The sequence below is a fragment of the Rugamonas fusca genome (assembly GCF_014042365.1).
Classification (GTDB): domain Bacteria; phylum Pseudomonadota; class Gammaproteobacteria; order Burkholderiales; family Burkholderiaceae_D; genus Rugamonas; species Rugamonas fusca.
In genome coordinates, this window is sequence record NZ_JACEZS010000017.1 from 1 (window position 1) to 57671 (window position 57671).

Below are 57671 nucleotides of genomic sequence, written 5' to 3' on the forward strand. Positions count from 1 at the left end.
TATATTACTCACCCGTTCGCCACTCGCCGCCAGGTTGCCCCGCGCTGCCGTTCGACTTGCATGTGTAAGGCATGCCGCCAGCGTTCAATCTGAGCCAGGATCAAACTCTTCAGTTTAATCTCTGTTTTTTGGCATTGCTGCCACCGCTATTGCTAGCGGGTCGCTCACTCAAAATACTGACAGGCCACTTCCTAAGAAGCGTCCTATTTCATTTATTTCTTGTGAACATTTGATATTTTAAGTATCGCGGAGACTAGCTCCGCGTGCACTTCCATCAAACGTCCACACTTATCGACTGTGAATTGTTAAAGAACTTTATTCGGTACTGCTTGCGGCGTTGTTGACAAAGCGTTTTGTTTGTCAGCCGCGAAGAAGAAAGAGTATGAAGCGTTTAGATCGTTTCGTCAACCCCTTCTTCTATCCCGCTCAACTCGCACTACATGCGCCGTTTTGCGGGGAGGCGAACTATAGCAAAGGGCGAGACGGCTGACAAGGCCGACAGCGTAAAATAGCGGTTTCACCGATCCGCACTTCCGTCATGACCATCCTGCTCACCACCCTCAACGCCCGCTACACCCACGCTTCGCTGGGCCTGCGCTACCTGTTAGCCAATATGGGGCCGTTGCAGGAACAGACCAGGCTGCAGGAATTTGTCATTGGCGCCAAGACCACCGAGATCGTGGAACGCATCCTGGCCCACCAGCCGCGCATCGTCGGTTTCGGCATCTATATATGGAATGTCGAGGAAACCACCAAGGTCGTGGCCATGCTCAAGCGTGTGGCGCCGCAAGTGGTCGTCGTATTGGGCGGACCGGAGGTATCGCACGAACCGGGCGAACAGCAGATCGTCCAGCTGGCCGATTACCTGATCACCGGCTGGGGCGACGTCACCTTCCCCAAGCTGTGCGGCGAAATCCTGCACGGCCCCAAGCCGCTGATGAAGATCCATGCCGGCGTCCAGCCGCCGATGGCGGAGATCAAGCTGCCGTATTCGTTCTACAGCGACGACGACATCAAGAACCGCACCATCTACGTGGAGGCGTCGCGCGGCTGCCCGTTCAAGTGCGAGTTCTGCCTGTCTGCCCTGGACAAGACGGCCTGGCCATTCAATCTGGACGCCTTCCTCGCTGAACTGGAAGGACTGCATGCACGCGGCGCCCGCCTGTTCAAGTTCGTCGACCGCACCTTCAACCTGAACATCAAGACCAGCCTGAAGATCATGCAGTTCTTCCTCGATAAGCTGGCCGCCCATCCCGACGATCCGGTCTATGCCCACTTTGAACTGGTGCCTGATCACCTGCCCGACGCGCTCAAGGAAGGCATCAGCAAGTTCCCGCCCGGCGCGCTGCAATTCGAGATCGGCATCCAGAGCTTCAACCCCGAGGTGCAAACCCTCGTCAGCCGCAAGCAGGACAATCAGAAGGCGGCCGACAACATCCGCTGGCTGACCACCCAATCGCACGCCCACATGCACGTGGACCTGATCGCCGGCCTGCCCGGCGAGGACGTGGCCAGCTTCGCGCGTGGCTTCAACCATCTGTGGTCGCTCCAGCCGCACGAGATCCAGTTCGGCATTCTCAAGCGCCTGCGCGGCACGCCCATCATCCGCCACACGGAAGCGTACGGCCTGGTGTTCGAGCCATACGCGCCCTACACCATCCTGGCCAACAAGGACATCGACTTCCCCACCATGCAGCGCCTGGTGCGCTTCGCCCGCTACTGGGACCTGGTGGCCAACTCGGGCCGCTTCGCCCACACGCTGCCGGTGCTGCTGGGTGACGACGCATTCGAGAACTTCATGGACTTCTCTGACTGGCTGTACGCGAACACGGACGCCACCCACCGCATCGCGCTCGACCGCCTCGCCGCAATGGTGTCGAAATGGCTGCAGACGCGCGGCATGAGCAAAGCAGCCGCCGACGCACTGCTGGCCAGCGACTACGCGGGCCGCAACGAATCGGGCTCGCGCCTCAAGCCAGCCGCCGCGAATGCGCCGACAGCACGGACCGAAACGGCGGCGCCGCAGCGCCAGGCGCGCCACCTGGCGGCCTGAATCACCCCGGGACCGCGGGTGACAGCGGTGGCGGTCCCGCCCAAACTCCCTTAAACTGGCGTCATGCCTTCCGTCCAAGAGCCCACCCTCACTCTCGATCCCGGCGCCGCCACGGCCACCGGCACCTGGCAAGTCCACGCACTCGCGCTGGGCAATGCGATGCATACGCTCACCGGGCAGCTCAATACACTGAAGGACAAAGCCGGTATCAAGTGGGACCTGACGGGCATCGACAGCATGGACCACATCGGCGCCCAGTTACTGTGGAACGCCTGGGGCAAGGCCCGTCCCGCCTCATTGCGGCTGGCGCCGGGACAGGAAGAATTCTTCAAGCGGCTGGAAGCGGCCGGCAAGCTGGAACTGAAAGCCCCGCGCAAGCAGCGCCTGACCTCCGTCATGGTGCTGGGCTTCGCGATGATGCAGTTCTTCGAACATTTGCGCGGCATGATCACGCTGGTAGGCGCCGTCACGCAAGACATGCTCCGCTTCGCACGCCATCCGCTGCGCGGCCCGTGGCGCGAGATCTCGGCCAACATCTTCCACGCCGGCCCGCAGGCGCTGGGCATCACGGCGCTGGTCGGCTTCCTGATCGGCGTGGTGCTGTCCTACCTGTCGGCCCAACAGCTGCGCAATTTTGGCGGCGACATTTACCTGGTCAACCTGCTCGGCATGAGCATCATCCGCGAACTGGGGCCGCTGCTGGCGGCCATCCTCGTGGCTGGCCGTTCCGGCTCCTCGATCACGGCGCAACTGGGCGTGATGCGGGTGACGGAAGAACTGGACGCCATGCTGGTGATGGGCATCTCGCACGGCTTCCGCCTGATCCTGCCCAAGGTGATCGCACTGGCCGTCTGCATGCCCCTGCTGGTGATCTGGACCGACGTCATGGCGCTGATCGGCGGCATGGTGTCGGCTAACGTGGAACTGCACCTGTCGCCGTACTACTTCATCGAAAAGCTGCCGGACGCCGTGCCGCTGGCGAACTACATGATCGGCCTGGGCAAGGGCGCCGTGTTCGGCGTGCTGATCGCGCTGGTGGCCTGCCACTTCGGCCTGCGTATCAAGCCCAACACGGAAAGCCTGGGGCGCGGCACCACCACCTCGGTGGTCACCGCCATCACCGTCGTGATCCTGGCCGACGCCGTGTTTGCGATCCTGTTCAACGGTGTGGGGTACTGATGGACGAGAACCTGCCTGCCCCCACGTCCAACTGCGGCGCGCCCAACACGGGCGTGCTGAAACTTGACGGCAGCGTGCCCGTGGTGGAGATCACGGGCCTGTGGACCAAGTTCGGCCGCACCGTCGTGCACCAGGACTTGAACCTGGCCATCCAGGCGGGCGAGATCCTGTCCATCGTGGGCGGCTCCGGCACCGGCAAGACGGTGCTGCTGCGCCAGATGCTGGGACTGGAACGCCCCGCGCGCGGCTGCGTGCGCGTGTTCGGCGAGGACATCAGCGAAGTCGATGCGAGCCAGTTGCAAAAGCTGCGCAACCACTGGGGCATGCTGTTCCAGCAGGGCGCGCTGTACTCGGCCCTGACCGTGTTCGAGAACATCGCCCAGCCCCTGCGTGAACTGCACAAGATCCCGGAGGACCTGGTGCGCGACGCGGTGCTGCTGAAGATGAACATGGTGGGACTGGGGCCCGAACACGCCGACAAGATGCCGTCCGACCTGTCCGGCGGCATGGTCAAGCGGGTGGCGCTGGCGCGCGCGCTGGCGCTGGAGCCGCAACTGCTGTTCCTGGACGAACCGACGGCCGGCCTCGATCCCGACCTGTCGGAAAGCTTCGTCGCGCTGATCAAATCGCTGCACCGCGAACTGGGGCTGACGGTGGTGATGGTCACCCACGACCTCGACACACTGTTCGCGCTCTCGACCCGCATCGCCGTGCTGGCCGAAAAACACGTGATCGCCATCGGCCCCACGCGCGAGCTGTTGAAGATCGACCACCCATTCATCAAGGAGTTCTTCCTGGGCGACCGCGGCCGCCGCGCGCTGGAAGCGCTCGACGCGTCCCCGCCGCAGCCCAAGAGCGCGCCGGACGTGGCCCCCTGAACACGCATCGGAGCATCCATGGAAAACAGATCACACGCCCTCATGACAGGCTTCTTCACGATCACGCTGGTGATCGCGGCGGTGCTGTTCGGCCTCTGGTTCAATCGCGACCGTATCGAACGCGTGCCCTACCAGCTGGCCACCACCCAGCCCGTGCCGGGCCTGAACCCGCAGGCGCAGGTGCGCTACCGTGGCCTGCAGGTGGGCAAAGTGGCCAGCATCGGCTTCGATCCCAAGGTGACGGGCCAGATCCTCGTCACCCTGAGCATCAATCCGGACGCGCCCATCACCAGGACTACCTTCGCCACGCTGGGCTACCAGGGCGTGACGGGCATCGCCTACGTCCAGCTGGACGACGACAAGGTCGGCTCGCCGCTGCTGGGCACCAGCGCCGACAATCCCACCCGCATCCCGCTGCGCCCCGGCCTGGTCGACCAATTGGAAAAGCGGGGCAAACAGATTTTGTCGCAGGCCGAACAGGCGGCCGACCGCCTGAATGCCTTGCTCAGTCCCGCCAACCAGCGTGTCATGCTGTCCGCCTTCAGCGACATCAGCGCCGCCGCCAAAGCGTACGGCGCGCTGCCGGAGCAGCTGCAGCCCACCATCGCCCGCCTGCCCGCGCTGGCCGACCAGGCCCAGGGCGCGCTGCAATCGGTCACCGCGCTGGCCAACGACGCGCGCCGCCTGACCACCAGCCTGCAAGCGCCCGACGGGCCGCTGGCGCGCATGAGCGGCACGGTGGACCGGGTCGGCCTGTCGGTGGAAGCGGTCACCAGCGGCGTCGAGATGGACGCGCTGCCGCACGTGATCTCGCTCACCGACGAATCGCGCTCGTCGATGCGGGCCGTGAAGAACACCATGAACAAGCTTAATGAACGTCCGCAAAGCCTGCTGTTCGGCGCCCCCGGCACCCCGCCCGGCCCCGGCGAAGACGGCTTCACGGCGCCGGCCAAATGAGGAGCCCTGCGATGACCAACCTTTCCCGCCTGGCCACGCTGGCCGCACTGGCCGCCCCATTGCTGCTGAGCGCCTGCGCCAGCGGCGGCGGCCGCACCGCCACCACCCTGTACGACTTCGGCCCGCTGCCGCCAGCGACGGCGGCGCCCGCGCCGACGCCGCTGCCGGCCCTGATCGTGGCCGACGTGGACGGCCCGCCCGCGCTCGACTCGGAACGCATGCAATACCGGCTGCTGTACGCTGACGCGCGCCAGGCCCGCCCCTATGCCTACAATCAGTGGACCAGCACCCCGCCCCAGCTGCTGACCCAGCGCATCAAGGCGCGCCTGGCGCAGGCCGGCGTCAAGGTGCTGACCGCCACGGACGTGGGCAGTGGCGCGCCCATGCTGCGGCTGGAACTGGACGACTTTGCGCAGAACTTCGCCAGCGCCACCCAGAGCAGCGGCGCGCTGACCGTGCGCGCCTCGCTGTTCCGCAGCCACCGGCTGGTGGACCAGCGCACCTTCCAGCGCAGCAGCCCCGCTCCCAGCGCCGACGCGGCCGGCGGCGCCCACGCGCTGGCCGACGCCAGCGACGCGCTGGCCGCCGACCTGCTGGCGTGGCTGGCCACGCTGCCACCCCAATGACGTAGCGATATCGCAGCGATGACGCAGCAAACCGAACCACCAGCGGCCGATCCGGGCCCGATGCAAGGGCCTGGACAAGCGGCGGGCCACGCGCCGCAGCCAGCGGACAAGCCCGCCGCCACGCCCGGCCGCAGCTCGGCGCTCGCGCGCGCGGCGCTGCTGGCCTACGTGCTCTTGATCGTGTACGCCAGCTGGTACCCGTTCTCGGGCTGGCAGAACCACGGGCTGTCGCCGCTGATCTTCCTCGAACACGTCGAGCTGCCGCGCTACTGGACCAAGTTCGACGCCATCACCAACGTCATCGGCTACATCCCGCTCGGTACCTTGATCGTGTACGCGCTGTATCCACGCGTGACGCGGCTGGCCGCCTGGCTGCTGGCCAGCGCCAGCGGCGTGCTGCTGTCCGGCCTGATGGAGGCCGTGCAGACCTATCTGCCCAGCCGCGTGTCGTCCAACCTGGACTTCTACACCAACGCGGCCGGCTGCTCCCTCGGTGCGCTGATCGGCGTGCTCACCGTGCGCCGCCTGCTCGACCAGAGCCAGTTGACCCGGCTGCGGCGGCGCTGGTTCGCGCCGCAGGCCAGCCAGGGGCTGGTGCTGCTGGCCCTGTGGCCGCTGGCGCAGATCTACCCGCAAAGCTTTTTGTTCGGCCACGGCCAGTTGCTGCCCATCCTGTCCGAATGGCTGTCCGAACTGCTGGACACGGAAATCGACCTGGGCGCCTGGCTGCGCCCCGTGGCCACGCTGACGGTGGAACAATACTGGCTGTCCGAAACCATCATCACGGCCTGCGGCATGGTGGGCGCGGCCCTCACGCTGCTGTGCCTGCTGCGCCGGCCGGCGCCGCGCGCCACGCTGGTGGCGGCGCTGGTGGGGGCGGCCATCGTCGTCAAGGCGCTGGCCACGGCACTGCTGTTCTCGCCCGAGAACGCGTTCGTGTGGGTCACCCCGGGCGCCGAAGGCGGCTTGCTGATCGGCGCCATCATGCTGGCCGGCCTCGCGTTCGCGCCGCACGTGGCGCAGCGCCGGCTGGCGGCCCTGACTTTGCTGCTGAGCCTGCTCATCGTCAACACCACGCCGGCCAACCCGTATTTCGTGGCCACGCTGCAAACCTGGGTGCAAGGAAAGTTCCTCAACTTCAATGGCGCGGCCCAGTTCCTGTCGCTGCTGTGGCCATGCTTCACGGTCTGGTACCTGTGGCTGCCCGCGCACGGCCAGCAGCGGACGTGACGACGGCCCGCATGGGGCCGCGATCGCGGGTATCATATCGGCTGCCAACCAACCCGAGATTGCCATGAGCGACGACCTGTATTACCAACGCCACGTCTTTTTCTGCGTCAACCAGCGCGACGACGGCCGCCCCTGCTGCAGCGACCACAACGCCATCGCGGCCCAGAAGCACGCCAAGAAGCGCTGCAAGGAACTGGACATCAATGGCGCGGGCAAGGTCCGCATCAACCAGGCCGGCTGCCTGGACCGCTGCGACGAAGGCCCGGTGCTGGTGGTCTATCCCGAAGGCACGTGGTACACCTACGTGGACACGGCCGACATCGACGAAATCGTCGACAGCCACCTGGTCAACGGCAAGGTAGTGGAACGTCTGAAAATCTGACCCCTGATTCACATGAACAAGAACTCTGAAAAATTCACGCTGCCCGGCGGCGCCGGCCTGATGGAAGGCTTGATCGACTTTCCCAAGCACGCCCCGCGCGGCATCGCGCTGGTGGCCCATCCGCACCCGCTGTACGGCGGCACCATGGACAACAAGGTGGCCCAGACCCTGGCCCGCACCTTCGTCGGCCTCGGCTACGTGGCGGCCCGCATCAACTTCCGCGGCGTGGGCGCCTCCGAAGGCGTGCACGACCATGGCCACGGCGAGACGGACGACATGGCCGTGCTGCTGGAACACATGCAGCAGCGCTATCCGGGCTTGCCGGTCGCGTTGTCCGGCTTCTCGTTCGGCACCTTCGTGATGGGTCGCCTGCAGCAACAACTGGTGGCGGCCGGCACCCCGGCCGAGCGGCTGGTGATGATCGGCACGGCCGCCGGCAAATGGGACGTGGCCAACGTGCCAGCCGACACCATCGTCATCCACGGCGAGCTGGACGAAACCATCCCGCTGAAGGACGTGTTCGACTGGGCCCGGCCGCAGGACTTGCCCGTGATCGTGATTCCCGGCGCCGACCACTTCTTCCACCGCAAGCTGCAGCACATCAAAGGCTGGGTCAGCCAGTTGTGGCACACGCGGCCGGAACAGAACACCGCAACGGCGGCCTGAAGCCCTATAATGGGCGCGCCTGTTGCAGGCCGCCCGTCCCCCAACTTAAACACCCGATACGCAACATGAAAAAATTATTCGCCGCACTGGCCACCAGTGTGTTGATGATGACCGCCGCCGTCGCCCAGACGCTGCCGCCGCCCACCATCGCCGCCAAGTCCTGGCTGCTGCTGGACGCCACCAGCGGCCAGATCATCGCCTCGCAAGACCCCAACGCCCGCATCGAGCCGGCCTCGCTGACCAAGATCATGACGGCCTACCTGACCTTCGCCGCCGTCAAGGACAAGAAGCTGGACCTGAACCAGATGGTCAACGTCTCCACCCACGCGTGGAAAGTCGATACCAGCAGCTCCAAGATGTTCATCGACCCCGCCACCCCGGTCAAGGTCAACGACCTGCTGTACGGCCTGATGGTGCAATCGGGTAACGACGCGGCCGTGGCCCTGGCCGAAGCCGTGGCCGGCGACGAGTCCGCCTTCGTCGTGATGATGAACCGCGAAGCGCAGCGCATGGGCCTGACCTCGACCCACTTCGCCAACCCGCACGGCCTGCCCAGCCCCGAGAACTACTCGACGGCGCAGGACTTGTCGGTGCTGGCCAAGCACGTGATCCAGGACTACCCCGAGTTCTACAAGATCGACTCCGTCAAGAGCTTCACCTACAACAAGATCACCCAGCAGAACCGCAACCGCCTGCTGTGGCTGGACCCGACCGTGGACGGCATGAAGACGGGCCACACGGAAGCGGCCGGCTACTGCATGATCGCCTCGGCCCACCGCCCCAACGGCGCCAACGAGCGCCGCCTGATCGCCGTCGTGCTGGGGACGAACTCCGACAGCGCCCGCACCCAGGAAAGCCAGAAGCTGCTCAACTGGGGCTTCCAGAACTTCGACACGGTCAAGCTGTACTCCAAGGGCCAGGCCATCGCCACCCCGGAAATCTGGAAAGGTTCCAAGGGCAGCGTCAAGATCGGCTTCCCCAACGACGTGCTGGTGACCGTGCCCAAGGGCGTGGCGGCCAAGATGAAGCCGCTGCTGGAACGCAAGGACCCGCTGGTGGCCCCGCTGGCTGAAAACACCCGCGTCGGCACCCTCAAGATGATGGTTGACGGCAAGCCCCTGCTGGAATTGCCCGTGGTCGCGCTGGAGCCGGTGAACCAGGCCTCCATCTTCGGCCGCGCCTGGGATTCCATCCGCCTCTGGATGAAATAAGCTGTCCCTACCCCGATGAACAAAAGTCCACTTCGGTGGACTTTTGTTTATTGTGATTTACTCTATGCGGTGCTAGCAACGGTCGAGCTCGCCGAAAGGGAAAATGTGCCACCGGGCCAAGTAGTCGTGTAACAATACTACTTGCAAATCGGAATTTAATCCCTGCCCTACCATCGCCCGAGAGCCCGCCATGAACTACGAACCGCCCGTCGGCCTGCTTTGCCCCGCCATCGTCACCAGCAATAACGGCCCCACGCTGTCGCGCATCGTGGCCGGCATGTGGCGCATGGGGGACTGGAACCTGACGCCGCAACAGCGCCTGACCCTGATCAAGCGCTGCATGGCGCTGGGCGTGACCAGCTTCGACCATGCCGATATCTATGGCGACTATGGCGTCGAGACCCTGTTCGGCGAGGCGCTGGCCTTGCAGCCCTCGCTGCGCGCGCGCATGCAACTGGTGAGCAAGTGCGGCATCAAGCTGGTGTCGCCGGCCCGGCCCGGGCACAGCATCCAGCACTACGACACCAGCGCCGCCCACATCACGGCCTCGGTCGAGCAATCGCTGCGCGCGCTGGGCACGGATTACCTGGACCTGCTGCTGATCCACCGGCCCGACCCGTTGATGGACTTCGACGAGATCGCCGGCACCTTCAGCCGCTTGCGGCTGCAGGGCAAGGTGCGCCACTTCGGCGTCTCCAACTTCAGCCGCCACCAATTCGACTGCCTGAACCGGCGCGTGCCGCTGGCCACCAACCAGGTCGAATGCTCGCCGCTGCAGCTGGCGCCGCTGTTTGACGAGACCTTCGACGGCCTGCAGGATCAGGGCGTGCGGCCCATGGTGTGGTCGCCGCTGGCCGGCGGCCGCCTGTTCAACGGCGGCGACGCGGCCGGCGAACGCGTACGCGCCGTGGTGCAGCGCATCGCCGACGAACTGCAACAGCCGTTTACCAGCGTGGTGTTGGCGTGGATCATGCAACTGCCATCGCGCCCCCTGCCGCTGACGGGCAGCGGCCGCATCGACGCCATCGTCGACGCCGTGCGCGCCACCCAGTTCAGCCTGAGCCGCAGCCAGTGGTTCGAGATCCTGCGCGCCGCACGCGGGCACGAAGTGGCGTAAAAACAGCCTCTTAATCGTTGTAGACGGCGGGCGGCGCAATACTGCGCCAGCCCAGCTTCCAGGCCACGTTCAGCGCCAGCGTGGCGCCGATGTAGACGGCGAAGAACAGCACGAAGAACACGGTCTGCAACCAGGCCAGCAAGGCCAGGTTGGCCAGTAACAGCACCAGCGCCGCCTTGCTTTTCTTTTGCTTGGTGCTGGGGAAGCGGATGGTCGACACCATCAGCCCGCCCACGGCGAACAGCAGCAGCGCCAGCATGGCCGCCTGCAGCGGGCTGGCGGGCGGGTCCGGCCAGGCCACCACCACCGACGCCACGCAGGCCGCGCCGGCCGTGATCGGGATGCCGACGAAATAGCGCGGATCGGTGCGGCCCACGTTGACGTTGAAGCGGGCCAGGCGCAACGCGCCGCAGGCGACGAAAAAGAAGCTGGCCATGCCGCCCAGGCGCAGCAGCGTGGGCTGGTGCGCGCCCAGCTGCACGAAGCCATAGCAGTACAGCAGCAAGCCCGGTGCGCAGCCGAAATTCATCACGTCGGCGATGGAATCGAGCTGCATGCCGAAGTCGGAACTGGTGCCGGTGGCACGCGCCACCATGCCGTCGAGCGCGTCGAACACGCCGGCCAGCACCAGCAGCACGGCGGCCAGCCGGTAGTCGTGGGCGTTGCCGATGAAGGCGTTGTCGACGGAAATGACGATGCTGCCAAAGCCGCAGGCGATCGACAGCAGCGTGACGAAACTGGGCAGGGCGAACTTGGCGCGCTGCAGGCGCGGACGGTGTGGTAAAGAAGTCAAATCAGGCGTATTCCAGAAAAAACGACGGGCAGGCGCCACCGGGATGGCGGCGCGCTATTGGCGGGCTATTTTACCCCGCTGCGCCGCTGCGCGGCACGTTCGCCCGCGCACGGCATTGCGCATACCGGGTGCGGCGCGGCCCGAGTTGCCTTAGAATCGACCCATAAGCGGCCTGATCCCCAGCGGCGGCCCGGATAACGACACAGGAGCATTCCATGCACAGCCGTCCACGTTGGCACCTTCCGCTCGCGGTACTCAGCCTGGCACTGGCGCTGGCCGCGTGCGGCGGCGGTGGCGGTGGCGGCAACGGCGGCGCCAGCGGCAACCCGCCGGCCAGCAGCAGCAACCTGCCGGCCGAGCCAGGCGCGCCCGCGCTGACCGGCAACGCGGCGCTCGATGGCTTCAACTGGATCAACTTCCGCCGCGCCCAGCTGGGCGTGGCCGTCCTGTCGCGCAACAGCATGCTGGAAACGGCGGCCCAGGGCCACGCCGACTATCAGCGCCTCAACAACACGGTCACCCACATCCAGACGCCGGGCCTGCCCGGCTTCACGGGCGCCACGCTGGCCGACCGGCTGGCCAACGCCGGCTACGTGCTGGTGCGGCCGTATGCCTATGGCGAGATCATCTCGGCCACCAACAGCACCTCCGGCTTCGTGCTGGCCGAGGAACTGGTCACGGCCATTTACCACCGCTTCGTCATGTTCGAGCCGGTGTTCAAGGAAATGGGCACGGGCGCCGCGCTCACATCGGGCGGCTACTCCTACTTCACGTGCGACATGGCGGCCAACAACGGCAATGGCATGGGCCTCGGTGGCGGCCGCGCGGTGGGCTACCCCGTCAATGGCCAGACCAACGTGCCGACCAGCTTCCTGAGCAACAATGAAACGCCGGACCCCGTGCCCGACCTGAACGAGGTGGGCTACCCGATCAGCATGCACGCCGACATCACGGCCACCATGACGGTGCAAAGCTTCACCGTGCGCCCCCATGGCGGCACGCCGCTGGCCACGCGCCTGCTCAGCCATGCGACCGACGCGGAAACGCCCACGTCGGCCGCCGCCATCGTGCCGCTGGCCGTGCTGCAGTCAGGCACCACCTACGACGTCGCCTTCAGCGGCGCCGTGGACGGCGTGCCCCTGTCGCGCAGCTGGTCGTTTACGACACGCTGACGCCTTGTCCCCGATCCCCCTCACCACCGGAGCCTCATGACCACACCCAGCGCAGCAGGTTTGTTACTGTCCTCGCGCGACACCGCCAGCCTGTGCGTGAGCGACGGACTGGATCGGGTGATGGGTGACCGCGCGCTGTACCTGCAGTTGTTGCACCGCTTTCGCGACGACTACCGCGCCCTGGGCCAGCAATTGCGCCAGGCGCTGGCCGACAACGCGCTGGCCACGCTGCGGCCCCGCGTGCACACGGTGCGCGGCGCGGGGCCGGCATGATAGGCGCGCGCCCCGTGTGCCAGCTGGCCACGGCGCTGGAGCCAGCCTGCCATTTGCCGGCGGCGGCCTGCGCGGAAACGGTGATGCTGCTGGAAGAGGCCTTGCACACCCTGCTGGCCGCCATCGACACGCTGCTCGATGACGTGCGCGCAACGGAGGCGAACCAAGCGCCGGCGGCCGGGCCGGGAACGGCCGCGTCAACGGTCGGGCAGATGCCCGAGGCGGGCGCCAGCGCCGCGCTGCTGGAACGGTTGGCCCAGCTGCTCGACACGGGCGATGGCGCGGCGATCGACGTGCTGGAACAATCGGCCTCGTCGCTGGCGGCCCGGCTGGGGGTGGAGCGCTACCAGCGGGTGGCGGCCGCCGCCCACCAGTTCGATTTCGAGGCGGCGCTGGCGGCGCTGACGCCCCACCTGTAGCGCTCGCGCCGTCCGGGTGCCGGGCGGCTCAGCGCGTGTATTCCTTTTCCTCGTCGAAGGCGTCGGCGCATTCCTTGCCGCAGAAGCGGCGCACGCTGTCGAGCGGCTTGTCGCAGTACCAGCAGGCGCCCTTGGGCGGCAACAGCTGGCGCGCCCGCGCGGCGGGAGAAAGCGTGGGCGGGGGGCGCTCTGCCCCGTCGTCTGGCACGCTGTCTGGTTTCGGTTCCAAGGCTCCCTCCTTTCGCGGCAGTACACAGGCCTACCAGCAGGTTACGTCAGCGGACGTCGGCGGGCATGATCGTGCGCAAACGGCCCCGCGTTGTGACCTATCATAACAGTTTCGGGGCCACCGCCAAGTCCGGCGGATCGGCAAAAATCCGACGCCGCGCACAGTGCGCAGCCCCTGCACAAGATGGCCGCAGCGGGGCATCCGGAACGAAAATATTTTTCAATGGAAACAGCGCTGGCGATAGCCCCCAGGGCCGCGCCGGCATCACTTGCGCCCGGCCAGCACCACCTGGTTGCGGCCCTGCTCCTTGGCCCGGTACATGGCCTTGTCGGCCATGCGCAGGAACAGCTCCGGCGTTTGCAGTTCATCCGGCACCTGTACCGCCACGCCCACGCTGATGCTGACCCAGCCGATCGGTGACAGCGCGTGCGGCAGGTGCAGCGACTCGAGCGCCAGCCGCACCTGTTCGGCCAGCGCCAGCGCCGCCTCGGCGTCCGTGTCGGCCGCCAGCATCACGAATTCCTCGCCGCCGTAGCGGGCCGCCAGGTCGCTGGCGCGGCGCGCGTGCGTCTGCAGCAGGGTGGCCACCTTGCGCAGGCAGCTGTCGCCCTCCTGGTGGCCATAATGGTCGTTGTAGCTCTTGAAGAAATCCACGTCGATCATCAGCAGCGCCAGCGGATGGGCGCAGCGGGCCGCCCGGTGCAGCTCCGAGGCCAGCATGTCGTCGAAGCGGCGCCGGTTGGCGATGCCCGTCAGCGGGTCCGTCATGGTCAGCGCCGCCAGCTTGAGGTTGGCCTGCTCCAGGTCGCGCGTGCGCTCGGCCACGCGGCTCTCGAGCTGCTCGTGGGTCTGGCGGATGTTGGCCGCCATCTCGTTGAATTTTTGCGACAACAGGGCCATTTCGTCGCGGCCCTCGTACTCCACGCGCTGCCCGTAGTCGCCGGTGCGGGTGGCGCGCATGGCGCCGGCCAGCCGCTCGAGCGGCATGGAGATACTGCGCGCCACCACGTAGGCCAGCACCAGCGCGCCGCAGAAGCAGATCACGCCGATCAGCACGATCTCCTTGCGCACGGCTTGCGCCTCGGCCAGCAGCAACTGGTTGGGCAAGGTGCTGACCACATACCAGCCGGTGTTGGGCACCTGGGTGTAGACGGCGAAGTAGCCGGCCGGCGGATGGCCTTCGGCCACCGTCTGCTGATAGGCCAGAAAGCCGGTCTGCTCGCCGCCACGCACGCTGGCGGCCAGTCGTTCCAGCAGGGCCGGCGCGGCCACCACCCCGGCGACGCGCTCGCGGCGCTGCACCAGCAGCGTGCCGTCACGCGCATCGACGACGAAGATATCGCTGCCCGCGCCCAGGCTGGCGTTGTCGAAGATGGCGGCGAAGCGGGCGGCCCGCACGCCCAGCAGCAGGCTGCCCATGAGCCGGTTGTCGTTCTTGGAATAGATCTGGCGCACCATGGCGATGGTTTTCTGGCCATCCCACAGTTCCAGCGCGCCCCACACCACGCGGCGCTGGCTGGTGCGGGCAGCGGCGCTGAATTCCACCACGCCGCGCCCCAGCTGCGCGAACACTTGCGGGTCGAGCACGTGGTTGTCGCGGTCCAGGAAGTACTTCTGGCCGAAATCCTGGAACGAACCGTAGCTGTCGAGCAGGATCTTGGTCAGGGCCGCGCGCGCCCGCCCCTTGTCCTCCGGATTGTCGAGCGCATAGCGGGCCAGCGCCGACTGCACGGGGTCCGACAACACCAGCGTCTCGCTGTCCGACTCGATTTCCGCCATGCGCAGCTGCACGTTCTTGGCGATCTGCTTGACTACTTCCGTGGTGAACAGCCGGGTCTTGCGTTCGATCGCCTTGCTCGACTCCGCATACGAGATGTAGCCCGACACCAGCAGCGGCGTCAGCGAGATCAGGATGAACGACGCCAGCAGCCGGTAGCGGATGGTGATCTTGCGCAGCAACGCGGGCAGGTACAGGGCGATCAGGCGTCTCATGGCGCGGTTCCGGGGGCGCTGTCAGCGGGCGCCGCCACGCACTTCGGCGCGCAAGGAGCGGTCCAGCTGGCGGGCCGCGTCGCGCGGCGAAGTCTTGCCGGCCAGGACGTCCTGCAGCAGCGGGTGCAGCTGCTCGATGGTGGAAGCGGGCAGGAACACGTAATACGGCGGCACCACCTGCGGATAGGCGCTCACTTCACGGATATAGGCCGTGATCTGCGGATCGCTCACCATCCGGCCCGGCAACTGCTTCATGGGCGGGATGTTGCGGCGCGCGTTCTGCTGGATGACGAAGCCCTTGCCGACCAGGTAATCGAGCAACTGCATGGCGGCCGCACGATGGCGGGTATTACAGACGGCGAAGCCGGTCTCGCTGCCGACCACGGGCACGGCCAGCTTGCCGGCCGCATTCCAGGGCGGGATGAACACCCCCACCTCGTCGCGCTTGCCCACCATCAGCCGGCCGGCTGCCCAGGTGCCCTCGAACGCCATGGCCGCGCGCCCGGCCGTAAACAGGCGGATGCCCTCGTCGTAGCCGGTGTTCATATAGTCGCTCTGCACATAGCCACGTGCGGCCAGTAGCTTGATGCGGCCGAAGATGTCGGCCGCCGCGGCCGTGTCCAGGTCCAGCCTGCCGTTGGCCAGCGCCGTGCGCCAGTCCGGCCGGTTGGCGGCCACCAGGTTGGCAAAGCCATGGCTGAACGGACCATTGCCCAGCATGTTGGGAAAGCCGCCATCGAGCACCAGCGGCGTGTAGCCAGCCTTCTTGAGCTGCGCGCACACGGCCAGGAATTCATCGAAGTTCTGCGGCAGGCGGCTGATGCCGGCGTCGCGGAACATGGTCTTGTTGTAGTAGATGACGGTGGCGGCCACGCCGCCGGCCACGCCGAAATGCTTGCCGCCGGCGCTGGTCCAGTCGGGCTTGAGCAGGTCCAGCATATTGTTCCACGCGGCCGTCTGGCCCACCTCGGCCAGCACGCCCTGCTCGGCCAGGCTGGCCGCGTAGGCGTTCGGGTTCACCGAAACCAGGTCGGGCAACTGGTTGGCCGCCACCTTGGGCTTGAGGTTTTCCTCGACCGAATTGCCGATCATGAATTGCACGTCGACCCGGATATCGGGATGCTCGCGGCTGAAGGCGGCCGCCACGTCGTGCATTTCCTTGGGCCAGTCGGGGGCCCAGACCAGGGCCGTGATGGTGGTGGGCGCCGCCGCGCCCGCTGGCTGGCTGGCCGGTGCCTGGCTGTCATCGCTGCAGCCGGCCAGGGCCAGCAACAGAAACAGCGGGGCGAGCAGCCCCATCCAGCGCGATGGTGTCGATCGTTCCCTCATCCATGCTACCTCAGCGTGTGGCCGACTGTCCGCCCCGTGCAACGGGATCATTACGGTCAGCCCACCTTAATTTCCACCCAGATACATCCCATGAAGATGAGGTTACTACAAAGCCGGAAGTGTTGGAGTTTCTGGTATCAAAAAAGCCAAGAAACAACGTATTGCAACATGGCGCCCGGCCGGGCGACACAAGTGCGGCACGCGCCACGGCGGCGCGCAAACGGCGCCGCCGTGGCGGAACCGCCCTTAGCCACCGGGCTTGATGGACGCGACATACAGGGACAGGCAGACGATATCGTCATGGCTCAGCGCGTGGGCGACCGTCTTCATGATGGCGCCCTCCGGACGCTGATCCGTGCGCTGGAACACCGCCAACTGCTTCGAGACATAATCGGCGTGCTGGCCAGCCAGGCGCGGGAATGTACCCACGCCCTCGCCGTGTGCGCCGTGGCAGGAGGCACAGGCCGGCACGCCCTTGCCGCTGTCGCCGTTGGCGAAAATGGCCTGGCCCCGTTGTTCGAGCGCCGCGTTGCTGGAGCGTCCGGCGGCCGGCGGCTGTTGGGCGTAGTAGGCGCTCAGGCCTGCGATCTGCTGGTCAGTGAGCCTGGCGCTGAGCCCCCACATGTATTCAAAGCCGGCGGGATCGGCGCGGCCATGGCTCCTGAACGCGCGCAACTGGGCCTCCAGGTAGGATGGCGATTGCGCCGCCAGATGGGGGAAATTGGGCGAGGTCGACACGCCTTGCATGCCGTGGCAATTCGAGCAGACCTGCGTGGCGATGGTACGGGCCGACACGTTCGCATCGCTCAGCGAGCGCGAGCGCTCCACCGAGGAGCAAGCGGCAAGACTGGCGGCCACCATCAGGGCCAGCGTGGCGCCCGCAACCGGGCGCAAGGACGAAAAGGCGATCATCAGTAGGCTCCCCATACGTAGACGAACAAGGTGTTATTGCCGCTGGGATTACGCCCCGCGCCATCGTAGTTCGCAACGGACCCATGATAGCGATTGAAGTGGTAATACTGCGCGCCGACGCGCAGATATTGCACCGGGGTCCAGAACAGCTCCGGTACCCAGCCGCGCGTATCGGGATTGGTGGCGGCGTCCGGATAGAGCGTCGTGTCGGAACTGCCCGTGGTGCTGAAATAACTGAGGCTGCCACCGTAGCGGGCCCGGTACACATAGCTGCCTTTGACTTTCAATTGCTTGAGCCGGTTGCCGGCGTTGGTCGCGATGCCGGCCACGTCGCCGTTGTCGATCGATTCGGTGATGTAGCTCAGTTGCACCGTGGCCGCATGGGGGTCCAGCAGGTATTGATACTGGGCGTCGATGCCCCGGTCGCGATAATGGATGGTGGGGCCGGTCGGGTCCAGGTTATCCGGGTAGAGGTTGGCATGCATGGCCATCAGCCCGACCATGGCGCTGTGCGGTCCCCAGTCATGGCTGAGCGCGAGCCGCAGGTAGGGATTGGTGCCTTGCAGCTTGACCTGGTCGGCATCCTTGGTCCCCTGGCTCAGGAACGACCACATTCCGTTGGCCGTTTGATAGCCCGCCAGTTCCGCGTACAAGGTCTGGTTCCAGAACGCGTAGCCGGCGATGCCCGCGGCTTGCGCGCCCAGCTGCGACACGATGGGGGCCGCATCGGGGCCCGTCACGCCAAATTGGGTGGGCACGTACTGCATCCAGGCCGGCGCGCTGTTCCAGGGATCGGCCAGCGAAGGATTATTGTTGATCGTCAGGCCCAGGATCAGGTCGCGATTGGCATCGATCAGGCGGTCGGCATAACGCACCTCGATATTGTCCGAGCCCCATTTGCCCTGCCACTTGCCGCTGTCGGGATTCTGGCTGTCATAGTTGTTGTAGGTCGCTTGCGCGAACACCCCCACATTCTCAGTGACTTTCCCGGCGACGAACACACTGCCGGTCTGGAACAGCGCGGTGGCATCCTTGGCGAACGCCGCGTCATCCGTCGGCGAGGAACTCTTGGTATAGCTGAACACGCCCATGGCCGACAAGGGGACGGCCCTGCTGCCGATGGTATAGCCTGTCATCTTGAACAGTCGGCCATAACTGGTCAGTTCCGGGAACTGGCCGCCGGCATGGCAGGCTACGCAATTCTGCCCCGTTTGGCGGGCGAAAGCGGGCAAGGCCTGGGCGCTGTGCGGACCACACAGCAGTGGAATCAACAGGAGTACCGCCAGATAGCGGAACTGAATGTGGCGTGTGGGAAAGAGGCTGGCGAAGTTCACGTGGTTCCTCCAGTATGTGGATACGAACAGGGACTGCCAGGCAGGAGTCACCTCCTGGCCCAGGCAGGAACGGCACACCAGACAAGCGACGCAGTGGAAATTGCGTGCGTGCAAGAACTGTCTGAATGAAGTTATACAGAGCTAAGTCAACAGGTTGATTGACGCAGATCAAAATCCCGCCAGACTGGCTGTGGAAGCAACAGTTTTTGCGGCAAGCGACACGGCGACGTTACAATTCGTTGCATCCCAGCCCGACACAGCGCCATGGACACGGTAAAGTGTGTGCATGAAGAAACTCTGCCTGTGCGTGCTGATGCTGACTGGCTGCGCCGCCGTTCCCCCCACCCCGGCCGACGGCGCCGATGATGTCCGCATGGTCAACCGCCTGACCTGGGGTTTGAACGGCGCCGACCTGCGCGCGGCGCACGCGCAAGGCCTCAACGCGTGGATCGCCGCCCAGTTACACCCGGCGCCAGCACGCCTGCCGCCCGCCGTGCAAGCCCGGATCGACGCGATGACGATCAGCCACCGCACGCTGGAAGACCTGAACCGCGACCTCGAACAGCGGCGCAAGGACACCGACAAGATCGCCAACGACGATGAAAAGAAGGCGGCCCAGAAAGCCTACCAGGAAGAACTGAACCGCCTCGCACGCGAAGCGGCCACCCGCTCCGTGCTGCGCGACCTGTACTCGCCCAACCAGGTGCAGGAGCAGATGACGTGGTTCTGGATCAACCACTTCAACGTCCACCAGTACAAGCACAACCTGCGCCTGATGCTGGGCGATTACGAGGAGCGCGCCATCCGCCCGCGCGCGCTGGGAAAATTCCGCGACCTGCTGGCCGCCACCGTCTACCATCCCGCCATGCTGCGCTACCTCGATAACGAGCAGAACGCGGCCGGCCACCTCAACGAGAACTACGCGCGCGAACTGATGGAGCTGCACACGCTGGGCGTGGACGGCGGCTACAGCCAGCGCGACGTGCAGGAACTGGCGCGCATCCTCACCGGCGTGGGTGTCAACCTGGGCGCCACGGAGCCCAGGGTACGGCGCGAGCGGCAGGCGCAATACCGGCACCAGGGCCTGTTCGAATTCAATCCCGAACGCCACGACTATGGCGACAAGCTCCTGCTCGGCCAGCCCGTGCATGGCCGCGGACTGGCCGAGGTGGACGAGGCGCTCGACCGCCTGGCGCGCCACCCGTCCACGGCGCGCTTCATCAGCCGCAAGCTGGCCGCGTTCTGGGTCGGCGACGCGCCACCGGGCGCGCTGGTGCAGCGCATGGCGGCCACCTTCACGGCCACCGATGGCGACATCGCGGCCGTGCTGCGCGTGCTGTTCGACAGTGTGGAATTCCATGCCTCGCTGGGCCACCAGTTCAAGGACCCGCTGCATTACGTCGTCTCCTCCGTGCGCCTCGCGTATGGCGACAAGACCATCCTCAACGCCACGCCCATGCTGAACTGGCTGAACCGCATGGGACAACCGCTGTACGGCAAGCAGACGCCGGACGGCTATCCGCTCACCGCCTCCGCCTGGGACAGCCCCGGCCAGCTCAATGTGCGCTTCGAGATCGCGCGCGCCATCGGCACCGGCAACGCGGGCCTGTTCAAGACGGACGGGCCGCAACCGCAGGAACAGCCGGCCTTCCCCCAGCTGGCCAACGCGCTGTATTACCAGTCCATCGAAAGCCGCCTCGCGGCGGGCACGCGGCGCGCGCTGGAGCAAGCCACCTCGCCGCAGGAGTGGAACAGCTTCCTGCTGTCCGCGCCGGACATGATGTACCGCTGAAGGAACCGCCATGGATCGCCGCACCGCCCTGCACCATCTGGCCGCCCTGCCGCTGGCCGCCGCCAGCACCCGCCTGTGGGCCGCCCCCGGCGGCGGCACGCGCCTGCTGTTCGTGTTCCTGCGCGGTGGCTACGACGCCACCAGCCTGCTGGTCCCCGTGGCCAGCCCGTTCTACTACGAAGCGCGGCCCAATATCGCCATCGCCCGTCCCGGCGCCGAACTCCACACGGCGCTGCCGCTCGACGCCGACTGGGGCTTGCACCCGGTCCTGCGCGACAGCATCTACCCGCTGTTCCAGGCCGGGCAGGCCGCCTTCATTCCGTTCGCCGGCATTGACGATCTCTCGCGCAGCCATTTCGAAACCCAGGACAGCATTGAAATGGGCCAGCCGCTGACGGGCAAGCGCGACTACCGTTCGGGCTTCCTGAACCGGCTGGCGGGCGTGCTGCAGGGCGCCCATCCGATCGCCTTCACCGACCAGCTGCCACTGGCCATGCAGGGCAATCTGCAAGTGCCCAACGCGGCGCTGCGCAACCTCGCCCGGCCCGCCATCGACGCGCGCCAGGCCCGCATCATCGCCTCCATGTACGAAGGCACGCCGCTGGCGCGCAACGTGAACGAAGGCTTCGCCGTGCGTGACGACGTGATGCGCGACATGGCCGGCGAGATGGAAGCGGCCAACCGCAACGCCATCTCCGCCAAAGGCTTCGAACTGGAAGCGCGCCGCATCGCCAGGCTGATGAAGGACAAATACACGCTCGGCTTCGTCGATGTGGGCGGCTGGGATACCCATGTGGGACAAGGCGGCGCGACCGGCTATCTGGCCAGCCGCCTCGATGAACTGGGGCGCGGCCTGTCCGGCTTCGCGCAGGAGATGGGAGCGGACTGGCGCCAGACCGTGGTGGTGGTGGTCAGCGAATTCGGCCGCACCTTCCGCGAGAACGGCAACCGCGGCACGGACCACGGCCACGGCACGGCCTACTGGGTGCTGGGTGGCGCCGTGCGCGGCGGCCGGGTGGCCGGCGAACAGAGCACGCTCACGGCCAAGACCCTGTTCCAGAACCGCGACTATCCGGTGCTGAACGAGTACCGCGCCGTGCTGGGCGGCCTGTTCGCGCGCCTGTACGGGCTGAACGGCACCCAGCTGTCGCAGGTATTCAGCGGCGCCGCACCGCGCGATCTGTCGCTGGTTTGATGCGCGCGCATTCAGCTCCCTCGACAACGCGCGTCTGCCTCGCTACTTCCCGATACAGAAGCGGCTGAAAATCACCCCCAGCAAATCGTCCGACGAGAACGCGCCCGTGATGCTCGACAGCTGCGCCTGCGCCAGCCGCAATTCTTCCGCAAACAGGTCCAGCGACTGGTCGTCCTGCGCCGCGTGCTCGCCCGCGCGGGCCAGGTGCGCGCCCGCGTTCTTCAGCGCGATCAAATGCCGCTCGCGCGCCAGGTAGAGCGATTCGCCCGTCTGCTGCCAGCCGGCGATGCGCAGCAGTTCCGCGCGCAGCAAATCGATGCCCGTGTGCTCGTGGGCGGAGAGATAAACGTGGGTGGCGTCGTCGCGCGCGTCGATGCCGGGCTTGTGGCCGGACAGGTCGATCTTGTTCCACACCCGCAGCACCGGCACGCCGGACGGGAAGGCGGCCACGATGGCTTCATCGGCACGCGACGGGCCGTGGTCGGCGTCCAGCAGGTGCAGGATCACGTCGGCCTTGCCCACCTCGGCCCACGTGCGTTCGATGCCGATGCGCTCCACCAGATCGACCGCCTCCTCCGTGCTGCGGATGCCGGCCGTGTCGATGATGTTGAGCGGGATGCCTTCGATCTGGATGGTTTCGCTGACCTTGTCGCGCGTGGTGCCGGCGATGGGGGTGACGATGGCCACGTCCGAGCCGGCCAGCGCGTTCAGCAGCGAGGACTTGCCCACGTTGGGCTGCCCCACCAGCACCACGTTGAGCCCCTCACGCAGCAGGGCGCCTTGCGCCGCCTGCCGGAACACCTGGTCCAGCGCATCGACGATGCCGGCCAGCTGGCCGCGCGCGTCGGACTTTTCGAGAAAATCGATTTCTTCCTCGGGAAAATCGAGGGTGGCCTCTACCAGCATGCGCAGACCCGTCACCCGGTCCACCAGCGCGTTGACGGTCTTGGAGAACGCGCCCGACAGCGACTGCGAGGCCGACTTGGCGGCCGCCTCGGTGGAAGCGTCGATCAGGTCGGCCACGGCTTCGGCCTGGGCCAGGTCCAGCTTGTCGTTGAGGTAGGCGCGGCGCGTGAACTCACCGGGTTCGGCCAGCCGCAAGCCCATCTGCTCGCCCGCCGCCAGCACGCGCGCCAGCAGCAGTTGCAGCACGATGGGGCCGCCGTGGCCCTGCAGTTCCAGCACGTCCTCGCCCGTGTACGAATGGGGGCCCTTGAACCAGATGGCGATGCCCTGGTCGATGATGGCGCCATCGGCCTGGGTGAACGGGATGTAGGTGGCGTGGCGCGGCTGCAGCCTGGTGGCGCCGAACAGCGCGGCGATCAGCGGTTGCAAATTCTTGCCGGAGGCGCGCACGACGCCGATGCCGCCCCGGCCCGGTGCAGTGGCGATGGCGGCGATGGGAGAGGAATCAAGATTCATGGTCACGTTGCACGTTGAAAAAAACGGGGACGTAACATGGTTTTCCTTGACGGCAAAACCGTGTTACGTCCCCTATTTTGCCTTGCGGCCAACGCCGATTACTTGGCGGCGGCGGGCGCGAACTTCCTGGAGATCAGGTACTGCTGGCCGATCGACAGCACGTTGTTCACCACCCAGTACAGCACCAGGCCGGACGGGAAGAAGAAGAACATGACCGAGAACGCCAGTGGCATGAACATCATCATCTTGGCCTGCATCGGGTCGGCCGGCTGCGGATTCATGCGGGTGCTGATGAACATCGAGATCGCGTACAGCACCGGCAGGATGTAGAACGGATCAGGCGCGGCCAGGTTGTGGATCCAGCCCACCCACGGCGCACCGCGGATTTCGACCGACGCCTGCAGCACCCAGTACAGCGCGATAAACACCGGCATCTGCACCAGGATCGGCAGGCAGCCGCCCAGCGGGTTGATCTTCTCGGCCTTGTACAGTTCCATGGTGGCCTGGTTCATCTTGGCCGGGTCGCCCTTGTAGCGCTCGCGGATGGCTTGCATCTTCGGCGTGACCAGCTTGACCTTGGCCATGCTGCGGTAGCCGGCGGCCGACAGCGGGAAGAACGCCAGCTTGATCAGGATGGTGAACACGATGATGGTCCAGCCCCAGTTGCCCAGTCCCTTGTGCAGCTGCTCCATGACCCAGAAGATGGGCTTGGCGATGATGGTCAGCCAGCCATAGTCCTTCACCAGTTCCAGGCCAGGCGCCACTTTGTCGAGCAGCTTCGATTCCTGCGGACCCGAATACAGCTTGGCGTCGTTCGAGACGGTGGCGCCCGGCGCCAGCGTGCCCAGCGGCTGCACGGTGCCGATGGCGTACAGGTTGGTGTCGATCTTCTTGGTGAAGATGTCGCGCGTCAGCTTGTCCTGCGGGACGAAGGCGGACACGAAGAAGTGCTGCGAGATGGCGATCCAGCCATTGTCAGCCTTGGTCGGATGGTCCTGCGCCACTGGCTTGCCGGTCTTGGCCGCTTCCTGGGCCGCCTTTTCCAGCGATTCGAATTTCAGCTTCTTGTACTTGTCGGCGTCCGTGTACAGGGTGGGGCCGGTGTAGCTGCTGTTGAAGTAGGAGTCGCCCTCGGGCTTGTTGCCGTCGTGGACCAGCTGCAGGTACAGCTCAGGTTTCACAGGCGCGGCGCCGGTGTTGGTCACGTCGTGGCGCACGTCGATCACGTAGTCGCCGCGCTTGAAGGTGAAGGTCTTGGTCAGCTTGACGCCGCCCTGCTCCGCTTCCAGCACCAGTTGCACCTGGTTGGCGTCGTTCAGCATGCGCGCGCCGGGGCGGGCCACGAAGCCGGTGGTGTGGTTGGGCAGGCCGGGCGCGCCGATCAGGCCCGTTTCAGCCAGATAGGTCTTGGTGGCGTCGGCGTCGAACAGCACCTGGTTCTTGGTCGGGTCGATGCCGTCCTTGAACTGCAGCAGTTCCAGGCGCTTGATGGTGCCGCCCAGGGTGTCGATGTCGGCGCGGATCACGTCGGTGGTGATGGTGATGCGCTCGCTCTTGAACGGCGCGGCTTCACCGCTTGCGCCCGGCGCGCCCGGCGTGGCGGCGGCGGCCGATGCGGCGGCGCTGGCCACGGCTGGCAGTTCGGATTTCTTCGCGTCCGTGGCCTTGGCCACCTGGGCTGGCGCCGGAGCGAACATGGATGGTTTGCCATTGGAGACCATCCAGTTGTTCCAGAGAACTACCAGCGACACGGCAAACACGATCCACAAGATGGTACGTTTATTGATATCCATTACGGTATTTGTCAGGAGTGGTTGCAACCGCAAGCGGTCGTAGAAGAATCATCGGGTGCGGCGCCCTTGGGCGGCACCGGGTCATGGCCGCCCGCGTGCCACGGGTGGCAGCGGCACAGGCGCTTGACGGTAAGCAGGCTGCCGCGCGCGGCGCCATGCACTTGCAGTGCCTCCAGCGCGTAGTTCGAACAGCTTGGGTAAAAACGGCAGCGCGGCCCCATCATGGGACTGATGGTGAGCTGATAGGCCCGGACCAGCCAGCGCAGCAAGGTGCTCATGGCGTTTTCGGCTCCAGCGTCGGTGCCACGTTCGGTGGCACCGCGGCCGGCGCGGGCGCCGGCGCCGGCACTGCGCGGCCCTGCCTGGCCTGCGCGGCGAACAGACGCGCCAATTCCACCCGCAAGGCCGCTTTGAGCTTTGCAGTGGTGGCGGGACCATCCTTGCTGTTGACCGGCTTGGCCAGGCGCACGACGCAGTCGATGGCCGGCAATCCGGTCACGCGGAACAGTTCGCGCGTGACGCGCTTGATCGTGTTGCGCGTGACGGCGCGCGGCGCGAATCGCTTGGCCACCACGACCCCCAGCCGCGCATGCGGCAATTGGTTCAGGCGGGTGTACAGCACGAAGTGCGCCGTCTTTTGCGCCGGGCGCAAACGAAAAACGGATGAAAATTCATCCGTTTTAACGATACGCCGAACGCGCGCGAAGTCGTGGGAACCTTCGCCTGTCGAGCCGCTTGAAATACAGCTTTCCACGCGATCAGCTAACAAGCTTCAGGCTTATACAGCCAGACGCTTGCGGCCTTTTGCGCGGCGTGCGTTGAGCACATCACGGCCACCACGGGTAGCCATACGAGCGCGGAAGCCATGCGTACGCTTGCGGCGCACGACGGAAGGTTGGTAAGTACGTTTCATGTTGGTCTCGCTAAAAAGCAAAAAAATGCAAAATCGGGTCTGACGTCCCGTCAGTTTTTGGTGCCAATGACATTTCGCGCACCTATGCCAACTGCCAAGGCACAAGCTGGGTCCATCTCATCGCCCGCTGAATATCCACGCTTACTCCATATTGTCGTTCAAGTGAATAAACACGGAATACGGGCGGGGAACCCTGAATTATCAGCATTTCGATCCCGCATGTCAACACTTCTCTCGCCCCGCCGCCGCGCCTCGCGCCGCGTCGCAACACGAAAATAAGCGCCGTGCCTGTGGATAACTTGAGCGGTCGAGAGTAGAATAGCGCGTTACGTGTGGCGAGCCCTGGCGTAAACGGCCCGAGTCCGGCTGCGGCACCGGGGCCGTTTCGAGACGCCCTCCCACACCTTTTCACAGTAGACGATTCATGGAAAATTTCTGGCAGACCTGTTCCGCGCAGTTGGAACTGGAGCTGACGCCGCAACAATTCAGTGCGTGGATAAAACCGCTTATCCCCCTCGATTACGAGGCGGGCAAGCTGCGCGTGGCCGCGCCCAATCGTTTCAAGCTCGATTGGGTCAAGACCCAGTTCGCCAGCCGCATCACGGCGCTGGCCTGCCAGTACTGGGAAGCGCCGACGGAAGTGCAGTTCGTGCTGGACCCGCGCCTGTCCGCGCCCAAGAAGGCGGCCACGGTGGCGCCGGTGCCGGACGCCAATGGCGGCGTCCCGACCGGCAACGCCCGCATGGCCGATCCCGTGCCCAGCGTGCCCGAGCTGCCGGCCAGCGCCGCGCCGCGCCGCGAGCAAAGCCGCATCAACACCGACCTCACGTTCGACAGCTTCGTGACCGGTAAGGCCAACCAGCTGGCGCGCGCGGCCGCGATCCAGGTGGCCAACAATCCGGGCGTGTCGTACAACCCGCTGTTCTTCTACGGCGGCGTGGGCCTCGGCAAAACCCACCTGATCCACGCGATCGGCAACCAGGTGATGGCCGACCAGCCGGGCGCCAAGATCCGCTACATCCACGCCGAGCAGTACGTGCGCGACGTGGTGACGGCCTACCAGCGCAAGGGCTTCGACGACTTCAAGCATTACTACCATTCGCTGGACATGCTGCTGATCGACGATATTCAATTCTTCGGCGGCAAGAGCCGCACGCAAGAGGAATTCTTCTACGCGTTCGAAGCGCTGATCGCGGCCAAGAAGCAGATCATCATCACCAGCGATACCTATCCGAAAGAGATCACGGGCATGGACGACCGCCTGATCTCGCGCTTCGACTCGGGCCTGACGGTGGCCATCGAACCGCCGGAGCTGGAAATGCGGGTCGCGATTCTGCTCAAGAAAGCCAAGCAGGAAGGCGTGACGTTCTCGGACGACGTGGCCTTCTTCGTGGCCAAGCACCTGCGCTCGAACGTGCGCGAACTGGAAGGGGCGTTGCGCAAGATCCTTGCGTACTCACGTTTCCACGGCAAGGACATCACGATCGACATCGTCAAGGAAGCGCTGAAGGACTTGCTGTCGGTGCAGAACCGCCAGATCTCGGTGGAGAACATCCAGAAGACGGTGGCCGACTTCTTCAACATCAAGGTAGCGGACATGTATTCCAAGCGCCGGCCGGCCAACATCGCGCGGCCGCGCCAGATCGCCATGTACCTGGCCAAGGAGCTGACGCAAAAGAGCCTGCCCGAGATCGGCGAGCTGTTTGGCGGGCGCGACCACACCACGGTGCTGCACGCCGTGCGCAAGATCGCGCTGGACCGCACCAAGAACCCGGAATGCAACCACGAGCTGCACGTGCTGGAGCAGACGCTGAAGGGTTAAGCAGGGGAAAAATCGGGGACGGACCCCGGTTTTTACTCACTGCAAAACCGGGGTCCGTCCCCGATTTTTTTGGCGCTGGCCGCAAGCCGGGTTTGCCATTATGATTCTGGCAAACCAGCAAACCGCCCAACAGGCGGAATTGTTAAAGTTGTATCGTTAATTTTTACTTTCGAGGATAAATATGCAATTGGTCAAAACCACCCGAGATACGCTTCTCCGGCCACTGCAGATCGTGAGCGGTATTGTCGAGCGTCGGCACACCATGCCGATTCTGGCCAATATCCTCATCCGCAAGGAAGGCGAAAGCGTGTCGTTCCTGTCGACCGACACGGAAGTGCAGATCACCACCCACGCCGACATCGGCTCGGGCGCGGACGTGACGGGCACCACGGTGGCGGCGCGCAAGCTGCTCGACATCCTGCGCGCGCTGCCCGAGGCGGGCGACGTGACCATGACGCTGGTGAACAAGCGCCTGACGGTACAAACGGGTAAATCGCGCTTCGCGCTGCAAACGCTGGCGGCCGAGGAATTCCCCACCGTGCAGCAAGCGGACAGCTACAACGCCACCGTCACCCTGCCGCAAAAGACGCTCAAGCACCTGTTCAACATGGTGCACTTCTCCATGGCCCAGCAGGACATCCGCTACTACCTGAACGGCCTGCTGCTGGTTTTGGACGGCAACAACGTGATCGCCGTGGCCACCGACGGCCACCGCCTGGCGTTCTGCCAGGTGGAGACGGAACAGCGCTTCGAGCGCCAGGAAGTGATCATCCCGCGCAAGACCATCATCGAACTGCAGCGTCTGCTCGAAGAGAACGACGACACCGTGCAGCTCGACATCGCGGCCAACCAGGTCAAGCTGACCTTCGCCGACATCGAGCTGATCTCCAAGCTGGTGGAAGGCAAGTTCCCCGACTACACGCGCGTGATCCCCAAGGGCTACCACAACGAATTCACCATCGGCCGCGATGAACTGCTGCGCTCGCTGCAGCGGGCCGCCATCATGACCAGCGACAAATTCAAGGGCGTGCGCTGCATCATCACGCCCGGCAGCATGAAGATCAGCTCCACCAACGCCGACCAGGAAGAGGCGGTGGAAGAACTGGAAATCGACTACGGCGGCGACAGCGTGGACATCGGCTTCAACGTCACCTACCTGCTCGACGTGCTCAACAACCTGAAGTGCGACTACGTCAACATCGCGCTGGGCGACTCCAACTCGTCGGCCCTGATCTCGATTCCGGACAACGCCGACTTCAAGTACGTCGTCATGCCGATGCGGATTTAAGCTGCGCCTTGAATCCAACCAGTCATTCCAGTAATTCGTTATTTGAGAAAGCAGTCCATGTCCGCTAGCCCCCAAGAGAACCCAGTTCCGGTCAAGACCGAAGAATACGGCGCCGCCTCCATCCAGATCCTGGAAGGCCTGGAAGCGGTGCGCAAGCGTCCCGGTATGTACATCGGTGACACCTCGGACGGCACCGGCCTGCACCACCTGGTATTCGAAGTGCTGGACAACTCGATCGACGAATCGCTGGCGGGCCACTGCACCGAGATCCACGTCACCATCCACTCGGACAACTCGATCTCGATCACCGACAACGGCCGCGGCGTGCCCACCGGCCTGAAGATGGACGACAAGCACGACCCCAAGCGCAGCGCGGCCGAAATCGTGATGACGGAGCTGCACGCGGGCGGCAAGTTCGACCAGAACTCGTACAAGGTGTCGGGCGGCCTGCACGGCGTGGGCGTGTCGTGCGTGAACGCGCTGTCCAAGTGCCTCAAGCTCACCATCCGCCGCGACGGCAAGGTGCACTTCATGGAATTCGCGCGCGGCGTGCCCGTCAACCGCGAACTGGAAACGCGCGACGGCATCGCCGTGTCGCCCATCAAGGTGATCGGCGAGACCGACAAGCGCGGCACCGACGTGCACTTCTGGGCCGACGAGGAAATCTTCACCCACGTCGAATTCCACTACGAGATCCTGGCCAAGCGCATCCGCGAACTGTCGTTCCTCAATAACGGCGTCAACATCAAGCTGACCGACCAGCGCACCGGCAAGGAAGAAATATTCGCGTTCGAAGGCGGCACCCGCGGCTTCGTCGAATACATCAACAAGGCCAAGACCGTGCTGCACCCGACCGTGTTCCAGGCCACGGGCGAGCGCGTGTCCGACCAAGGCACCAACATCAGCGTGGACGTGTCCATGCAGTGGAACGACGCCTACAACGAACAGGTGCTGTGCTTCACCAACAACATCCCGCAGCGTGACGGCGGCACCCACCTGACGGGCCTGCGCGCGGCCATGACGCGCGTGATCAACAAGTACATCGAAGAGAACGAACTGGCCAAGAAGGCCAAGGTGGAAGTGTCGGGCGACGACATGCGCGAAGGCCTGACCTGCGTGCTGTCGGTGAAGGTGCCCGAGCCGAAGTTCTCGTCGCAGACCAAGGACAAGCTGGTGTCGTCCGAAGTGCGCGGCCCGGTCGAAGAGATCGTGGCCAAGACGCTGTCGGACTACCTGATGGAAAAACCGAACGACGCCAAGATCATCTGCGGCAAGATCGTGGAAGCGGCGCGCGCGCGCGAAGCGGCCCGCAAGGCCCGCGACCTGACCCGCCGCAAAGGCGTGATGGACGGCCTGGGCCTGTCGGCCAAGCTGGCCGACTGCCAGGAAAAAGACCCGGCCCTGTGCGAACTGTACATCGTCGAGGGTGACTCCGCAGGCGGCTCGGCCAAGCAAGGCCGCGACCGCAAGTTCCAGGCTATTTTGCCGCTGCGCGGTAAGGTGCTGAACGTGGAAAAGGCGCGCTTCGAGAAGATGCTGTCGTCCGAGCAGATCACCACGCTGATCGCCACGCTGGGCACCTCGATCGGACCGGACGAATTCAACGTCGAAAAGCTGCGCTACCACCGCATCATCATCATGACCGACGCGGACGTGGACGGCGCCCACATCCGCACCCTGCTGCTGACGCTGTTCTACCGCCAGATGCCGGAACTGGTGGAACGGGGCCACATCTACATCGCCCAGCCGCCGCTGTACAAGGTGAAAGCGGGCCGCGATGAGCGCTACCTGAAGGACGACCTGGAGGAAGCGGGCTACATGATGAACGTGGCCCTGAACACGGCCGTGCTGACCCCGCGCGAAGGCGCCGACCCGATCACGGGCGAACCGCTGGCCGAGCTGGTGCGCAAGTTCAACCTGGCCAACGCCATCATGACGCGCCTGACGCGCGTGATCGACCGCGCCGCGCTGAGCGCCATCATGACGGGCGTGACGCTGGACCTGAGCTCGCTGGCAGCGGCCGAAGCGTCGGCCCGCGCGCTGACGGACGGCATCGCCGACCTCGGCGTGAAGGTGACGGTACGCTCGGACGAGCTGTCGGAAAAGCACATGCTGTGGATCGAGCGTATGCACCACGGTAACGTCAAGGTCAGCTCGATCGACGCCGACTTCGTGCAAGGCGCCGACTACGCCGTGCTGGCCAGCGCCGCCAGCACCTTCTCCGGCCTGATCGGCGAAGGCGCCGTGGTCCGCCGCGGCGAAGGCGAACGCACCAAGGAATCGGCCGTGACGGACTTCCACCACGCGATGCAGTGGCTGCGTGACGAGGCCGAGCGCGTGGTGTCCAAGCAGCGCTACAAAGGTCTGGGCGAGATGAATCCGGATCAGCTGTGGGAGACGACCATGGACCCGGCCGTGCGGCGTTTGCTCAAGGTGCAGATCGAGGATGCCATCGCGGCGGATCAGATCTTCACTACGCTGATGGGGGATGATGTGGAACCGCGTCGGGCGTTTATTGAGACCAATGCGCTAAGGGCGGGGAATATCGACGTCTAAATTAGTTTGCATTTGTAGGATCTCAAAATAATTGAAATAAATCTCAATATTTGAAATGATGGCGGCCCTTGAGAAGGGCCGCTTTTTATTCGGCAACTTGATAATTAACACTGACTTAATTCATGGGTGTAGCCTATGCCCCCCCGAAAAAATCGGGGCATCTCATTGTTAGAAAGGGAGAAAAAGCTCTGATAATCCCAGAGCCAAATAGCACCGATACGTTTGAGTTCTGTGCGAACATTCATCATCGAATACCAGTTCAAATTCTTAATGTTCTTCTTCGCCCGAGTGAAATGATTTATGTAGCGGCCTGATACACGCGATTCCCTGCTAGAAGAATAGGAGCTTCCCATATGTTGATGACATCGCAAGCATGCCCCGATCTCAAAACACAACCTCTATTATAATGATAAGACGCCATCATCGGATCATTTTGATGCAATCAAAGCTCTTTTCGATATAATGATCGCATTGTTTTATCTTTTATTGGATGCCGCTCATCATGACCGTCGAAATGCTTGCGAACTTGCCGCTTCCGCAAAAGGATCGACTCAAGCATATCGAGCTACGGTTGCGCTTCCTCGGAGAGGTCCGTCGCCCCGACTTGATGCATCGCTTTGGCATCCAGTCGGCTGCCGCCTCTCGTGATTTGGCGCTCTACAAGGAGCTGGCACCGGACAACATTGACTACGAAAGCCGTGGTAAACGATACCTGCAGGGCGCCAATTTCGAACCGCTATTCCCAATGCTTTCCTCCCAAGTCTTGAGCTGGTTGGCTGAACAACTAGGGGATGCAACGGCACCATCTTCTGATGCACTACTTCCATGCCTCATGCCACTCCGGCTCTCATCCCCTGAGCTGGATATATTGGCATGTGTTACCCGAGCCATTCACCTAGGGCAGGTATTAAGCATCCGCTATCATTCCGTCAGCAACGGCGAGTCATGCCACGAGATTGTTCCCTTTGCATTGCTCGATACTGGGCTGCGATGGCATGCGCGCGCCTTTGATCGTAAGTCCCAAGAGTTTCGCGATTTCGTGCTCACGCGCATCAGCGAGCCGACCCTCCGCCCTGATGACGCGCCGTTGCGCCACGAACTACCTGAGCACGACGTGCAATGGACGCGCATCGTGGAACTGGACCTAGTACCACATCCGGATCAGCCGTGTTCCGACCTCACCCTCATGGACTATGATATGCCTGGTGGTGTATTGCGTCTCAAATTGCGCGCGGCGCTGGCCGGCTATGCGTTGCGCAATTGGAGCGTGGATTGCTCACCCGAACATAGCTTGCGCGGTCCAGAGTACCGCCTGTGGCTGAAAGATCATCTCGCCCTCTATGGCGTCGAGACCGCCATCCTAGCTCCAGGCTACCCATTAGGGAAGGAGCAGGCTGCATGACAGAACGCTATCAACTATCGTTCACGACCGGAGGCCTCTTCTTGCACGAAGCCTCCACGGTCGCTGAATGCTATCTGCGGCTCGGCGACTGGCCAGCGACACGTGCTCGGGTGCGCCAAGAAAATTTTCTGCAGGTACGCACTGCTGCGGCAGCCACCCGCATCAGCAAGGAGATTACCGCGCGCCTGCAGCAGCTGAATGAACTCGAATTACAGATTTTTTTGGAGTCCAACCTCCGGGATCAGGCCTACCTACTTTGGGTGGCGGCTTGTCGACGCTATGCATTCATCCGTGATTTCGCAATTGAAGTACTGCGCGAACAGTATTTACTGCTTCGCCGCCAAGTGACGTTCGCTGACTATGACAGCTTCTATAACCACAAAGCGCTCTGGCACGCGGAGCTCGATGAAATCGCAAACTCCACCCAGCTCAAGCTGAGGCAGAACCTGTTTCGCATGCTTCGCGAAGCGGACCTGCTGTCAGATCAGCACGAGATTCACCCTGCTAAGATCAGTCCACATCTTGCTCAACTTTTGGCTAAACAAGGGCGACAAGAGCTTCTGATTTTTCCGACTACCGAACACGACATTCAAAGATGGCTTCAATGAATCAAAAGATTAGTCAACAACCACTCGCCAGCCGCTTTGAGCATTTGATCCAGGTGATCGGTAGCGATCGATTCTTGCAAATGCGCGGGTTGAACAACGATCTCCCCTTCTATATTTGCGAGTTTCGTGCCGTCGAAGCTTTTGAGATGCAGCGCATGCAACGTCAGCTCATTAGCTCCTTGGCCAATCTCAGCGTGCCATGTCTGGGCGGGCGCGGGGTCAGGGCGCTGGATATCAATTTATATGACCTCAGCATCGAGTTGCTGCAAGCGAGGGAAGGCAGCAGCGACGGTAGTCGGCTCTGGGATGAGATCCTCACTGTCGAGGCCAATGTTGAAAAGGACAACCTGCTCGAACTGTTGCAGAACGTACTCAGCATTGAGGACTACATAATCCCCGCCATAGGCGAACGTTTGCAGCAAACCGACTTTGACGTACTGTTCCTCTCCGGCATCGGAGAAGTCTTTCCCTACATCAGATCACACAACGTGCTCAACAACTTGCAAAGCACAGCCAAGGATAAGCCAACCGTACTGTTCTTCCCCGGCGAATATCGTCATTCCCTTGAGCAAGGTGCGTCGCTGGAGCTGTTCGGGTTGTTGCATGACGACAAATACTACCGCGCTTTCAATATTTTCGAGACCCAGGTTTAAGGAAAGACCCGATGGAACTCAATCGCATTTTTTTGCACCCAGTAAACCGCCCGATAGAGGGCGTCATCAAGGCCGACGACGAATCGAGCCTCTATGTAGAGCTCAACGAGTATGTGTTGACGGATGAGGTCGCCAAGCGCCTGGAGCACTTCCTTGACGCCTACAACGACTATCACGGCGCGAACGGCGTCTGGGTCTCGGGCTTCTTCGGATCGGGCAAGTCACATCTGTTGAAGATGCTGGCCTTGATGTTGGAAAACCGCATTATCGACGGTAGCTCGGCGCTCGACATCTTCTTACCCAAGATCCCAAAGGAGGACGAGCTGCTGCGCGCAGCGCTCAAAAAGGCAGTTGCAATCCCTTCGAGGAGCATCTTGTTCAACATCGATCAGAAGGCTGACATTATCAGCAAGGGCCAGACTGACGCCTTGCTTTCGGTATTCGTCAAGGTTTTCAACGAGATGTGCGGCTACTTCGGCAAACAGGGCTACATCGCGCAGTTCGAACGAGACATGGACAGCCGGGAACAGCTGAGCGCGTTCAAAGACGCGTACCTGCGCCTAGCCAACAAGCCTTGGGAACGTGGCAGAGAACAGGCTCTGCTGGAGTCGGGCAATATTGCTCGCGCTTACGCAGAAATCACCGGGGAAGATCCGACCTTAGCCAAGGGCATCCTGGACAAGTACCGCGCCCAGTACAACGTCTCCATCGAAGACTTCAGCCAACAGGTCAAGGCATGGCTAGACAAAAAGCCCGCTAACTTTCGTCTCAATTTTTTCGTGGACGAGGTCGGGCAGTACATCGCTGACAACACCAAGCTGATGACAAACCTTCAGACGGTGGCAGAAAGTTTGGCCACCAAGTGCCAGGGCCGCGCATGGATCATCGTAACCGCTCAAGAGGACATGAACTCCGTGCTGGGGGACATGAATAAGCAGCAGAGTAACGACTTCTCGAAGATTCAGGCCCGCTTTGCCAACCGGCTCAAACTTACCAGTTCCGACGTTGCGGAGGTCATCCAAAAGCGCCTGCTCACTAAGAACGATATTGGTACCGAGCTGCTGGCCAGTACCTATGACCAACAACTTAACAACTTCAAAACCCTGTTCGAGTTCGCAGACGGAGGCCAGCAATACATGAACTTCCGGGATGCGGAACATTTTACTTACTGCTACCCCTTCGTGCCATACCAGTTTCCGCTGTTTCAAGCTGCCATCCGTGGCATATCTCAGCATAACGGTTTCGAAGGCAAGGCCAACTCGGTGGGCGAGCGCTCGATGCTCGGGGTGTTCCGGGAGGTGGCGATTGCCATCGATCCAGAGCCAGTCGGCCAGTTGGCCACCTTTGACCGTATGTTCGAAGGCATCCGTGGTGCGCTCAAGAGCGCTATCCAGAGCGCCATTAACAATGCCGAGCGCCATCTGGGCGATCTTTACGCCGTGCGCGTGCTCAAAGCGCTTTTTTTGGTCAAATACGTCAAGGAGTTCAAGGCCACGTTACGCAATCTCAGCGTGCTGATGCTGGAGCGCTTTGGTGACGATCTGCCTGCGCAACGTAAGCGGCTTGAAGCTGCACTCAACCTGCTGGAGCAGCAGACCTATATCCAGCGCAATGGTGATGTCTACGAGTACCTGACTGACGAAGAAAAAGACGTCGAAGAAGAGATCAAGAATACCGAGGTCGAGACAACGGACATTCTCAAGGAGCTGGAAACGCTGCTTTTTGATGGCGTCATTAGGCAGCGAAAGATCCGCCACAGCAACGGCCAGGACTATGCCTATACCCGCAAGATGGATGATCGCGCGCTGAGTCGTGAACACGAGCTGGCCATCCATATCGTCACGCCACTCTCTGACAATTTCGACAACGTTACCCTGCAACGTATGCAAAGTATGGGGCGTGATGAATTACGAGTGGTCTTGCCGGCCGACGTACGCTTTATGCAAGACCTGACGATGTACAAGCGAACCGAGAAGTACATCCGCCAGAACAGCAATACCACTCAAGAAGCAGTCAAGCGCATTCTAGATTCCAAGGGATTCCAGAATACTGAACGCCTTAATGACCTGCAAGTGCGTGCCCGCGGCCTGCTTGGCAAAGCCACGCTTATCATCAACGCGGCGGATGTAGACGTGAGCACCGAAGACGGCCAGACCCTAGTGCTCAAAGGCTTCGAACATCTGTTGCAAACTACCTACCCCAACCTGCGCATGCTGCGCGATGTGCCGTTTAACGAGGCAGATATCGGCAAGCATTTGCGCATGGTGGAAGATGGGCTGCTGGCCAACGACGCCACCAGCCTCACGGAGCCCGAACAAGAACTGCTGGCCTTCATTCAGAGCAACGCACGAGGTGGCGTGCGTACCACTGTCAAGAGCTTGATCGAGCGTTTCGAGCGCAAGAACTATGGTTGGTACTACTCCGCCATCCTTTGCAACCTGGCCCTATTATGCGCACGCGGTAAGGTCGAGATCCGGCAAGACAGCAACTCGCTGGAGCATGACGCTTTGGAACGCAGCCTGCGAAATACCAACGCCCATGCCTCACTGGTGTTGGAGCCTCAAGTCGAGTTCAGTGCCTCGCAGGTGCGCACGCTCAAGGACTTCTTTGCCGACTTCTTCGACAAGCCCGCCAGTAACAACGAGGCTCGCGCCCTCGCACGCGAGACCATTGATGCGTTGAAGGACCTCGAAGTCGAGTTGGCAGATCTGCATGGTCAGAAAACCCAATTGCCGTTCCTGGGTATTCTGACTCCGGTGTTGGCTACCCTTAAGGATGTGGCGAGCAAGAACCCCAACTGGTTCCTGACTGACCTCTCACGTGCCGAAGACGCCTTGCTCGACACTAAGGAAAACATCATCGACCCGTTGCGGCGTTTTATGAACAGCCCGCAGCGTGCCATCTTTGAACAGGCTCGCTTGCTGGTCGGCGAGCAGGAAGACAACTTTGTCTACGTGGGCTCGGCCGAAGTGGAGGCTGTTCGCAACCTGCTGGCCGATAGCAAACCCTGGCAAGGTAACCGCCTGCAGCAGCTCAAGCCGCAGCTGGATGCGCTGCAGCAAGCTATTGCCGATCTGTTGGTCGATGAAAAGGAAGTCGCCTCCACCCGCCTGGCGGAGCTGGAACAAAGGTTGCAGGCCACTGAGGAATATGGCCGACTTGACTTTCCCCATCAATTGCAGCTGACGCAGCCTTTTGCTGATGCCCGCCTGTTACTGCAAGGCCAGAAGCGCATTGCAATGATCCGCGATCAACTACGGCACTTCGAGGACAACCGCTTTCCACAGCTGTTGGTTCAATTGGAGCAATGGGCCAAGCCCGAAACTCCGGCGCCGATTGTTGTCCCCACGGAGGTAGATGGCAAGCCTTTTGTTGACGAGGGAGTGCCACCGTCTAGTACGGCATCCATAAAGCCGAGCTCGCCTGAGCCAAAACTGGTACCCGCCCGCACCATCAAGGTCAATTATGCCAAGCCCTGGTTGACCAATGAGGCTGAGCTCGACGACTACCTGAACAAACAGCGCGAAGCCTGGCTACGAGAAATCCAGGCGGGCAACCGCGTTCAGATTTGAGGCGAGAAATGGATACAAGCAAACTCAAAAAATTCGCCCAGTTCGCTCGTCGTACATTACGCGAGCAGGTTAGCGCCAAACTGGCTTTGGTGCTGTCTGAGGGTAGCGCAGCGCGTCGCGAAAGCGCGATGGCAGTCAAGATGTTGGAAGACACCATCAAGAGCCACGGAAAGGAGCACGTCATCGAACGGGTAGCCTACACTTGGTTCAACCGCTTCTGCGCGCTGCGCTTCATGGATGTGAACCGTTATACGCGCATCGGCATCATGTCGCCCGCTGAAGGTCAGTTCCAGCCCGAGATCTTGCTGGAAGCAAAAATGGGGCACCTTGACGAAGAGATGGTACCGACCAAAACACGTCTGCAGATTGCCGACCTGCTAGCCGGCACAAGCCCCAGCCACGATCCGCAGGGTGAGGCTTACCGCCTGCTGGTCGTAGCTGCTTGCAACGCCTGGCATCAGGCCATGCCTTTCCTTTTCGAACGCATCGACGACTACACCGAGCTGCTGATGCCCGACGATCTGCTCTCGGGGAACTCTATCCTGGCCTACACCCGTGAGGCAATGACGCCGGATGCCTGCAAGGACGTGGAAGTCATCGGCTGGCTATACCAGTTCTACATTGCTGAGAAGAAGGATGCTGTCTTCGAAGGGCTTAAAAAAAACCAGAAGATCACCCCGGACGACATTCCTGCCGCGACCCAGCTCTTCACTCCACACTGGATCGTGCGCTACTTGGTGGACAATTCGCTGGGCCGGCTGTGGCTACTCAATCGTCCCCATTCACGATTGGCCGAACAGATGGCCTACTACATCCCGCCGGAGAAGCCAGAAACTGACTTTCTCAAGATCAACGGTCCGGAAGACATCAAGGTCTGCGATCCCGCGTGCGGCTCGGGCCACATGCTCACCTACGCGTTTGATCTACTTTACGCTATCTATGAAGAAGAAGGCTACGACGCTGCCGAGATCCCGGAAAAAATTCTCACCCATAACCTCTTCGGCCTCGAGTTGGATGAGCGCGCCGGTGAGTTGGCCGCTTTTGCGCTGACCATGAAGTCCCGTGCCCGCCAGCGTCGTTTCTTCAACAAACGCGTGGAGCCCAACATCATCGTGCTGAAGAAGGTGAATTTCAGCCTTGAAGAGCTGGATGAGTATATGAACCATGTTGGTCGCGATTTGTTCACCCACGGCTTACTTGAAACGCTTCAGCAATTCAACGAGGCTGACAACTTCGGTTCACTTATCATCCCCAAGGCAGGCAACTTGGCCGATGTGCTAGCGACGCTAACGGCCAAGGACATGGCGAGCAACTTATTCTTGGCAGAGACTCATCAGCGCGTGCTGAGCGTTCTGCGTATGGCCGAAGCCCTGAACCCACGCTACACAGTCGTGGTAGCCAACCCACCCTATATGGGCGGCAAAGGCATGAACGCGCGCTTAAGCGCCTGGACCAAGGAAAACTACCCCAACAGCAAGTCCGACCTGTTTGCAATGTTTATCGAGCGCAACCTGGATCTTGCGCTGAAGGGCGGCGCGGTAGCTATGATCACAATGCAGAGCTGGATGTTTCTATCCTCGTTCGAGCTGCTAAGAAGCCGGATCCTGAACAAGCACACCATTATGTCGATGGCGCATCTGGGTGCTCGAGCCTTCGACAGCATAGGCGGAGAAGTGGTCTCTACCACCGCCTTCGTGCTCGAAAACGCTCATAAGCCCGACTATCGAGGCGCCTACATGCGCTTGGTGGATGGTAATTCAGAAGCGGAAAAGATGGAGATGATGGCCAAAGCCATCGCTCAAGGTAGGGCTGCATGATCACCAACCTAAAACTCAAAAACTTTACTGCCTTCACTGAATTGTCCATCGACTTCTCCCCGGGTATCAACATCATCCTCGGCGAAAACGGCACCGGTAAAACCCAACTGCTCAAGGCTATTCTGGCCCTTAATGGGCCCGAAGCTCGTGGGAAACTGGCTGGCGAGCGGCTAGCACGCAAACTGTGCCGACTTTATCTTCCGCTTAGCGAAAAAGTCGGTGGATTGCGTCGTTCCGGCTCACGCGGTGAGGCCATGTTGAGTGCCAGCTTTGCTTGGGGCCAAGAGATCACCGTGCGATTCAAAGGGGCTGACACTGAAACTAGGGTCCAAGTCTCCGGCAAGGAACATGCGGTTCCAGCGATTTTTATACCAACCAAAGAGGTGCTTTCTCTAGCTCGTGGTCTCAGCGTCGAAGAAGCCGACCCTAAAACTATTGATCTGATTTTTGATGATAGTTATATAGATTTGGCGAAACTTCTGTTCGAAAAGGTTGACGGAAATTTATCAAGAAAAATTCAAGAAGACCCTCGCCTTTCCAGTATCATCCCTCGTATAACAAACTTAATTGGAGGTAAATATACCCTCAAAGGAGGGAATATCTGCTTTCAGGCGGGACAGTATAAAGAGCGCGGTGGCCCAACTATAGAGGATGCGGAAACAGCTGGGCAGGTTTTCAAGAGTTCAAAAGTGCAATTCGTACCCGCAGAATCTACGCAGCTTTCAAGTTCAATGACGGCAGAGGGATTCCGGAAAATTGGAATGCTGCAACGCCTGCTCAGCAATGGTAGCCTAATCCCCGGTTCTACTGGACCATTACTGTGGGACGAGCCAGAATCCAACCTCAATCCCAAGCTTATGAAGGATCTGGTGTTGGCTTTCCTCGAACTCGCTCGCAACGGCCAGCAAGTTATTCTTGCCACGCACGATTACGTGCTACTCAAGTGGTTTGATCTTCTGATGAACAAAGGCAAAGGCGACCATGTCGTCTTTCATCGCCTGTTTCGCGATGCTGCAAGCGAAGGCATTCAGCTCGAAAGCAAGTCGGACTACAACATTATTGGCCGCAGCGCAATCAGCAGCACTTTTGCCGAACTGTATGACGAAGATGTAAAACGTGCATTGGGGGCCGACTGATGCAAACCTATCGTGCAGAAGAAACTGCTGAGCTTCTGTTCCACTTTCCAGATGGGTTGAATTTAAACAAGCTGGACAAGCAAGGCGTCAAGCTGCCTGTCAGAATGAAGTTCGTGGATCTAGTCATCGAGCGTGCTCAAGACATCCTGCTCGTCGAGATTAAGGATCCGTCACACTCGCGCAGTCCAGACAAAGAGCGCAACACGTATCTGAAACGCCTGGCAGACAACTCTATTCTGACGCAGGACCTGACGCCTAAGGCGCGTGATTCCTATCTCTATCTACACTTAATGGAGCGGGACAACAAGCCTTTCAAATACGTGGTGCTGCTGGGCCTGGACGCTTTCGACCCGAACATCCAAAAAGCGGTAATGAGCGGATTCAAGGATCGTTTACTTGCCGACATCCGAGAAGAGTCGTTCGAGGCATGGAAGCGCAAGCACATAGCTGATTGTGTGGTCCTGTCAGTAGATTCTTGGAATCAACGGTTTCCAGAGTGGCCATTGCGTCGTGACGCGCCCGCCGCCCCTCTAATGCTTGGAAATAACGCGAGCAGAACCGCAACGGACAGATAGATGAACACACGGCTGGGCACACTGGGGAAAACTGCTAAGACGACTAGTAGGAGCTCAGTTGCTGGTCAAGGAACAATATTGGAGAGCACGAGTGAGTAACAATCAACCAAGTAGCGTCAAGAATTATTTCTTCCGCTCCTCCGCATCAGATTTTGAAAAGATACCTGGCAATCCGATTTCATATTGGATAAGCCATCGATCTGCTACGCTCTTTTCAAGCGGAAAACATTTGGGCGACATTTCTTCGCCACGACAAGGACTTGCGACCAGCGACGATCAGCGTTTTCTTAGAATCTGGCATGAGGTTGCTTCAAACAACTGTGCGCTAAGGACTTCGGAAGAGGACATTGTTGCGCGTGCGGCTAAGAAGTGGATTCCCTTTGTCAAGGGAGGAGCAGTAAGAAAATGGTATGGTAACAATGAAGTCTTGATCAACTGGGCAAATGATGGCGCAGAGGTGAAATCCTATGCCGAGTCACTTTACGGATCGGTAACAAGGACAATAAAAAACATTCAATTCTATTTTCGCGAAATGATCGCATGGTCACTTATTTCTGGAGGTATGCCGTCATTTCGCTGGCAGCGTTCAGGCCAAATATTTGGGCATAAAGGACCTGGCTTATTTTTTTCGGCCGACCTTAATCTAAATGACGCGATTGGATTCCTAAACAGCAAGGTTGCCGGGCATTTTCTTTCCTTCACCAGTCCAAATTTGAGCTACGAAGTGGGGGCAATTCAGAAGCTTCCTGTATTAAAGTCGTTTCCCAGCACGAATTCGGCAGAACTTATTAAGGTTGCTGCAGCAGATTGGGACTCATATGAAACCTCTTGGGACTTCTCCAATCTTTCGTTGCTACGCCCGGCATACCACTGTCCCACTCTCAAGGCTAGCTACCAGGCCCTCCGGACCTATTGGCAAGAAACGGCAGTGGAAATGCAGCGCTTAGAGGAAGAAAACAACCGCATCTTTATCGACGCCTACGGCTTGCAGGACGAGCTGAAGCCCGATGTCCCGCTGAACGAGATTACGCTCACCTGTAACCCATATTATCGCTATGGCGGAGATAAGACCAAGGAAGAGCTGGAAGCCCTGTTGCTGGCTGATACTATGCGCGAGCTGGTGAGCTACGCCGTGGGCTGCATGTTTGGCCGCTATAGCCTCGACAAGCCGGGACTAATTCTTGCGAACCAGGGTGAAACGCTGGCCGACTATCTAGCTCAGGTCCCGCAACCCAGCTTCCTTCCGGATGAGGATAATGTGATCCCGCTGCTAGATGACGACTGGTTCCCGGACGACATCACCTTGCGTTTCCGCCAGTTCCTGCGTGTGGCGTTTGGTGATGCTCACTACGAAGACAACCTAGTATTCTGCGAGCAGGCTCTCAACGTTAAGAGCAAGCGCAACTACAGCCTTCGTGATTACTTCCTAAGTGAATTTTATACCGACCATATCAAGCGTTACAAAAAGCGTCCAATCTACTGGCTATTCAGCAGCCCGAAAGGCAGCTTCAATGCGTTGATCTACTTACACCGTTACCGTCCGGATTCGGTGAGTGTCGTACTGAAGTACCTGCGCGATTACCGTGAAAAACTCAGCACTGAGAAAGAACGTCAGGCTGCTGTGAGCATTAACTCCACCACCAGCCAGGGCGACAAGACCCGTGCATTGAAAGAAGTGGATCGTCTGGCCAAGGTGTTAGCCGAGCTTACTGACTACGAGCGCGATGTATTGTATCCGCTGGCCACTGAGCAAAAAGCCATCGACCTGGATGAAGGGGTGAAGGTGAACTATTCGAAGTTCGGCTCGGCGCTGAAGAAAATTCCGGGCCTTGACGCCAAGGATGAGGATTGATCCAGATGAATAACGCAAAGATCCAGCAGGCACTGACAAATTTGTTTGACAAGCAGCGCATAGTATTCTGGTATGACTCCCGCCGCGTGTTCAGGCTCGACTTCGAGGCCCTTGATTTACCCGGGGTGGAAAAGATCGAGCTGATCAACAATGAGTTTTGCGTAAAGTACCGCGTGCTTCGTGAGCAGCCAGAACAAAAGTTCTTGCTGTTTCGCGATGGCCCTGAACCTACCTACCTGGAGAACTGGCTGCTGGACGTACAATTGGCCAGCGGTAGCACCTTCCGTACCGACCAAGTGGCCCTGTGGTTGGCTGAATTGGAGTTGGGACCTGATGCCTATCCCTTGCTAGAGGCTCACCTCATATTCTTTGATTCCCCAAAGCGGCGTGAAAAGCTGAAAGAGTTGCTGGAACCTGGCGACAGCGACAACGTCTTGCGCCAAAAGATGTTGGCAGTATGTATAGGCTGCGAACCTCGCCTAGATGCAATGTTGGAAACACTGCTGGCCGAATTGTCCAGCGGCGCCGACATCCGCAGAAAGCTGATAGAGCGTAGCGGACTGAACGCTCATTTCTGGGAGTCGATGAAGCGCGCTTACAGCTATGTCAGCGAACAACCGGGTTTGCAGGATTTTGTGATCGAGCTGTTCAAAAGCTGCTTCCTCGCCGAGGTGGATGTCGAGTTCAAGCCCCGCTTGTCGTCTGAGGCAAAGGTATTCATCCGCCGTTGGAAAGACAGCCGGTCGCACGCGGAATCTTTCGAGGTATTGTCTGCCCAGTGTGCTGATATCTTGCAGATCGAGGACAAGCTTCAGGGGCTTGAATATAGGGTTCTGATGTCGATGGATGAGTTTGAAGCCATTGACCGCAAAATCCTGAGCGATCTGGTACGCGAAGTAACGTCGCGCACGGTCAGCGCACAAGAGATAGAGCAATGGGTACGCCAGCGCCGACAAGGGCACTGGTTTGATCGCTACCAGCACGTCTATCTGGCCATTGAGCATGCAGCGCAGTTCATGCAGACGCTGGAGTTGACGCAGCTGGAGATGGACTCACTGCTAGATGGCATTCACAAATACTCGCAGAGCTGGTTCCGACTCGACCAGCGCTATCGTAAGTTCATTCACCATGCGCGCGAATCGGGCCAGGCCTCGCTGTTGCAAACCCTGAGCCAACAGGTGGAGAACTTGTACACGAACAACTACCTGTCGCATTTGAACGTCCGCTGGCAGCGTTTCGTAGATGCTTGCCAGTATTGGGAAGCTGCCCCGGTGGCGAGTCAGGCGAACTTCTTTGAACGCTTTGTACAGCCCTATCTGGAGCGTAAGGGCAAAGTGTGCGTCCTGATCTCCGATGCCTTCCGTTATGAAGTGGGGGAAGAGTTGCAGAGCTTGATTCGGCGTGAAGATCGCTTTGATGCAGAGCTGGTCCCTGCTTTGTCCTGTCTTCCAAGTTACACCCAGTTGGGCATGGCGTCCCTCTTGCCTCACAAGACGTTGCAGATAGTGGAGGCCGACAGCGGCGAGGTCACAGTTGATGGCATAAGCGCCACGGGTACCGTCAATCGCGCCCGTATCCTGGCTCAAACCGTTACCTCCTCTACTGCAGTATTGGCGAAGGATGTATTGGCCATGGGTAAGGAAGATTCCCGAGCCTTGGTGCGCGACCATGAGGTGGTGTACGTCTATCACAACCTGATCGACAAGACGGGGGATACGCGGGACACAGAGGAGCGCGTCTTTGGTGCGGCAGAAGATACTCTGGATGAATTGTTACGGGTAATTAAGAAGCTAGCCAATGCAAATGCCAGCAACATCGTGGTGACCGCCGACCATGGCTTCATTTACCAGCACCAGCCACTGCAGGACAGCGATTTTCTCAGCACAGAACCTAGTGGCGACGAGATTCTCTACATCGATCGACGGTTCGTGCTTGGGCGTGGTCTGCGTGAGAACAGTAGCTTCAAGACCTTTCAACCGGAACAACTGGGTCTGAACGGCACTCTACAGGTGCAAATTCCGAAGTCGATCAGTCGCCTAAGGTTAAAAGGTTCGGGTAGTCGCTTTGTGCATGGCGGAGCTACTCTGCAGGAGGTGGTAATTCCAGTGATCAGTATCAACAAGAAGCGCCAGAGCGATGTCGGCAAAGTCGATGTGGAGTTGATTGGTGGTGGTGGCAAAATCATCACAACCGGCCAGCTGGCGGTAGTGCTTTACCAGATTGAGCCGGCGACAGACAAACGCCAGTCTCGTCGGTTACGCGCTGGCCTGTACACGTTGGCAGGCGAAGCGATTTCCGATGTGCAGGAGCTCAGCTTTGACATGACGTCCAGCAACCCGCGTGAGCGGGAGGTTTCGGTGCGCTTCATTCTGAGCCGCAAGGCAGATGCGTGCAACAACCAGCAAGTCGAACTGCGACTCGAGGAGCCTGTGGACGGCACATCACACTACACGGGCTACTTAGCTGCGCGCTACACCATTCGCCGGTCGTTCACCAGCGAGTTCGATTTTTGAGACATAGGACGGGGGGCAGAAATGAGCCAATTGGACTATAAAATCAATCAATATTTTGCCGGGCTGGTTGTCCGCAAAGACCTTGTCAAAACGGTCAAGGGCAATGCTATTGTGCCCACCTATGTGCTGGAATACCTGCTTGGCCAATACTGCGCAACCAACGACGAGGCTACTATCCAAGCAGGGATCGACACTGTTCGCGAGATCCTGCGTAAGCACTATGTCCATCGCAACGAGGCGGGACTGATACGCTCCACCATCAAGGAGAAAGGGCGGCACAAGGTCATCGACCGCATCAGCGTGGCGCTTAACGACAAATCGGACGCCTACGAAGCGGAGTTTGCTAACCTAGGTGTCAAGAAGGTGATCATAGACTCGGCTACCGTGAAGACTCATCCCAAGCTGCTGGTGGGCGGCGTGTGGTGCATTGCAGAGCTGGAGTACCTGTTCACCGAGGACAAGAATGCAACGCCTTGGGTGTTGTCTTCCATCAAGCCGATTCAGCTATCACACTTCGACTTTGACGGTTATGTGGAGGCACGCAAGCACTTCACTACGGATGAGTGGATTGACCTGCTGATTCAGAGCGTGGGCTTCAATCCAAATATGTTTGGCAAGCGCAACAAGCTCAGCCAGTTGGTACGACTCATTCCATTTTGTGAGCGCAACTATAACCTAATCGAGCTGGGCCCAAAGGGTACCGGCAAATCACATATCTATTCGGAGTTTTCACCGCACGGCATTCTGATTTCTGGTGGCGAGGTAACCGTGCCCAAACTATTTGTCCACAACGGCACTGGCAAGCTGGGTCTAGTGGGCTATTGGGACGTGGTGGCCTTCGACGAGTTCGCTGGCAAGCAAAAGCGTGTGGATAAGGCGTTGGTGGACATCCTAAAGAACTACATGGCCAACAAGTCCTTCTCGCGCGGCGTGGAAACACTTGGCGCGGAGGCAAGCATGGTGTTCGTGGGCAACACCGACCACACGGTGCCCTACATGCTCAAGCATTCAGATCTGTTCGATCCCCTGCCCGAGAAATTCCACGATTCTGCTTTCTTGGACCGAATTCATAGCTACATCCCGGGCTGGGAAGTCGATGTAATCCGCGGCGAGATGTTTTCCAGCGGTTATGGCTTTGTCGTGGACTACCTGGCAGAGATCCTACGCTCATTACGTAGTCATGACTTTTCTGACCGGTACAATGTGCATTTCCGACTGTCAGACGACATTTCAACCCGCGACCGTGACGGCATCAACAAAACCTTCTCGGGCCTGATGAAGATTATGTACCCGCAGGGAGACGCGGGTGTCGAAGAAATCGAAGAGCTGCTTCGGGCTGCCATCGAAGGACGCAAGCGAGTGAAGGACCAGCTCCTGCGTATTGATGCGACCTATCCCCCAGTTCGTTTTGCTTACTTCGATCCAGAAGGGGAAGAACGCCCTGTGACGACGCTGGAAGAAGAGGAGTACTCCGCCGCCTACCATCGGAAATTGGTAGGCGAAAGTAAGGCGAAGCTCACGTTTGACCTGGCTGTGTCATCTGGGGATTCCCATGTCATTTCCCAAGCGCATGAACAAGAAAGTCCCAATGCTGCTCAGGTCCCCGAGGTCACTCTCAAGGAGCTACACAGGGTCTTCCAGGAAAACCAGCGCGGGGTGACGTTCGACAGGCTGTTTGGCCCCTATTTGGTGGGGGCAAAGCACATCATCGTGACCGATCCCTACTTCCGTACTTTCTATCAGCAACGCAACCTGATGGAGCTACTGGAAACGATCAGTCGTTTTGCTCGTCCGGAAGATGAAGTGGCTGTCCATATTGTCACCGTAAAAGACGAGCTCAGTAGCGAGCGTCAGACTGAGAATTTTCAGAAGATGGCCGATGCCTGCGCCAGCATCGGAATCCAGTTCTCCTGGGCTTTCGACACCACCGGCACCAAACATGACCGCGAAATCACCACAGACCATGGCTGGAAAATCGTGCTTAGCAGAGGGCTCGATGTGTTCCAGCGCTGCGAATTAAATGATGCATTCAGTTTCTCCAACCGTATGCAACAACATCGACAGTGCAAGGAGTTCAACGTGACGTTTGTGAGGTTGAGTGAACCGTCATGATGGCTAGTACTTTTTTCTGATTGGAGGGAGGTCAGTTGCTGATGACGCCATCCAAAAGTTCCACTCAACCTTTTGTGACAATGTGTGAGAAAGCAGGCCGAAGTCGTAGGGTAGGATCTATCCTACAAGGTTGTCAAACCGGCTGCGTAGGCTTTAACGTGGCTTAGCTCGGGGGCCCTTCTTGAAGAAAATCGACCTGCATATACACACCGTGTCAACGCAGAGTGACGTTCCGTTTGAATTCAGTCTGACAGCATTTCAGGAGTACGTTGAGACAGCTAAACTCGATGCAGTCGCTATCACCAATCACGATATATTTGACTCTGAGCAGTTTCGAACCATCAAGAATGCACTTTCGATACCGGTGTTTCCCGGTATCGAAATCAATCTGGCGGCAGGTCATCTTCTTCTAATTAGCAATGGCACCGACCTAGATGGATTTCAAAGCAAGTGCGACCAGGTCACAGCGAAAATTCAGAAGAAAACGGACTCCATCAGCTTTGAAGAACTGCATGCCATCTATGGAGATCTGAGCGACTATCTGCTGATCCCACACGCAGACAAGAATCCAGAGATTACAGGCACCACATTCGAGAAGTTAAAACCGTTCATAGCCGCAGGTGAAGTCGCTAGCAGCAAGAAATTTATCTACGCGATCAAGGACATTCAGAAACCCACACCTGTGTTGTTTAGCGACCTACGCATCCAGCAAAAGCTAAACAAGTTCACAGGCCGACAGACCTATATCGATTGCGGTCAAATCAGTTTCGACTCCGTCAAATCCTGCCTGCAGGACAAGAGCAAAGTGGCACTCAGTGCGGAGGATGGCAACAGCTTGCTTCCCATCTTCGACGATGGGCAAATGATTTCTAGCGGCCTCAACATCCTTCTTGGAGAGCGTTCTTCAGGAAAGACTTACACCCTTAATAGGATTCGCGAGACAGTCGAAAATCCAAAGTACATCGCTCAATTTCAACTCGTGCAGCAAAATGAAGCTGACGAGCGAGACTTTAACAACGAAGTTCAAAATAGTCGTAGCATCTTTGTCGACGGTTACCTATCAGGTCTGAAAGCGATAGTCGATGAAGTCATCAACATTGATCTGCATGCCAATGAATTGAAACTTGATGCATATGTTCAATCCCTGCTTAAGTCAGCAGCGGATGCTGATCGCCAAGACGCCTACTCCAAAACCGCGCTGTTTAGCGAAACCGAATTCGTCTTGCCAGATCTAAAAGCTCTGACCGAACTAATCGAGTCTGTGCGAAACATCATTGAAAATATCGAATTTCGTACCGTTATCGAAAAGCACGTAGAGCTTCAGGCGCTTAAGGAGCTTTCTTGCGAACTCATTCTAAACTTGCGCGAGCGTTCATATGAACAGCGGAAAAGGAAGATCGCCAATGAAATCATTAAGGACGTCAAATCGGAATTAAGATTACGCACATCGGCAACACCGGTCGATGAAATTGACCTGTTTGAGTATTGCCTTGATCGAGCAAAAGTCAGAAAGTTCGAAAGTGTTGTATCCTTGCTCAAACAGGAAGCAACGATTTCTGACCAAGGAATTCAAGGTTTCAGAGTTGAGGCAAAGCGGTTACCTTTTGCTGGTGCTCTAGAGGTTAGAGGTGCGAGCGGAACCAAACTAGCCTTCAGCGACGCCTTCAAAAAATATGATGTGCCTTACGCCTATCTGCGTGAACTTCTGAAAATCGAGAGCCTGACGCGCTCGGAAATCTATAGGTTGTTCGTAAGAATCAGTTATCGGATCTTGAACCGCGATGGCTTCGAAGTCTCCGGCGGAGAACGCTCCGAATTCCGCCTACTTCAGCATATCTGCGATGCACAGAACTATGACATTTTATTGATCGACGAGCCCGAATCTTCGTTTGACAACCTGTTTTTGAAAAGCGATGTGAATGCCATTCTCAAAGCAATTTCCGAGACCATGCCGGTAGTAGTAGTCACCCATAACAACACTGTTGGAGCATCAATAGGAGCAGATTACATCCTCTACGCAAGAAAAGAATCAGAGAATGGCACTCCATGTTATCGGTTGTATTCGGGGAGGCCATCTGATAAGACTCTAATCTCAGCCGACAAGAAGTCGCTAGAAAGTCATGCGGTAGTGTTGAACTCTTTAGAAGCGGGTAGCGAGGCCTACGAGGGGCGAAGGAAACGATATGAAACTATTAAAAATTGAAGGTGGTAACGGTTACTTCCGTTTGAACGATGGGAATTATCTAGAAATAGACAAGATCAACAAGGAGCATTTGCTGACAATCATCAACATCACCTTGGCTGATGAAGTTGAATTCGATGTGTTTGATGAACACGCCTTACAAAATCAGGCTCAACGTATTGTCTATAAGAACATTGCGGAGAAACTGCAAAACTTGTCCGGCCGGAGGCAAGAGTACAAAGACGAATCTGAAAAGCTATTCCAAAAGGAATATGACAAATATTCCCAGTCAACGACATAAGAATTGATATTTCTTCCGCAATTATTTTTGCTGCCTGACATTAAATCCGTTGCACCTCATCGTACGGAACATCAAATATTGGGCCCGGCTGCGAATGACCAAAGCATCCGTAGTGGGACTCACCTATTGCGCCGCAGGCTGCCATTAAGGCCCCCAGGAAAAATTCATTTTCCTAGTTTGGTCTAAAGAAATACGAACACAAATAAAAGCCGTTTTCAATCCACCTTCAGCCTCAGATATGTTTCCAAGAGGGTAACAGGAAGCCAAATTACCTCGTGTTGCCATTTGGATTTCCAACGTTGGAAATGATATATTTATATCATTATCCTTTAAAATCAAGTACTTATTTACAAATCTACTGTAATCAGATAGGGTTATGACGTTAACTTCCTTTGTCGGATAACCCAAAATGAGCCCGTTTTCGGTTTACCTAAATAAACTCAGAATTCGTCATGATCTTCGCCAGACCCAGATGGCGGAGCTGATGGGATACGAGCAAGGCTACATTTCCGCTTTGGAACTTGGGACAAAGAATCCCTCAAATGAAGAATTTTTGGCCAAGCTGGTTCAAATATTCGAAATGACGAGCCAGGAGCAGGCCGAGCTCGCCATCGCGGTCAAGGAGTCGCAACTGCGTTACACCCTTCCGCGTGATGTCCCTCCAGAAGCCTTCCGATTCTGCTCCCAACTTTGGGAGAAAATTGACCGGCTCCCGCAGACGCAATGGCAAGCAATGCTGGCACTCTTGAGCCTGGAGGTTCCGCCAAAGGAAGGCCGCCTGCTGTCCTTGAAAACAAAGGAAACGGAGGCTCAGATGTAAAAACGGGACAAACCTATCGGCTTGCCCCGTTTTTGGTAAGCCATAGCTGCGAGCTACAGAAGACCTAAGGAATCCTCAGTATCTCGCTACCGATCGCGCGCGTCAAGCCGCTCCCATCAGATCTATACCACTTCCGCGTTGAATTAATACTCAACGCAGGGATCTTTTTTCCTGAAATTTCGTGAGTGGCGGGTACGTCGCCAGGATTACTCCTAGCGCCAATTCATCTTGCACTCACTATCAGCGAGAGGTATCTCCTATGGCAACAAGAAAGGTCGTGACCCGATCGGGTCGTAGAGTTCGTGGTGTATTCCCATCCACAAAAAATCAACGCATGGTGGCCTGGGAATCTCTCCTAGAGCGAGATGCCATTGTTCTTTTTGAGCTCTCCCCTGGAGTAGTCTCCTATGAAGAACAACCATCTATCGAGCTGTACTACGAGGATTCTGCCCCTAGAAAGTATTACCCTGACTTCGCATTGACCATGCGAGACGGATCAATAGCACACGTCGAGGTTAAGCCTCAAAAGAAGCTGGCGCAAAAAGACGTCTCCCAACGCTTTGATCTAATTGCTTCGAACTATCAGCGCCAATCGCGACAGTTCTGGATTCTGACCGATGAAGAAATCCGCCGGCAGCCAAGGCTGTCCAATCTCACGCGATGCGCGTACCACCTGAAATCTCGAACATCCAGCAAGCCAACATCATGGCAATTGCTCGATCTACGCCGTCGCGATGACTGGACATTCGAGTATCTCGCCACAGCGCTAAATGGGCCACACGCCGTCTATCGCTTACTCGCGCTGGGTCTTGCCTCCTGCGACTTCGACAAGCCAATCCAGAGCAGCACTCCAATTACCTTTCCACCATCGGGAGGCAACAATGATTCGCTTTACTTTTAGAAAAGGGCTGCGCTTCAATGAGCGCCAACGGACCTGGACACTGATTCGACGTCTCGCAAATCAAAAACTTCAACTGGAAGATGAGGCCGGCGAGATCGTCACTTACACCGAGCCGGAACTGCTCTCCAGATGGCTCAAACGGGAGCTGGTCATTGATGAGAGCTGCCTATCCGATCCGGACTCCGTGTTCCGCATCGCAACGCCGCGGGATCTCGCAACCTACCCGGAGAGCATCCGCACGGAGTCCTTGAGGCGCCTAAAGTACGTTGTGGCCCTCGACGGATGCCCTGTCACTTCGGTGCGTCAGCGTCTGCAGCCGCAAATTAACAAGATTGCCGCAATGATCGGTGATCCCAAACCACCGAGTCCAATGACGTTGTACCGTTGGCTGAAGTCCTATCGGACGTCACCGTCCGGAGCACAGCTAGTCAGTATGCGCCACCGCTCTGGACGCCCCAAAAGCAATGCGGCAGATGACCTCCTGGAAGAGTCAATCTCTACACTCTATCTTAATCAGCAACAGCATTCAGTATCCGATGTCTATAACGATGTGCGTTCTCGTGTGGAAAAAGCGAACAAAGCATCTGATCGATCCTCCCACATCCGCTGCCCTTCCAGGGCAACGGTATACCGTCGCTTGGAAGGCCTCGAGAAAGAAATTGTCGATCGCGCTCGTCTAGGAAAAAATGCCGCTGAACGCAAGTATCGTCCAGTCTTAGGAACGGTGAAAGTCGGCAAAATACTCGAGCGCATTGAGGTTGACCACACTCCACTAGACCTACTCATTATCGATGAGGAAACCAACTTGCCATTGGGGCGGCCTTGGCTCACCGTCGCGATAGACAAATATAGCAGAGCTATCTTGGGCTTCTACGTCGCATTCCATGAACCGTCGTCCTTCACCATACTTCAGTGCATCAAACGTGCGATATTGCCTAAAGACGGTTGGCTTAGTAACTATCCGGATATCCAGGCAAAATGGCCCTGCCACGGCATCCCCGAGTTGATCGCTACAGATAACGGCATGGACCTTCACTCTGCGGCATTTAGCGATATCTGTTTCGAATTGGGCATTCAGTTACTTTTTTGTCCTGCGAAGAAGCCTGAATACAAGGGCTCGGTCGAACGGTTCTTCCGAACAATCAGTGAAGGACTCATCCACCGACTGCCCGGCACAGTCTTCTCCAACGTCAAACAACGTGGCGATTATCCTTCAGAAGAACTCGCTGCCATTGATCTGAAGACCTTGATGCATCTGCTCACCAAATGGGTCGTGGAGATATATCACTGCTCGAAGCATCGTAAGCTTGGCATGACTCCGCTCGATAAATGGTACGAGAGCGCTCCAGATTGCTGCATCGAGCTGCCCGCCTATCCCGAGCAATTGGACGTCCTCGTTGGCATCCCTACCGAACGCACGCTTTTCCGATACGGCTTAGAAGTAGACAACCTCATGTACAACAGCGAGGAACTACAAACCATTTTTCTCCGTCTTGGCTCCGATGCCCGCAGCAAAATAAAGCTCAAATACTACGAAGACGACGTCTCTTACATCCATGCGTTTCATCCCCCGACCGAAACTTACATTCGCGTTCCCGCCGTAGATTGGGACTACGCGCAAGGATTGAACAGACACGTTCACACTCTGATTCAAGCAGCAGTTCGAGAACAACACGGAAGCAGGGTCAACATATCCAGGTTGTTAGAAGTCAAAGATGAAATCCAAAAAACGGTCTCTGACGCCATCAAGAACAAGAAAATGAGAGAGCGAAAGCGTGGCGCCACCCTGAAAAAGCGTGACAGCGAAGCAGTCATTAAGGAGGCGCAGTCGCCCATTGAGCAGGCTCGTACTAAACCGAAATCCGTGAAGCTCAAACAGACTCTTCAGCTCGATTCAGGCCTAGACGATGACTTGCCATCGTTTAAGGTTTCCACTCGAAGTGCACGCAGCTTGGGGGTAAAAGATGCCCAATGACTCGACGTCTCCGCGTACCGCCCGCCCCGACCATATCGCGGACAAGGGCAAATACATTAGCTTTTCAATCCGCCACCAAGTAATCGAGTTCAATGCATTTCGTGAAGGATGGCGGAAAATCTCCCACGTCCACAATCGCGGGATCCATGCACAGATCGCCGGAGGGCTCCTTCTTGTTGGCCAGTCCGGCGCTGGTAAAACAACTTTAATTGAGCATTACAGAGACAGTTTTCCAGTAACTGAGCACCCCGAACAAACAATGGTTCCAATCCTCGTCGTCCAGACTCCGGCAATGCCTACTGTAAAAAATCTCGCCGAGGCGATTCTTCATGCACTGGGCGATCCAGATGTCAACAAGGGATCCACCGAAGAAAAAACTCGTCGTATCTTCAAGCTGCTAGTTGCCTGTCACGTAGAACTACTCATCATTGACGAATTTCAGCATTTTTGTGATTCGCGACGTCGTAGTGTTGCGAACCAGGTAGCAGACTGGTTAAAGGGCGTCTTAAATGTCGCTCGCATACCTGTAGTCGTCGTTGGGCTACCACGGGCTGAAGAGGTCATTCGTATGAACGAACAACTCGCCAGACGCTTCTCCTCTGTTTTTTTCCTGCGGCCGTTTAACTTCCATACCGACGAGGCGCAAGATGAATTTCGAGGCCTGCTAAAGACTGTTCACAAATTCGTTCCGGTCAGCTGCATTGCATTTCATGAGGCTAATCTGGCACTGCGATTCTTCATTGCCACTAATGGGCTGATTGATTACATCGCAAAGATCATCGACGAAGCCGTGCAAATTGCAGGCCGCATGAAAAACCCAAGCATAGATTGGGATATTCTTTTCCAAGCATTTGGAGAATCAGTATGGAGAAACGCGCCTGAAGAACTTAACCCTTTCAATCCCGATGCAGAACTTCGTCCTCTCAATAAATTAGGAGAACCATTTGAGCGCCGGGATAAGCTTCTTCTACCAGGCGCAACGAGCGAGGATGCAGATTGAATAAGTACCGTACACAGGATCTTAAAGTGAAACCGATTCTGCTTTCACGGCCTGCACGTGTCTCCACGGAGGGACTTCACGGATATCTCCTGCGACTAGCGGAAGCGAACGGCCTAAGCGGCATAGCTCAGCTCTGGCCGAATCGAAAGCCCTCGCTTGATGCATTGGAGACGCGGCTTGGTGCTGACCGATGGCCGCAGAATCGAACAATGCTACTAGAGATCGCTCCTCAGTTTGCGTCCGCATCGGGATCATCACCGCTTTGGAATCAACGATACAGCCGCTATTGCCCCTGCTGCTTAAACGAATCGGCCAAATGGAGATGGGAATGGGAGTTGACTCTTGTTACGTGCTGCCATCAACACAGCGTGGAGCTAATCGAAGAATGTCCAGGTTGCGGGAAAAAATTGAATTGGCATCGTCCAACTCTCTTGAATTGTGCCTGCGGCTTTCCACTCTCCACAGCCAGTGCAGTACCGTGCTCCACTGCTGATAAAACGCTTTCACAACTATTTCATGCCAAGCTGCATCGGCTTCTAACGAGTCGTCGCCACCTTTCTGAACTGTCGCTTGAACAATTGAACAAAGTAACTTTTATGCTTGGCGCATACGCGAAGCATGAGGGCCGGAAGTTCTCGCAGAAAATCAGCAACCTACACGACATTGCTGTTGCGCGGCCACTTGTCAGCGCAGCCGCAGAGATACTTACTCACTGGCCCCACAAGTTCCACGGGCTACTCGCTTCATTGCGCAAGACTGGCGAAATAGACGTTCAAGATGAACGGCTATCTAAACGATTTGGTTTCTTTTATCACTACGTCTACCGAAATCTAAAGGACCCCGAGTATTCATTTCTGTTGCAAGCTTTCGAAGGATACATATCGCGCACCTGGCGAGGGTCACTCGCGGAGCGCAACTCGAGATTTTCATCAAACATGCGCCACCGACACACGTGGATTCCAATAAGCTTGATGGCAAAAGAGCTCAAAACTACGTCGCGCCAAATCCAGTTACTTATCGATCAAGGAAAGGTCGAGTGTTATGTCCATAAAACTCCGAAAGGCCGCTCACTAAAGTGTGTGAGCCGCAAGCAAAACGCAGAAATTCGTAAAGCACTCGAAAATGTCATTGATTTCAAACAAACTTACCAGCTGCTCGGACTCACCAAGTCACGAGCTATGCAACTTATAAACGGGAAGATGATCCAGTCGATCTTCCAGCCAAAAAATTCTAGCACATCACGATGGGGAATCCCCCATGATCATGTGATAGCCCTTCTTTCATTTGCGTCACACCTTCCTGTGGTAGACGAAAAAGACAGAACTGATCTCATCTCACTGGGATATGCCCTGCGCTATTGGCTCAGGGAACGATACCTTTTCCCCGCGCTGGTATTGGCTGTCATCCACAAGGGCCTATGTCCCGTGGCCGTATCGAACTCGACATTTCAGCTACCCACTTGGTTATTTGATCGAACTTCATTGCTCAATTGGATTCAGGAACAGCGTCAAGTCAGCATGGAAGGATTCTTATCGGTTCCAGACACTGCTAGGAAGCTTGGCATCCGTCAGCAGGCGGTGTATTCCTTCATTTATAGTTCAAAACTACGCTTCGTCCTCCACTACGAACGACATCATGTTCTCGTCTACGAAAAAGATATTGAAAAATTCTCAGAAGACTTTGTATTTTGCCATGAGCTAGAAGCCCAATTTAGTCTGATTCCTGCCTACTTCGTTCCAAGATTAATTGAACAAGGGATTCGTCCTGTCAGCACCCCTAAAATCGACAAGGGCGAAATCTTCTTATTTTCAAGGGATCACTTACTTTTCGCAGCAATGGATAGAATCGTTGCCGGTCGCAAATGCACAGACACAAGCCAGTCGGAACATCAATGCGCTGACGCCGTAGATTGTGCCTCATTCGCCGCCCATACCCCAGGCTAAGAATGATGACGATTACATAGACTTCCAAGAGCAAAGGATCAACAAGATGCACAACGACCATGACTACCTTGACTACCAGAAGCTCCTGGTAGCGAAGGCCTGCGTAGATGCCTTCGATATCTCAACAATCAGGCAGTGGAGTATTTCCAACTTGGATCGGTGGGAGTCGAACGGAACTTGGTGCTCTGCATTTCAAGAATGGCGAGCGATTATGACGACGGGCAGCGATGCAGATGTCATCGCTGCCATGACAGGACTCGATCAACGTGCGAATAGATTGCGGCAATCATCACCATATGCCGGACTTATCGACCGAGACATAAGAGCCTCCATAGTACGAAGGGTCCAGCTTCTACGAGCAAGCAAAAGCAATATTGATCTGAGTTCCTTGGATTCAACCCAGCCGCACATAGCAAAGAAGGAGAGTTGAGCTCGCCAAACTCAGCGAGTTAGTTAATAACAATATCGCGACTTCGAGACTCACGTCAGCCTCTTGTAGCATACATGCAGAAAAGAAGACGCCGTGAGAAGCCTTCAGCTCAAGCGCTGCCACAATTATTTTCTGTACTTTCCTCAGATCTTCGTTCAATTGCACCTCCATGAAGAAGTGTATGAACAATGATGGTGTGGCGTATTGAGCTGCGTCAATCTGTATCAGGTGAAAGGGCTGCAACTATAGATGGGTGCCGCTGTTTGCCCACTCGCGTGCGAAGCACGAATTGGCAGGCCAGCGGCGTGCCTGTCGGCCATCATCGTCTGCACGGATGTAACCCCTC

General features: G+C 59.0%; 46 protein-coding genes, 1 rRNA gene and 1 pseudogene. 36 read left to right on the forward strand and 12 right to left on the reverse strand.

Translation table 11 applies throughout. From position 1 onward, the window contains the following. Positions 1-116 (reverse strand): 16S ribosomal RNA (locus tag H3H36_RS18420); the annotation flags it as partial. Between the two features lie 422 nt (positions 117-538). On the opposite strand from H3H36_RS18420, the gene H3H36_RS18425 reads away from it, so the two are divergent. From H3H36_RS18425 to H3H36_RS18470, 10 genes are all read left to right on the forward strand, one after another. After that, complete coding sequence (locus H3H36_RS18425; RefSeq protein WP_182219564.1) at positions 539-2053, forward strand: B12-binding domain-containing radical SAM protein; 1515 nt, start codon at positions 539-541, stop codon at positions 2051-2053. A gap of 63 nt (positions 2054-2116) precedes the next feature. Beyond that, positions 2117-3232, forward strand: coding sequence for an MlaE family ABC transporter permease (locus H3H36_RS18430; RefSeq protein WP_182219565.1), 1116 nt, complete (start codon positions 2117-2119; stop codon positions 3230-3232). Continuing rightward, positions 3232-4110, forward strand: coding sequence for an ABC transporter ATP-binding protein (locus H3H36_RS18435; RefSeq protein ID WP_182219566.1), 879 nt, complete (start codon positions 3232-3234; stop codon positions 4108-4110). The genes H3H36_RS18430 and H3H36_RS18435 overlap by 1 nt, the downstream gene beginning before the upstream one ends. 18 nt (positions 4111-4128) lie before the next feature. Next, entirely contained in the window at positions 4129-5067 is a 939-nt protein-coding gene (locus H3H36_RS18440) for an MlaD family protein (protein WP_182219567.1), read from the forward strand. 11 nt (positions 5068-5078) lie between these two features. Next, positions 5079-5693: an ABC-type transport auxiliary lipoprotein family protein gene (locus H3H36_RS18445; protein ID WP_182219568.1), complete on the forward strand. Its 615-nt coding sequence runs from the start codon at positions 5079-5081 to the stop codon at positions 5691-5693. Positions 5694-5753: 60 nt separating this feature from the next. Further along, positions 5754-6923: a VanZ family protein gene (locus tag H3H36_RS18450; RefSeq protein WP_182219647.1), complete on the forward strand. Its 1170-nt coding sequence runs from the start codon at positions 5754-5756 to the stop codon at positions 6921-6923. 64 nt (positions 6924-6987) lie between these two features. Beyond that, positions 6988-7305 (forward strand): (2Fe-2S) ferredoxin domain-containing protein, encoded by a 318-nt coding sequence (locus H3H36_RS18455; RefSeq protein WP_182151911.1) that lies wholly within the window; start codon positions 6988-6990, stop codon positions 7303-7305. 12 nt (positions 7306-7317) lie between these two features. Then, on the forward strand, positions 7318-7971 hold the full coding sequence (locus H3H36_RS18460) for an alpha/beta hydrolase (RefSeq protein WP_182219569.1): 654 nt from the start codon (positions 7318-7320) through the stop codon (positions 7969-7971). A gap of 65 nt (positions 7972-8036) precedes the next feature. Continuing rightward, complete coding sequence (locus tag H3H36_RS18465; protein ID WP_182219570.1) at positions 8037-9182, forward strand: D-alanyl-D-alanine carboxypeptidase family protein; 1146 nt, start codon at positions 8037-8039, stop codon at positions 9180-9182. A gap of 190 nt (positions 9183-9372) precedes the next feature. Then, positions 9373-10299, forward strand: coding sequence for an aldo/keto reductase (locus H3H36_RS18470; RefSeq protein WP_182219571.1), 927 nt, complete (start codon positions 9373-9375; stop codon positions 10297-10299). Positions 10300-10309: 10 nt separating this feature from the next. Here H3H36_RS18470 and pssA read toward each other — a convergent pair whose 3' ends face one another. Then, a complete protein-coding gene (gene pssA, locus H3H36_RS18475; protein WP_182219648.1) occupies positions 10310-11065 on the reverse strand; it encodes a CDP-diacylglycerol--serine O-phosphatidyltransferase in 756 nt (251 codons plus the stop codon). Positions 11066-11307: 242 nt separating this feature from the next. On the opposite strand from pssA, the gene H3H36_RS18480 reads away from it, so the two are divergent. Genes H3H36_RS18480 through H3H36_RS18485 form a run of 3 tightly spaced genes read left to right on the forward strand, consistent with a single transcriptional unit; the run spans position 11308 to position 12956 of the window. Next, positions 11308-12264 (forward strand): CAP domain-containing protein, encoded by a 957-nt coding sequence (locus H3H36_RS18480; protein WP_182219572.1) that lies wholly within the window; start codon positions 11308-11310, stop codon positions 12262-12264. Positions 12265-12300: 36 nt separating this feature from the next. Beyond that, positions 12301-12537, forward strand: coding sequence for a hypothetical protein (locus H3H36_RS27110; protein ID WP_229219979.1), 237 nt, complete (start codon positions 12301-12303; stop codon positions 12535-12537). Next, positions 12534-12956, forward strand: coding sequence for a hypothetical protein (locus H3H36_RS18485; protein WP_229219980.1), 423 nt, complete (start codon positions 12534-12536; stop codon positions 12954-12956). Before H3H36_RS27110 ends, H3H36_RS18485 begins: the two co-directional genes overlap by 4 nt. A 28-nt stretch (positions 12957-12984) precedes the next feature. Here the strand turns inward: H3H36_RS18485 and H3H36_RS18490 are convergent, their stop codons facing one another. From H3H36_RS18490 to H3H36_RS18510, 5 genes are all read right to left on the reverse strand, one after another. Then, positions 12985-13185 carry a hypothetical protein gene (locus H3H36_RS18490; protein WP_182166687.1) on the reverse strand — a complete coding sequence of 67 codons (201 nt, stop codon included), beginning with the start codon at positions 13183-13185 and terminating at the stop codon, positions 12985-12987. Between the two features lie 264 nt (positions 13186-13449). Then, entirely contained in the window at positions 13450-15177 is a 1728-nt protein-coding gene (locus tag H3H36_RS18495) for a GGDEF domain-containing protein (protein WP_182219573.1), read from the reverse strand. Between the two features lie 21 nt (positions 15178-15198). Continuing rightward, the gene (locus H3H36_RS18500; RefSeq protein WP_182219574.1) at positions 15199-16506 is read right to left on the reverse strand and encodes an ABC transporter substrate-binding protein; all 1308 of its coding nucleotides are present in this window, start codon (positions 16504-16506) and stop codon (positions 15199-15201) included. Positions 16507-16752: 246 nt separating this feature from the next. After that, positions 16753-17418: a c-type cytochrome gene (locus H3H36_RS18505; protein ID WP_182219575.1), complete on the reverse strand. Its 666-nt coding sequence runs from the start codon at positions 17416-17418 to the stop codon at positions 16753-16755. Then, the gene (locus tag H3H36_RS18510; RefSeq protein WP_229219981.1) at positions 17418-18554 is read right to left on the reverse strand and encodes a cytochrome C; all 1137 of its coding nucleotides are present in this window, start codon (positions 18552-18554) and stop codon (positions 17418-17420) included. Before H3H36_RS18510 ends, H3H36_RS18505 begins: the two co-directional genes overlap by 1 nt. 484 nt (positions 18555-19038) lie before the next feature. Between H3H36_RS18510 and H3H36_RS18515 the strand changes: the two genes are divergently transcribed. Together H3H36_RS18515 and H3H36_RS18520 are read left to right on the forward strand one after the other, a co-directional pair. After that, complete coding sequence (locus H3H36_RS18515; protein ID WP_182219576.1) at positions 19039-20544, forward strand: DUF1800 domain-containing protein; 1506 nt, start codon at positions 19039-19041, stop codon at positions 20542-20544. Between the two features lie 10 nt (positions 20545-20554). Next, the gene (locus H3H36_RS18520; RefSeq protein ID WP_182219577.1) at positions 20555-21739 is read left to right on the forward strand and encodes a DUF1501 domain-containing protein; all 1185 of its coding nucleotides are present in this window, start codon (positions 20555-20557) and stop codon (positions 21737-21739) included. 42 nt (positions 21740-21781) lie between these two features. Here H3H36_RS18520 and mnmE read toward each other — a convergent pair whose 3' ends face one another. The 5 genes from mnmE to rpmH all read right to left on the reverse strand — a co-directional run bounded on the left by mnmE (position 21782) and on the right by rpmH (position 25867). After that, complete coding sequence (mnmE, locus tag H3H36_RS18525; RefSeq protein WP_182219578.1) at positions 21782-23161, reverse strand: tRNA uridine-5-carboxymethylaminomethyl(34) synthesis GTPase MnmE; 1380 nt, start codon at positions 23159-23161, stop codon at positions 21782-21784. A 98-nt stretch (positions 23162-23259) separates the two neighbouring features. Continuing rightward, on the reverse strand, positions 23260-24954 hold the full coding sequence (gene yidC / locus H3H36_RS18530; RefSeq protein WP_182219579.1) for a membrane protein insertase YidC: 1695 nt from the start codon (positions 24952-24954) through the stop codon (positions 23260-23262). An 11-nt stretch (positions 24955-24965) separates the two neighbouring features. Then, a complete protein-coding gene (gene yidD, locus H3H36_RS18535) occupies positions 24966-25232 on the reverse strand; it encodes a membrane protein insertion efficiency factor YidD (protein WP_182219580.1) in 267 nt (88 codons plus the stop codon). Continuing rightward, a complete protein-coding gene (gene rnpA, locus H3H36_RS18540; RefSeq protein ID WP_182219650.1) occupies positions 25229-25696 on the reverse strand; it encodes a ribonuclease P protein component in 468 nt (155 codons plus the stop codon). Before rnpA ends, yidD begins: the two co-directional genes overlap by 4 nt. A gap of 36 nt (positions 25697-25732) precedes the next feature. Then, positions 25733-25867 (reverse strand): 50S ribosomal protein L34, encoded by a 135-nt coding sequence (rpmH, locus tag H3H36_RS18545; protein ID WP_010401996.1) that lies wholly within the window; start codon positions 25865-25867, stop codon positions 25733-25735. Positions 25868-26291: 424 nt separating this feature from the next. Between rpmH and dnaA the strand changes: the two genes are divergently transcribed. The 21 genes and pseudogenes from dnaA (at position 26292) to H3H36_RS18645 (ending at position 56895) form a co-directional block, all read left to right on the forward strand. Next, positions 26292-27689 carry a chromosomal replication initiator protein DnaA gene (dnaA, locus tag H3H36_RS18550; RefSeq protein ID WP_182219581.1) on the forward strand — a complete coding sequence of 466 codons (1398 nt, stop codon included), beginning with the start codon at positions 26292-26294 and terminating at the stop codon, positions 27687-27689. A 181-nt stretch (positions 27690-27870) separates the two neighbouring features. Further along, positions 27871-28977 (forward strand): DNA polymerase III subunit beta, encoded by a 1107-nt coding sequence (dnaN, locus tag H3H36_RS18555; protein ID WP_182219582.1) that lies wholly within the window; start codon positions 27871-27873, stop codon positions 28975-28977. 57 nt (positions 28978-29034) lie between these two features. Next, positions 29035-31533, forward strand: a complete 2499-nt coding sequence (gene gyrB / locus H3H36_RS18560) for a DNA topoisomerase (ATP-hydrolyzing) subunit B (protein ID WP_182219583.1) — start codon at positions 29035-29037, stop codon at positions 31531-31533. Positions 31534-32035: 502 nt separating this feature from the next. Further along, complete coding sequence (locus tag H3H36_RS18565; RefSeq protein WP_182219584.1) at positions 32036-32935, forward strand: BrxR family helix-turn-helix transcriptional regulator; 900 nt, start codon at positions 32036-32038, stop codon at positions 32933-32935. Next, positions 32932-33543 carry a DUF1819 family protein gene (locus tag H3H36_RS18570; RefSeq protein ID WP_182219585.1) on the forward strand — a complete coding sequence of 204 codons (612 nt, stop codon included), beginning with the start codon at positions 32932-32934 and terminating at the stop codon, positions 33541-33543. The genes H3H36_RS18565 and H3H36_RS18570 overlap by 4 nt, the downstream gene beginning before the upstream one ends. Next, positions 33540-34196: a DUF1788 domain-containing protein gene (locus H3H36_RS18575; RefSeq protein WP_182219586.1), complete on the forward strand. Its 657-nt coding sequence runs from the start codon at positions 33540-33542 to the stop codon at positions 34194-34196. Before H3H36_RS18570 ends, H3H36_RS18575 begins: the two co-directional genes overlap by 4 nt. 11 nt (positions 34197-34207) lie before the next feature. Then, entirely contained in the window at positions 34208-37768 is a 3561-nt protein-coding gene (brxC, locus tag H3H36_RS18580) for a BREX system P-loop protein BrxC (RefSeq protein ID WP_182219587.1), read from the forward strand. Between the two features lie 8 nt (positions 37769-37776). Next, a complete protein-coding gene (gene pglX / locus H3H36_RS18585; RefSeq protein WP_182219588.1) occupies positions 37777-39585 on the forward strand; it encodes a BREX-1 system adenine-specific DNA-methyltransferase PglX in 1809 nt (602 codons plus the stop codon). Further along, entirely contained in the window at positions 39582-40721 is a 1140-nt protein-coding gene (locus tag H3H36_RS18590; protein WP_182219589.1) for an AAA family ATPase, read from the forward strand. The genes pglX (H3H36_RS18585) and H3H36_RS18590 overlap by 4 nt, the downstream gene beginning before the upstream one ends. Further along, entirely contained in the window at positions 40721-41296 is a 576-nt protein-coding gene (locus H3H36_RS18595; protein ID WP_182219590.1) for a hypothetical protein, read from the forward strand. The genes H3H36_RS18590 and H3H36_RS18595 overlap by 1 nt, the downstream gene beginning before the upstream one ends. Before the next feature lie 91 nt (positions 41297-41387). Continuing rightward, on the forward strand, positions 41388-43148 hold the full coding sequence (pglX, locus tag H3H36_RS18600) for a BREX-1 system adenine-specific DNA-methyltransferase PglX (RefSeq protein ID WP_182219591.1): 1761 nt from the start codon (positions 41388-41390) through the stop codon (positions 43146-43148). A gap of 5 nt (positions 43149-43153) precedes the next feature. Continuing rightward, complete coding sequence (gene pglZ / locus H3H36_RS18605; protein WP_182219592.1) at positions 43154-45661, forward strand: BREX-1 system phosphatase PglZ type A; 2508 nt, start codon at positions 43154-43156, stop codon at positions 45659-45661. Positions 45662-45682: 21 nt separating this feature from the next. Beyond that, on the forward strand, positions 45683-47773 hold the full coding sequence (gene brxL, locus H3H36_RS18610; protein ID WP_182219593.1) for a BREX system Lon protease-like protein BrxL: 2091 nt from the start codon (positions 45683-45685) through the stop codon (positions 47771-47773). A 181-nt stretch (positions 47774-47954) separates the two neighbouring features. Beyond that, positions 47955-49976 carry a PHP domain-containing protein gene (locus H3H36_RS18615; protein WP_182219594.1) on the forward strand — a complete coding sequence of 674 codons (2022 nt, stop codon included), beginning with the start codon at positions 47955-47957 and terminating at the stop codon, positions 49974-49976. Beyond that, positions 49957-50256: a hypothetical protein gene (locus tag H3H36_RS18620; RefSeq protein WP_182219595.1), complete on the forward strand. Its 300-nt coding sequence runs from the start codon at positions 49957-49959 to the stop codon at positions 50254-50256. The genes H3H36_RS18615 and H3H36_RS18620 overlap by 20 nt, the downstream gene beginning before the upstream one ends. Positions 50257-50665: 409 nt before the next feature. Beyond that, on the forward strand, positions 50666-51076 hold the full coding sequence (locus H3H36_RS18625; RefSeq protein ID WP_182219596.1) for a helix-turn-helix domain-containing protein: 411 nt from the start codon (positions 50666-50668) through the stop codon (positions 51074-51076). Positions 51077-51335: 259 nt separating this feature from the next. Further along, a complete protein-coding gene (locus tag H3H36_RS18630) occupies positions 51336-51977 on the forward strand; it encodes a TnsA endonuclease N-terminal domain-containing protein (protein ID WP_182219597.1) in 642 nt (213 codons plus the stop codon). After that, complete coding sequence (locus tag H3H36_RS18635; protein WP_182219598.1) at positions 51958-53952, forward strand: TnsB C-terminal domain-containing protein; 1995 nt, start codon at positions 51958-51960, stop codon at positions 53950-53952. The genes H3H36_RS18630 and H3H36_RS18635 overlap by 20 nt, the downstream gene beginning before the upstream one ends. Next, the gene (locus H3H36_RS18640; RefSeq protein WP_182219599.1) at positions 53942-54952 is read left to right on the forward strand and encodes a TniB family NTP-binding protein; all 1011 of its coding nucleotides are present in this window, start codon (positions 53942-53944) and stop codon (positions 54950-54952) included. Before H3H36_RS18635 ends, H3H36_RS18640 begins: the two co-directional genes overlap by 11 nt. A 26-nt stretch (positions 54953-54978) precedes the next feature. Further along, positions 54979-55317, forward strand: a pseudogene (locus H3H36_RS27745) (TniQ family protein); the annotation flags it as partial. A 3-nt stretch (positions 55318-55320) separates the two neighbouring features. Continuing rightward, entirely contained in the window at positions 55321-56895 is a 1575-nt protein-coding gene (locus H3H36_RS18645; RefSeq protein WP_229219983.1) for a hypothetical protein, read from the forward strand. Positions 56896-57671 lie beyond the last annotated feature (776 nt).

Bases quoted from the DNA above. Each gene is read 5' to 3' on its own strand.
- H3H36_RS18460 (WP_182219569.1), top strand. From the start codon at position 7,318: ATGAACAAGAACTCTGAAAAATTCACGCTGCCCGGCGGCGCCGGCCTG.
- H3H36_RS18450 (WP_182219647.1), top strand. From the start codon at position 5,754: ATGCAAGGGCCTGGACAAGCGGCGGGCCACGCGCCGCAGCCAGCGGAC.
- H3H36_RS18480 (WP_182219572.1), top strand. From the start codon at position 11,308: ATGCACAGCCGTCCACGTTGGCACCTTCCGCTCGCGGTACTCAGCCTG.
- H3H36_RS18595 (WP_182219590.1), top strand. From the start codon at position 40,721: ATGCAAACCTATCGTGCAGAAGAAACTGCTGAGCTTCTGTTCCACTTT.
- pglX (WP_182219588.1), top strand. From the start codon at position 37,777: ATGGATACAAGCAAACTCAAAAAATTCGCCCAGTTCGCTCGTCGTACA.
- H3H36_RS18510 (WP_229219981.1), bottom strand. From the start codon at position 18,554: ATGACAGGCTATACCATCGGCAGCAGGGCCGTCCCCTTGTCGGCCATG.
- H3H36_RS18565 (WP_182219584.1), top strand. From the start codon at position 32,036: ATGACCGTCGAAATGCTTGCGAACTTGCCGCTTCCGCAAAAGGATCGA.
- H3H36_RS18435 (WP_182219566.1), top strand. From the start codon at position 3,232: ATGGACGAGAACCTGCCTGCCCCCACGTCCAACTGCGGCGCGCCCAAC.
- H3H36_RS18440 (WP_182219567.1), top strand. From the start codon at position 4,129: ATGGAAAACAGATCACACGCCCTCATGACAGGCTTCTTCACGATCACG.
- H3H36_RS18495 (WP_182219573.1), bottom strand. From the start codon at position 15,177: ATGAGACGCCTGATCGCCCTGTACCTGCCCGCGTTGCTGCGCAAGATC.
- H3H36_RS18515 (WP_182219576.1), top strand. From the start codon at position 19,039: ATGAAGAAACTCTGCCTGTGCGTGCTGATGCTGACTGGCTGCGCCGCC.
- rpmH (WP_010401996.1), bottom strand. From the start codon at position 25,867: ATGAAACGTACTTACCAACCTTCCGTCGTGCGCCGCAAGCGTACGCAT.
- H3H36_RS18465 (WP_182219570.1), top strand. From the start codon at position 8,037: ATGAAAAAATTATTCGCCGCACTGGCCACCAGTGTGTTGATGATGACC.
- H3H36_RS18640 (WP_182219599.1), top strand. From the start codon at position 53,942: ATGCCCAATGACTCGACGTCTCCGCGTACCGCCCGCCCCGACCATATC.
- H3H36_RS18635 (WP_182219598.1), top strand. From the start codon at position 51,958: ATGATTCGCTTTACTTTTAGAAAAGGGCTGCGCTTCAATGAGCGCCAA.
- pglZ (WP_182219592.1), top strand. From the start codon at position 43,154: ATGAATAACGCAAAGATCCAGCAGGCACTGACAAATTTGTTTGACAAG.
- gyrB (WP_182219583.1), top strand. From the start codon at position 29,035: ATGTCCGCTAGCCCCCAAGAGAACCCAGTTCCGGTCAAGACCGAAGAA.
- H3H36_RS18500 (WP_182219574.1), bottom strand. From the start codon at position 16,506: ATGAGGGAACGATCGACACCATCGCGCTGGATGGGGCTGCTCGCCCCG.
- H3H36_RS18575 (WP_182219586.1), top strand. From the start codon at position 33,540: ATGAATCAAAAGATTAGTCAACAACCACTCGCCAGCCGCTTTGAGCAT.
- H3H36_RS18590 (WP_182219589.1), top strand. From the start codon at position 39,582: ATGATCACCAACCTAAAACTCAAAAACTTTACTGCCTTCACTGAATTG.
- H3H36_RS18620 (WP_182219595.1), top strand. From the start codon at position 49,957: ATGAAACTATTAAAAATTGAAGGTGGTAACGGTTACTTCCGTTTGAAC.
- H3H36_RS27110 (WP_229219979.1), top strand. From the start codon at position 12,301: ATGACCACACCCAGCGCAGCAGGTTTGTTACTGTCCTCGCGCGACACC.
- H3H36_RS18445 (WP_182219568.1), top strand. From the start codon at position 5,079: ATGACCAACCTTTCCCGCCTGGCCACGCTGGCCGCACTGGCCGCCCCA.
- H3H36_RS18505 (WP_182219575.1), bottom strand. From the start codon at position 17,418: ATGATCGCCTTTTCGTCCTTGCGCCCGGTTGCGGGCGCCACGCTGGCC.
- yidC (WP_182219579.1), bottom strand. From the start codon at position 24,954: ATGGATATCAATAAACGTACCATCTTGTGGATCGTGTTTGCCGTGTCG.
- H3H36_RS18625 (WP_182219596.1), top strand. From the start codon at position 50,666: ATGAGCCCGTTTTCGGTTTACCTAAATAAACTCAGAATTCGTCATGAT.
- H3H36_RS18570 (WP_182219585.1), top strand. From the start codon at position 32,932: ATGACAGAACGCTATCAACTATCGTTCACGACCGGAGGCCTCTTCTTG.
- brxL (WP_182219593.1), top strand. From the start codon at position 45,683: ATGAGCCAATTGGACTATAAAATCAATCAATATTTTGCCGGGCTGGTT.
- H3H36_RS18425 (WP_182219564.1), top strand. From the start codon at position 539: ATGACCATCCTGCTCACCACCCTCAACGCCCGCTACACCCACGCTTCG.
- yidD (WP_182219580.1), bottom strand. From the start codon at position 25,232: ATGAGCACCTTGCTGCGCTGGCTGGTCCGGGCCTATCAGCTCACCATC.
- dnaA (WP_182219581.1), top strand. From the start codon at position 26,292: ATGGAAAATTTCTGGCAGACCTGTTCCGCGCAGTTGGAACTGGAGCTG.
- H3H36_RS18455 (WP_182151911.1), top strand. From the start codon at position 6,988: ATGAGCGACGACCTGTATTACCAACGCCACGTCTTTTTCTGCGTCAAC.
- H3H36_RS18520 (WP_182219577.1), top strand. From the start codon at position 20,555: ATGGATCGCCGCACCGCCCTGCACCATCTGGCCGCCCTGCCGCTGGCC.
- H3H36_RS18630 (WP_182219597.1), top strand. From the start codon at position 51,336: ATGGCAACAAGAAAGGTCGTGACCCGATCGGGTCGTAGAGTTCGTGGT.
- mnmE (WP_182219578.1), bottom strand. From the start codon at position 23,161: ATGAATCTTGATTCCTCTCCCATCGCCGCCATCGCCACTGCACCGGGC.
- H3H36_RS18430 (WP_182219565.1), top strand. From the start codon at position 2,117: ATGCCTTCCGTCCAAGAGCCCACCCTCACTCTCGATCCCGGCGCCGCC.
- dnaN (WP_182219582.1), top strand. From the start codon at position 27,871: ATGCAATTGGTCAAAACCACCCGAGATACGCTTCTCCGGCCACTGCAG.
- brxC (WP_182219587.1), top strand. From the start codon at position 34,208: ATGGAACTCAATCGCATTTTTTTGCACCCAGTAAACCGCCCGATAGAG.
- H3H36_RS18485 (WP_229219980.1), top strand. From the start codon at position 12,534: ATGATAGGCGCGCGCCCCGTGTGCCAGCTGGCCACGGCGCTGGAGCCA.
- H3H36_RS18470 (WP_182219571.1), top strand. From the start codon at position 9,373: ATGAACTACGAACCGCCCGTCGGCCTGCTTTGCCCCGCCATCGTCACC.